Genomic DNA, 52,788 nt, shown 5'->3' with positions numbered 1-52,788 from the left:
GCTCAAAAGGCAAAACATAGGCATCAGCCATACTGCTATTTTGTTGCTGTTGGTTGGACATAAAATACTCTCTAAAGATAAGGAAACTGGTGTAGCGGCCACCTTATATGGGGCATGCTTTAATATGATTCTATTGTAGTGCTGACCCCGACTTCTAAGCTAAATCTATGTCTAACGAAACCCGCATTGTTTTTATCGTTTCTGACGGTACCGGCATTACCGCCGAGAACTTCAGCCAGTCGATTTTGGCTCAATTTGAGGCCACTTTTAAGCATATTCGAGTGCCATTCGTGGATAGCGTTGACAAAGCCCACGATGCCGTCAGCAGCATCAATCAGGCAGCCAGTAAATATGGCGTTCAACCCATTGTTTTCACCACTTTGGTGAATTCTGAGCTCAATGCCATTGTCGGGAAGGCAAACGGCCTCATCCTAGATATGTTCCAGACTTTCGTAGCACCTCTGGAGGAAGCCCTCGGCATGAAATCGACCCATGCCATGAACCGACTCCACCACAATGCGGACACCGAGGCTTACAAGAACCGTATAGAGGCGATTAACTACTCCTTAGCCCATGATGATGGCCAATCCAATCAAAACTTGGCTGAAGCCGATGTCATCCTGATTGGAATCTCTAGGGTTGGTAAGACTCCTACAAGTTTGTACCTGGCAATGCAATATGGGTTGAAAGCAGCAAACTACCCTCTTATTCCAGAAGACTTTGAACGGGGGCAACTGCCGAAGGATCTAGTACCTTACCGCCAGAAGATCTTTGGACTCATGATTGATGCAGAGCGCTTATCTGAGATTCGTAATGAACGTAGACCTGGTAGTAATTACGCCAAGCTTGAAAACTGTCGTTATGAAATTAATGAAGCAACGGCAATGATGAAAAAACAGTCTATTCCATGGGTGCTTACAACTAGCAAATCCATTGAGGAAATTGCGACTACCGTTTTACAAGCAATTAAGTCCGATAAAACGATCTTGGGTTGATCATTGTTAGGTAAAACTAGCTTCGTCTAACTCGAAGAGTCTCAAACAAACACACGGCCGCTGCCGTTGAAACGTTGAGTGACTCTACTCTGGGGTCAATAGGGATAGATACACCTTTAGCCTGAGCAAGAATATCCTCAGATACTCCTTGGCCCTCGCTACCCATCACCCAGGCAACTGGATGCAGTAGATCTTTCTTTAGAGAGTAGAGATCTTGCTCTGCATCTGCTGTAGTAGCCAATAATTGCGCGGTCACGGCACTCAATACTTGCTGGTTAGGCCAGCCTTCATACAAATCTAGCAATTTGTGAGCGCCCATTCCGGCACGTAATACCTTGGTAGACCATAGATGGGCACAACCAGACAATGCAATCACTTGTGTAAATCCAGCTGCAGCGGCAGTACGCAAAATTGATCCTACGTTTCCGGCATCCTGCACGCGATCCAATATCACTACATCACCTTCTAATGTTGCAATTGACTGTGGTGAAGTAATCGTTGATTTAGGAAGGTTTAATAGACCGGCAATATGCGGTGCATTCACTAAATCCGAGAGCAAGTCCCAGAGTGCACTATCCAACTGAAATACTTTGGTCTCAGGACAAATCTCGAGATGTTCGTAGACGGCTTGAGAGATTTCAATATTCTTTAGGCCAATTTCTGAAGTAAGCAAAGTCTTTAACGCTGGGTCACCTACCCAGGTTTGCACAAGATGGATGCCTTCCAATAAAGCTTGGCCACTTGCTAGCCTAGCCTTTTGACCTTTGGAGCCCGTGACTTGCAGGTTGCGAATCTCCTTAAACAAAGGATTCTCTTTGGAGGTGATGAGATGAAAGTTCATAACTTATTTATAACTTAGTTTTCAATCGATTCAAGCACTTTACGTACTGGCGAAAAACTTCTTCTATGTTGATCGCATACGCCATATTGCTTGAGGGCTGCAAAATGAGCTTCTGTTGGATACCCCATATGTTGTGCAAAGCCATATTCTGGGTGACGTTCATGTAGAGACATCATCTGACGATCACGCGTTACTTTTGCCACAATCGATGCAGCAGATATTGCTGGCTCTTTAGCATCACCCTTCACAATTGCCTCTGCAGCAATTGGCAACTCTGGGCAACGATTTCCATCGATCAATGCTTTATCAGGCCAGGCGCCTAAGCGGGTGGTGAGGTCTTCAATCGCCCTGCGCATTGCTAACATAGTGGCTTGCAAAATATTGATCTGATCAATCTCTAGCGGGCTAGCTTCACCAACACCCCAGGCTTTTGCCTTTTCCATAATTTGCTCATAGAGATATTCACGACGAGCGGCGGTTAATTTCTTAGAGTCTTTTAATCCATCAATCGGATTATTGGGATCGAGGACTACAGCGCCGGCAACTACAGCGCCTACTAATGGTCCACGTCCGGCCTCATCAACACCGCAGACCCAAATCAGACTCATGCGCTTACTTGCTTATTGCGATTATTGGCAATCGTTTGCGCCACTGCTTGCGCGACCAATAGGCCTGTGGGTCGACGCAGGGTTTCATGCATCTGTTTAAAGCGCCCTTTTAGTTCAGCCACTTTTACCGGATGCTCCAACCACTCCTGCAGGGCACTAGCCAATTTCTCTGGAGTGGCATCATCTTGCAGGAGCTCGGGGACAACAAATTCTCCGCAAAGGATATTTGGTAAGCCTACGTAAGGCAAATAACCCTGACGCTTCATGATCTGTGCTGTTAGCCAGGGCACTTTATATGAAATCACCATCGGCTTTTTCCATAAAGCAGCTTGTAATGTGGCCGTACCGCTGGCAATCAATACTACGTCAGAAGCTTCTAATACTTCATCAGCCATGCCATCGAGTAAATGAATCTGAACATCAGGAGTAGTGTTTTTAGTTTTGAGCAAAAGCTGTTCAAGAGGCTCACGCAAGCGTGGCGTTGCCACCGGAATTAAAAAGTGAAGTTTTTGTCCTTTTAATCTCTCGGTCAATAATTGGATAGTTTCAAAAAAAACAGGGGCAATAAGCTCGATCTCGGATCTACGACTGCCAGGGAGCACTGCAATGACTAAGCCCTCAAGAGAAGATTTTTGAAGCTTTAAGTAATGACTGATTTTTTCTCTTGCTTGCTGGATATTGGGCTCAAGCGGAATCTCGCTAGCCAATGGATGCCCTACATAAGTCGAGGCTACACCTGCCTTGTCATAGATTTCAGTCTCAAATGGAAAGATGCAGAGCATGCGCTCAACAGCTTGTGAAATCTTCTTAATACGTCCTGCTCGCCAAGCCCAGATCGAGGGAGATACAAAATGCAATGTCGGGATACCCGCCTTACGCAATTCCAACTCAACGCCTAAGTTAAAGTCAGGCGCATCTATTCCCAAATAAACATCGGGGCGCCCTTCATTCAGAAGGTTTTGAATAAGTTCTTTGCGCAACTTCAGAATAGCCGGAAGTTGTTTGATAGCCTCAACATAGCCGCGCACACTCAAAGTTTCCATAGGCCAATCAGAGCGCATGCCTTCAGCTTGCATGCGAGGGCCGCCAATACCATAAACCTCAAGACCGGACATATCCGGTATTTGATTTAGCGCACTAAGAACTGGCGCCGCTAATAGATCGCCAGAAGGTTCGCCAGCTACACAAGCTAACTTTGGCAAAGTAATTCCGTTACCGAATAATGCCGCGAGTAGAGGCGGCAATAAAATCGTGGAACTGAGCAAGCTTCTCAGCAGTTGCAGGATCACCCGCAGAGGCAACTACCATCTTCTGAATTTCTACTTTAGCTTCTTCAAAACTGAGGCCATCCTTATATAGAACCTTATAAGCTTGGCGCAATGCAGAAATTGTTTCGCTCGAGAATCCGCGACGCTTTAAGCCTTCTACGTTAATCCCATGGGGGGAAGCTTTATCTCCTGCAGCAATCACAAACGGAGGAATATCTTGCACTAAAGCGGATGCACCACCCAACATAGCATGTTGGCCAATACGAACAAATTGATGCACACCAGACATGCCACCCATAATTGCCCAGTCATTTACTTGCACATGGCCAGCGACTTGGGCATTACTTGAGAAGATTGTGTGATTACCAACCTGACAATCATGCGCAATGTGCACATAAGCCATGATCCAGTTGTCGTTGCCAATCCGGGTTATACCCTCATCTTGTGATGTGCCGGTATGAATCGTCGTGAACTCACGAACAGTATTGCGATCGCCAATAATGAGTTGGGTTGGCTCACCACGGTATTTCATATCCTGCGGAGGACCGCCAATAGCAGCAAAGTGTGCAAAGTTATTTTCTTTGCCTATGGTTGTAAAACCCTCAATCACGGTATGAGAGCCAATCTTCGTTCCAGCACCAATCTTGACGTTAGGTCCGATTACGGAATAAGGACCAACTTCAACATCGCTAGCTAGCTCAGCCTTGCTGTCCACTACGGCAGATGCATGAATCCGAGTCATTACGCGCCTTTCGTACGTACCGCACAAGTGATATTTGCTTCTGCAGCAATCTCACCATCTACAGTTGCCTTAACTGCAAACTTGTAAATACCAGCACGACCCCGTTCTAATGTAGCGGTCATGATCAGCTGATCGCCAGGTAAAACAGGCTTTTTAAAGCGCGCACCATCAATACCTGCAAAGTAATAAATAGCATCCTCAGCACGCTCTTCAGAGAAGGTTAGTAAGGCTGCGGTTTGAGCCAGGGCCTCAATAATCAACACTCCAGGCATCACCGGAAAATCAGGAAAATGGCCCTGGAAAAAAGGTTCATTCATGGTGACATTTTTTAATGCCGTAATACTTTCACGCGGGGAAATTTCTAGCACACGATCAACCAATAAAAATGGATAGCGATGCGGAAGCAATTTAAGAATCTTGTTAATGTCGATTGCGATTGGTGTGCTCATAAATGACCCGCTGAAAAGTAAATATTAATTTTAGATTTATAGAATCTCAAGACTCTGAAGATTTGTTCTTATCCAGTAAGCGCAAGCGCTGACGAATTTTATCTAGGCCACGCAAAATAGCGGCGTTTTTCTCCCACGCACCGTGGGGCATAGATGGATACACGCCCGTGAAATGCTGGCCAGGCTCTGTAATGGAGCGAATAATCGAAGTATTGCCAGAAACTGTTGTTCTATCTGCAATCGTCAAATGACCTGCAAAGTTAGCAGCGCCACCAATGATGCAGAAATTACCTATCTTGGTGCTGCCAGAGATTGCTGCACAACCCGCTATTACGCAGCAAGCGCCAACGATGACGTTATGCGCAATTTGCACCTGGTTATCTATCTTGGTACCAGCGCCAATTACCGTATCACTCATTGCGCCACGATCAATGGTGGTTGATGCGCCGATCTCTACGTCATTGCCAATGACAACACGTCCTGTCTGAGGGATCTTGACCCACTCTCCGCCCTTGGCAGAAAAATCAGGAGCAAAACCAAAACCATCAGCACCAATCACTGCGCCACTATGAATAATGCAGCGCTCACCAATTTGAGTGCCGTAATAAATTGATACCGATGGGTAGATCAATGCGTCGCTTGCAATAACGCTATCTTTAGCAACGCTAGTGTTGCCAAGTATAGAAACGCGCTCCCCAAGTTTTACACCTGCAGCTATTTGTACGAATGGTCCAATATGGCATGAAGATGGAACAGTAGCGCTTGGATCAATTACTGCGCTAGGATGAACTCCAGGCTCGTATTTTGGGCCGCTCGCTTTTGCAAAGTATTGCGCCATTCTTGCAAAAGTAGCATATGGATTTTTGGCAACAAAATACACACGCTTCGCTGAGTTGGCGCTAGGGTTTGCCTGCAAAAATTCGAGGTCTGATTGACTAACGATCAACGCTCCGGCAGCACTTTCACTAGCTTGCTGGCGGTAGAGCGGATTCGATAAAAAGGATATTTGGTCGGATTGCGCTCGCTCCAATGGAGCGAGGCCCGTAAATCCGTGGGAAGCCTCCCCCACCAAGCTTGCTTGAAACTGTTCGGCCAGCTCAATGGCGGTCGGCATAAAGCTTACTTCTGGCTATTTAAAGCCTTGATAACATCATCGGTCACATCAGCCTTAGGGCTGACATAAGCTGCTTCTTGAACAATGACATCAATTTTTCTTTGTTCAGCAATTTGCTTTAAGACTGCATTTGCTTTTTCTGCAATCTTGGCGCGCTCTTCGAAAGTGCGCTGATTGAGATCTTCGGTGAACTCACGTTGCTTACGCTGCAATTCGCGATCCTGCTCAGCCAACTCACGTTGACGACGAATACGCTCTGCTTCATTCATCACAGCAGCATCACGGTCTAGCTTTTCAGCAGCAGACTTAATCTTTTGAGCGCTGTCACGCAAATCATTCTGACGCTTTGTAAACTCATTCTGCAAACGAGTCTGCATTGCTTTAGCGAGATTAGACTCGTTAAATACTTTCTCAGAGTTCACAACTGCAACACGCGTACCAGCGTCTTGAGCAAACACTTGAGGGGCAGCCATTGCAGTTAGAGCAGCAATAATGCCAACTTGAATCCATTTTGAAGATTGATAGAACTTCATAAAACTTTCCTTAAACAATTAAAACGCCGTACCAACTTGGAACTGTAAACGCTGGATATTATCCGTTGGTAGCGACTTATACGGAATACCGTAGCTGAACTTCAAAGGCCCTAGCGGTGATATCCATGATAAACCCAATCCGTAGGAGTATCTCAGAACTAAATTGATATTTTCCCCATAAGCATTACCGCCATCCACGAAGGTGAAGAGGCGCAGGGTTTTATCCGTACCAGAACCCGGAACCGGGAAGGTGTATTCCACGTTCGTAACAATCTTAGACTGGCCGCCTGTAGGCTGGTAAGCGCCGATGACGGTGTTGTAATACTGAGGCCCTAATGAGCCAGGGGCGTAACCACGAACCGAGCCAATACCGCCGACGAAGTAGTTTTTGGTAATCGGGAACTCTTTATTGCCATACGCCTCGCCATATCCAACCTCGCCGTTAAAGGACAAAATATTGCCTTTAGAGAAAGAGTGGTACTTCTGATATTGGCCAAAGAGTCGATAAAAAGTAAGATCGCCCACAGGAGTGCCCACCTCACCGGAGAGCTGCTGCAAAGAACCTTCTGATGGAATCAATGTGCTGTCACGACCATCACGCGCCCAACCTACAGTCAAGGGCACGTTGTATGTTTGTAGACGTCCTGGCACGGTTCCACCGTAACTAGTGACATAGTTTTGGTAAGGAATTGGCGTGTTGGTGGTGGCATAAATACTAAACACCTCAATACCCGTTCCAAAGAACACACGGTCTACTTCAGTATAGGGAACGCCAAACTTAATGTTTGAACCAACGGATTTAATTTGATAATCAGGATCGCCTGCATAGTACAAAGGCTTGGATGAGCGATAGTACAAATCAGTGTATCGACTAATACCATCTTCAGTGAAGTATGGATCGTAGTTGGATAGCGTTAAGTTTTGAGTGATCTTACCCAAGGAGGCATTTAATCCAATTGCCGTACCAGTTCCAAATGCGTTATCTTGATTTACACCAGCAGACAAAATGAGCTTTTCTGTTGAGGAGAAACCGGCACCAATTGTGACTGCACCAGTTGGCTTCTCTGTAACCTTCACATTAACGTCGACTTGATCAGGGGATCCAGGCACGTCTTCCGTTGTGATATCAGTTTCCGTAAAGTAACCTAAACGACCCAAGCGTTTTTTTGATAAATCAATCTTTTCGCTATCAAACCAAGAGCTTTCAAACTGACGCATCTCGCGACGAATCACCAAATCGCGAGTTTTAGCATTACCAGTGATTGCCACTTGACGAACATAGATGCGACGCCCAGGATCCACCACCAAGGTGAGATCCACTTCAGCAACATCTCGCCTGATATCCGGCTGCGGATTAATTGTTGCAAAAGCATAACCATAGGAGCCTAGGATTTCGGCAATTGCTTTGGTGCTCTCAGTAAGCTTTGCGGATGAGAAAGTATCGCCTGGCTTTAAAACAATTAATTGCTTTAGTTCAGCCTCTTTACCAAGAGTTTCACCTGCTAAGCGCACATCCTTGACGGTGAATTTTTTTCCTTCACGAATACTGATTGTGAGATAGACACCTTTTTTGTCGGGCGTAATCGACACCTGAGTTGATTCAATCACAAACTCGAGATAACCACGATTCAGATAATAGGAGCGAATTGACTCTAAGTCAGCGGTTAATTTTTGCTTTGAGTAAAGATTGTCCTTGCTGTACCAAGACAGCCAACCACCTGTTTTCAGCTGCATCTCACTTCTTAAAGTGCCTTCGCTAAATACTTCATTGCCGATGATATTAATTTCTTGTATTTTGGCAACGGGACCTTCGTCAACATTGAAGTAAATCGCAACTTGATTACGCTCAACCGGAGTGACTGTAGCAACAATCTCGGCCGCGTACAGACCTTTGCCAACATATTGACGCTTAAGTTCTTGCTCTGCTTTATCAATCAGAGCCTTGTCATAAAAGCGCGCTTCGGCCACGCCTACTGTTTTAAGCGATTTACGAACATTCTCAGGATCAAATTCTTTCATTCCCGTAAATTCAATTCGAGAAATAGTTGGGCGCTCTTCAACAATCACAATCAAAACACTACCCTGCGCTTGGATCTGCACGTCTCTAAAAAAGCCAGTGCCATAAAGTGCTTTGATCGATTCAGCGCCCTTTTCTTCTGTAAAGGTATCGCCGACTTGAACAGGTAGATAACTAAATACCGTACCTGGCTCAACACGCTGGAGACCTTCAACACGAATATCTTTCACCACAAAAGAATCAGCCGCTGAAACATTCAAACTCAATCCGAGCGCAAAAAGAACCGAGATATGGGTAATGAAACGGGCAAAAATACGGAAAGATATTGTCAGAGAATTCAAGGCGAAATATAGCGTTGTAAATCGTTAAACAATGCCAGCAACGACATAGAAATCAGCAAAATAAAGCCCAGTTTTTGAAACTGTTCCTGCATTGATATCGAAATCCGCTTACCGGCGACCAACTCCCATGCATCATACAGTAGCTGACCCCCATCAAGCATCGGAAAAGGCAGTAAATTCAGCAAACCAATGCTAATACTCATAAGTGCTAAAAAGGCTAAAAATGGTTGCCACCCTACCTGAGCTGTCTTACCTGCCATATCAGCAATACTGAGAGGTCCGCCCAGTTGCTTTAAGGAGGTGCTCCCGGTAAACAAACCAGCCATTAACCGTGCGGAGACCTTGGTGATGACCCACACCCTTTCAGAAGCAAATATGACGGCATCTAAAGGGCCCAACCTGAGCTCCTGCCACTTTTCTAATGGACTAGGTGCTGGCAGCAAGCCCAGAGCCATCATTGGATCCTTTTCAGGGCTGATTTTCGGCAAATCTGCGGCATAAAACGCTTTGACATGGCGAGCGCCTGAAGCAGTTTGGAGCTCAAGCGCAAAACCATCCTCCCCAGTAATGGCATCCATCAGATTCCAGCGCAAAGCATTCCAGCTGGGAACAGGCTCAAATTCACCAAAAAGGGGCACGCTATCAGCCTGGGAACCCAAATCCTGCCACCCAACCACCCTATCGCCCTCGGCAACCCCCAGTTTGGCTGCCACGGAGCTTTCGGGGGGAGTCTGCAGTACAGCTGGTAATTGCGGTGCGCCAGCTAGATAAATAAAGGCAAACAAAATGATCGCCAAGAAAAAATTGGCAAAGGGGCCAGCTGCTACAACCAAAGAACGTTGCCAAAGGGGTTTTTTATCAAAAGCCTGGCACTCTTCCGCCGGCGAAATTACTTGCTGACGATCTCTTCCATCCAGCAATTTCACATAACCACCTAAAGGAATCGAGGCCAACACCCACTCGGTATTATTTTTTGCATGGTAGGTGTAAATCGGCTTACCAAAGCCAATCGCAAAGCGAAGCACTCGAACACCACAACAGCGAGCCGCTAAAAAATGTCCAAACTCATGAAAGCTAACCAGTACGCCCAGCGTTAACAAAAACGCGGCAAGAGTAATCAATGCTTGCAAAGAATTTCCTTCACCACTGCTTTTGCTGCTTCACGTGCTCGCGCATCAATACTTAAGATCAACTCAAGTGAATTCGCGCTGGATGTAGGGATAGCATTCAATACCTTCTCCACCACAACTGGAATCTGCAAGTATGGCAAGCCTTCATCCAAAAAAGCTGCTACCGCAATCTCATTCGCAGCATTGAGAACTGCTGGAGCGGTACCACCTGCTTTGGCAGCGGCAAAGGCCAAGGAGAGGCAAGGAAAACGTGTCAACTCAGGCTCGGTGAAACTCAAGGATGCTAGCTGGGTCAAACTCAACGGCGCCACTCCTGCATCAATACGCTCTGGCCATGCCAAGCCATAAGCAATCGGCGTACGCATATCCGGTTGACCTAGTTGTGCTAATACCGAACCATCTCGGTAACGAACCATTGAATGCACCACGCTTTGCGGATGAATCAATACTTTGATCTTTTCTAATGGCAAACCAAATAACCAAAACGCCTCGATGACTTCAAGACCTTTATTCATCATCGTTGCAGAATCAACAGAAATTTTTCTACCCATCACCCAGTTTGGGTGTGCACATGCTTGCTCAGGAGTAATACTGGCTAGCTGATCCAATGGCGTATTTCGGAATGGTCCGCCAGATGCCGTAAGCCAAAGCTCCTCAACTCCAAGTCGAGGATTTGGCTCTTTTGAAAATTGCTCGGGCAGGCATTGAAAGATGGCATTGTGCTCACTATCAATTGGCAGCAACTCACCGCCACCCTCTTTCATAGCGTGCATAAACAAATCACCAGACATCACCAGAGCTTCTTTATTTGCCAGCAACACTCTTTTGCCAGCCTTTGCTGCGGCTAACGCAGGAACCAATCCGGCAGCACCCACAATCGCAGCCATCACGGTATCGCAATGAGAATCGGTAACAGCATTCACCAGAGCTTCTGGGCCATACAAAACTTGAGTATTGATTTTTTTCTCAAGCAGATGCTTGCTCAAACGAGTGGCACCATCGGCGTCAGATACAACTGCAATAGCCGGCTGAAATTCTGCACATTGCTGAGCAAGCAAATCGACTTGCTTAGCCGCAGTAAGCGCAACCACTTTAAAACGATCTGGATGCGCTCGGATCACATCGAGCGTATTGACACCGATAGATCCCGTTGAACCAAGGATGGCAACCTGCTTTACTGACATCAGATAAACCCTGCTAAGAGCGCTGCGATCGGCATCGTTGGTATCAAGGCATCTACGCGATCCAACACCCCACCATGACCGGGCAATAAATGACTGGAATCCTTAACCCCTGCCAAACGTTTGAGTTGAGACTCAAATAAATCGCCAAAAATACTGAAGGCCGTTAATACCGTCACCATCAAGAACATTGGAATCCAGCCAAAGCGAATTGCCCAGGCACCAAATAAAGTAGATTCAAAAGATAAATAGTAGACGCATGCAAACGCGTAAACATAACAAAGTATTAAGCCACCAATTGCGCCCTCAATTGATTTGCCAGGACTAATTTGTGCCGCAAGCTTACGCTTACCAAAGGCTTTGCCCACAAAGTAGGCACCAATATCCGCAACCCAAACCAAAGCCATCGTGCTCAGCAAAAAGATGAGGCCAAGTTCTCGCAAAAACACTAATGCAAACCAAGTGGCCGGTAGCAATATGAGTCCAAGCACAACGTAAAAAGGCCGTAACTTTGACAAAGAAAGATTCATTCCTTTGGCCAATATAAATGGCGCAACAAAGAACCAAAATAGAACCGCTAGTAGCAATAAAGCAAACTGCCAAGAGGCATTTTGCATACCGAGTAAAAACAGAATAATGACCAAGCAAAATAAAGCATACAGCCAAGCTGCACGCCCCGCCTCAGGAGCAAGCAAGCGACTCCACTCCCAGGCAGCAGCCAACAAAGCCACTAAAAAGAAACCGCCAATATAAATTGGAGGCAGTAGAAACAAGATCGGCAGAAGTACCGCCAATAAGACAAGGGCGGTAATAACTCTGGTTTTTAACATGGGATTGAGCTTAGTAACGAACTACATCAAACTGCATCACTCATCGCTTGCGATGCAAGCTGAGCACTAGTACGACCAAAACGGCGCTCGCGTTGACTAAACCAGTCAAACGCTTTATGCAATTCTTTCTCATCAAAATCAGGCCACAAGATATCCGTGAAATACAACTCGGTATAAGCTAGTTGCCATAACAAGAAATTACTGACACGTTGTTCGCCACCAGTACGAATGAATAAATCCGGCTCTGGCGCGTAAGCCATCGATAAATGAGGTTGAAGCAATTCTTCTGTGACTTGCTCTGGTTTCAAATTGGGGTTTGCCGCAAGACATTGACGCATTGCCTGCAAAATATCCCAACGACCACCGTAGTTTGCGGCAATCGTAAAAGTGAGGCCCTTGCAACCAGCAGTCTTTTTCTCAGAAAAATCCACCATCTCTTGAATGGCGGTATCAAAACGACTCAAGTCACCAATTAATCGCAGAGCAATATCATTTTCAGCAAGGCGAGACACCTCACCCTTGAGAGACTTCAAAAATAGCTTCATCAAGAAGCCCACCTCTTCCGGTGGGCGGCGCCAGTTCTCAGAGCTGAACGCAAATACGGTTAGATACTCAACTCCAAGCTTGCGACACTCTTGAACAATTCTGCGAACAGCACTCAAACCCTCGGAGTGTCCTGCAACACGCGGCATCATACGCTTGCTGGCCCAGCGTCCATTACCATCCATGATGATTGCAACATGGCGAGGTACAGCGCTGACCTCTGGAATAGATAGGGTTGAACTGGAGTGTTGAGTCATTAGAAGCTGAAGTTCAATCAGGTTATTAAACCGTCATGATCTCTTTTTCTTTTTCAGCAATGATCTTGTCAATATCAACTACTGCTTTGTCTGTCATCTTCTGAATATCATCAGTAGCGCGACGCTCGTCATCCTCAGAAATTTCTTTGTCTTTAGTTAAACGCTTGAGATGCTCATTCGCATCACGACGTAAATTGCGTACAGCAATCTTAGTATCTTCGCCTTCACTCTTCACAACCTTTGTTAACTCACGACGTCGTTCTTCGGTCAAAGCAGGCATTGGTACACGAATTACAGTGCCCTGAGATGCTGGATTGAGGCCTAAATCAGAATCACGAATTGCCTTCTCGATTGCTGCAACCATCGTCTTATCAAATGGCTGAACGTTGATTGTGCGGGCATCAGCCAGGCCCAAGCTAGCAACCTGACTTAATGGTGTTGGATTGCCGTAGTAATCTACATGAATATGCTCCAGAATTCCTGGATTAGCGCGACCAGAGCGAATCTTGGCTAAATTGGTTTTCAAAGCCTCAAGGGACTTTTCCATCTTTTGATTGGTAGTGGTTTTAATTTCTGCTGCAGACATCAGGCCTCCTATTAAACGTGCACCAAAGTACCTTCGGGCTCACCTTGCACTACACGCATTAACGCGCCCGGCTTGAGAATTGAAAATACTTTGATTGGTAATTTACGATCGCGACACAACGCAAATGCAGTTGCATCCATCACTTGTAGATTCTTAATTAATGCTTCATCAAACGTAATCGTTTTATATAAAGTCGCTGTTGGATCTTTTACTGGATCTGCGCTGTAGATGCCATCTACCTTAGTGGCCTTGAGCATAACCTCAACACCCATCTCAGCCCCACGAAGAGCGGCAGCTGTGTCAGTGGTAAAGAATGGGTTGCCTGTACCTGCCGCGAAGATCACAACCTTGCCCTCGCCCATTGCACGAATTGCGCGAGGACGAATGTATGGCTCTACTACCTGATCCATACGAAGAGCGGATTGCACACGTGCTTCAACCCCTTTTTGACGCAAGGCATCTTGCAGCGCTAATGAATTCATCATGGTTGCCAACATACCCATGTAATCGGCTGTTGCGCGATCCATGCCTGCAGCACCGCCAGCAACACCGCGGAAAATGTTGCCACCGCCAATGACAATCGCTAGCTGTACACCGCTATTCACAACCTCGGCGATTTCCTTGACCATGGAATCTATGGTGACTGGATTGATGCCGAAAGCATCGTCACCCATAAGGGCTTCACCAGATAGTTTTAGGAGGACTCTTTTGTAGGCTGGCATGTTTTTAATTTTCCGTAATTTGCCAAGTAATTAACTTACTTAGCTTATTGATCTCTAAGCACTTTTTAATATCTTCGCCGAATTATAAAGGGCTTGAGAGTGATCAAAGAAAAGGGCATAGAAACTAAGGTTTCTATGCCCTTTTGGGTATTACCGACCGGCTGGGGCAAGCCCCAAACCAGCTAATTAAGCAGTTGCTTTAGAGGCGGCGGCTACTTGTGCAGCAACTTCAGCTGCAAAGTCGTCTTGACGCTTCTCAATGCCCTCGCCTACAACAAACATGGTGAAACCCTTGATTGTTGTATTTGCAGCCTTGAGCATTTGCTCAACAGTTTGCTTGTCGTTTTTAACGAAAGTCTGGTTCAACAAAGAAACCTCTTTGAGGTACTTCTGAATAGAACCTTCAACCATCTTTTCAACGATTTCTGGTGGTTTGCCGGATTCGGCAGCTTTTTGAACAGCAACGCTACGCTCAACAGCAATTGCTTCAGCAGGAACGTCAGCCATAGACAAAGCCACTGGCTTCATTGCAGCAATGTGCATCGCTACGTCTTTAGCAGCAGTGTCGTCACCTTCAAACTCAACCACTACACCAATACGTGTACCGTGGAGGTAAGAAACCAACTTGCTGCTGCCAGCAAAACGTTTGAAGCGACGTGGCATGATGTTCTCGCCGATCTTACCGATCAATGCGCTACGAACTTCATCAACAGTTTGACCATTCAATGGCAATGCCAACAAAGCAGCAACGTCAGCTGGGTTCTTTTCAGCAACCAACTTAACGCAATCGTTTGTAAATGCTAGGAAGTCATCATTCTTAGAAACGAAATCTGTTTCGCAGTTCACTTCTAACAATGCACCTGTAGTGCCATTGATAGAGGCAGCAACGATACCTTCAGCAGTTACACGAGAAGCTGCTTTGCCAGCTTTGCTACCAAGCTTTACACGCAGAATTTCTTCTGCACGAGCCATATCACCATCAGCCTCAGTCAAAGCTTTTTTGCACTCCATCATCGGAGCATCAGTTTTGGCGCGTAGTTCGCCAACCATTGCAGCGGTAATAGCGGCCATTATTCAGCATTCCCTTCTTCAACAAACTCTTCTTCACCTTCTTTAACTGCTGTCAAGATTTCTTGAACAGAGTTAGCTTTACCTTCGAGGATTGCGTCAGCAATGCCACGTGCATAGAGGGTTACTGCTTTGCTTGAGTCATCGTTACCAGGGATGATGTAATCAACACCTTCTGGTGAGTGGTTGGTATCCACAACGGCGATTACTGGAATACCAAGCTTGTTAGCTTCGGTAATAGCAATCTTGTGATAGCCAACGTCCACTACGAAAATCGCATCAGGAACGCCGTTCAAGTCTTTGATGCCGCCAAGAGCTTTTTGTAATTTGTCGAGATCACGGTCGTTAGTCAAAGCCTCTTTCTTAGAAAGCTTTTCCCAGTCGCCAGCTTCTTTAGCAACTTCCATGTCTTTCAAACGCTTGAGGGAACCTTTAACAGTTTTGAAGTTAGTGAGCGTACCGCCCAACCAACGGCTGTCGATGTAAGGCATACCAGCACGAGCAGCTTCTTCAGCAATAATCTCGCGTGATTGACGCTTAGTACCAACAAATAAAATCGTGCCACGGTTAGCAGCAACTTGTTTTGCAAATTTCAGGGCGTCCTGAAACATTGGCAATGTTTTTTCCAAGTTGATGATGTGGATTTTGTTGCGATGACCGAAAATAAATGGGGCCATCTTTGGGGACCAGAAGCGAGTTTGGTGACCAAAATGGCAACCGGCTTCCAGCATTTGACGCATAGTTACTGACATAACTTCTCCTAAGGGTTGGTTCTAAAGTTGAGTCCTAGCTGCGCTAAAAAACGCCACCCTGGAAGGCTCAACTCGCGATTTCAAGTCCAAAATAGACCTGAGACCAAAATTATAGCTTAAATATCAATGCTCTAGCCACCTTCACCCCTAGGCAGAATATGAGGCTTGCCCTCAAAATAGCCTCCGGATCCCCTAAAAATGGGATATTTGCCTAATTTTTAGGCAATTAGAACAAACCAAAACCCTCCAAGTCGTTGATAATCAAGGCATGAATAGTGTATTTACCGCAGAAAAAGACATCCAAGGGATGCGCGAAGCTGGCCGCTTAGCTAGCGAAGTTCTGGATCATGTAGCGCCCCACGTCAAAGCAGGGGTGACCACTGGAGAGCTGGATCGTATTTGCCATGAGTACATGCGCGACGTCCAAAAGACTATTCCCGCCCCGCTGAACTATCAGCCGCCTGGATACCCTCCTTTCCCGGCATCCATCTGCACCTCAGTAAACGATGTGATCTGCCACGGCATTCCTGGCGATAAAGTTTTGAAAGCTGGTGACGTAGTAAATCTTGATATCACCGTTATTACCCCTGATGGTTATTACGGCGATACCAGCCGCATGTTCATGGTGGGTGAAGTTTCTGTCATGGCAAAGCGTCTCACTCAAATTACTTTTGAATGCATGTGGCTTGGTATTGCTCAGGTAAAACCTGGCGCCTCTTTAGGTGATATTGGGCACGTCATTCAAACTCATGCTGAGAAAGCTGGCTACTCAGTCGTTCGTGAATACTGCGGCCACGGCATTGGCAAAGTATTTCATCAAGATCCACAAATTCTTCACTATGGCAAACCTGGCACTGGTGAAAAGTTAGAGGCTGGCATGACTTTCACAATTGAGCCGATGATTAATGCTGGCAAAAGAGATATTCGCACTATGCCTGACCAGTGGACTGTCAAAACAAAAGATCGCAGCCTGTCAGCGCAATGGGAACATACCTTGCTTGTTACTCAGACTGGTGTTGAAGTATTGACATGGTCAGAAGGTAGCAACCCGCCACCTGATTGCGTTAAAGGCTTGTCTTTTAGACCTGCTCTAGCCAGCGCATAAATCCATGAGCAAGCTCCAGGCAGCCAGCAATATCACTGATGCAGCTAGCCTGCGTGCTGCTCGCGAAGTTGCTTACGACGAGTTTAGAAAAACACAAGCGGTAGGTAAGTTAACCAAACAACTTACCAAGATGAGCGATCAAATACTTGCCCATCTTTGGAGTAATAGCGGCATAAAAAATGAAGCCGCCTTAATAGCTGTTGGTGGCTATGGAAGAAATGCTTTATTCCCATCCTCTGATATCGATATCCTCATCCTTTTGCCGGAAGATGAAAAGCAGGCCATTGCCCTATCAAAGCAAGTCGAGCAATTTATTGCTAGTTGCTGGGATGTGGGTTTAGAGATAGGCTCGTCGGTCCGCAACATCGCTGAATGCATCTCAGAATCCGATCAAGATGTCACAGTACGTACCTCACTTTTGGAAGCGCGCTTCCTTTGCGGCAAGAAGGCTTTATTCAAAGACTTTGCTAAAGCATTTGAAGCAGCCATGGATCCCAAGGCATTTTTTCAGGCCAAGCAAGCAGAACAAATTCAGCGTCACTACAAATATCAGAACACCCCTTACTCATTAGAGCCTAACTGCAAAGAGAGCCCTGGTGGATTACGTGATTTACAGGTGATCTCATGGGTCAGTAAGGCTGCACTATTGGGTGATACCTTTAAGGATCTCCACGAGGCTGGCCTTGTCACGCAACGCGAACTGACTGAACTCAACCGCAATCAACGATTTTTAGAAACCTTACGCGCCAACCTCCACCTCCTAGCAAAACGTAGGCAAGATGTTCTGGCTTTTGATTTACAGGCGCCCTTAGCAGCGTCTATGGGAATAAAAGAAGAATCCTCAAGGGTTGCCAGTGAAGCAATCATGCGTCGCTACTATTGGGCAGCTAAAGCAGTAACCCAATTAAATGATGTTCTATTGCAGAACATTGAGGCCATACTCTTCCCGCAAGAATCTAAAACCACTCACCCTATTCCAGGCGAAGGTAATGAATACTTTATTGAGCGCCAAGGGGTATTGGATATTACGGACCCGCAGCTCTTTCAGAAGCACCCAGAGCAAATTCTGAGAACCTTCTTAGTGTTTGCCCAAACATCTAATGTCAAGAGCTTATCGGCAACCATCTTCAGGGCGCTCTACAACGCCAGAACTAAGATGGATAGCAAATGGCGCAAAGACCCGATTAATCGCGCGCTTTTTATGGAGATCTTGAAGCAGCCTGAAGGTGTAAGCCGTGCTTTCCACCTGATGAATCGCAGCAGCGTACTAGGACGCTACCTTCCAGCTTTCAGAAAGATTGTTGGGCAGATGCAGCATGACCTGTTCCATATATACACAGTCGATCAACACATCCTGATGGTGCTACGCAATGTGCGCCGCTTCATGGTGGTTGAACACACTCATGAGTTCCCTTTCTGCAGCAGTCTCATTGCTCACTTTGAGAAACCTTGGTTGCTCGTCATTGCAGCCCTCTTTCATGATATTGCCAAAGGGCGTGGAGGCGACCATTCGCAACTCGGTAAAGCTGACATGCGCAAGTTCGCCAAAGAGCATGGTCTGGATAAAAAAGATACTGAGCTTTTAGTATGGTTAGTAGCTGAACATCTCAATATGAGCCAAACAGCTCAGAAGCAAGACATCACTGATCCCGATGTCGTTAAAGCTTTTGCCAAGAAGATGGGTGATGAGCGTCATCTCACTGCACTCTACTTGCTCACCGTTGCTGATGTTCGAGGTACTAGCCCTAAAGTCTGGAATGCCTGGAAAGGCAAACTCCTTGAAGACCTGTATCGCGCAACGCTAAGAGTATTAGGTGGCGCTAAGCCGGATGCCTCCTCAGAATTGGCTCAACACCAAGAAGAATCTAAAGCAAAGCTGCGCCTCTATGGCATTAACGATGATGCTTATGAAGACCTGTGGAAGCAATTGGATGTTGCCTTCTTTTTAAGGCAAGATTCCTCTGATATTGCCTGGCTTACACGCCATCTATTTAATAAGGTAAATAGTGAGCAGCCGATTGTCAGGGCCAGACTATCCCCCATTGGCGAAGGACTGCAAGTAGCTGTCTATGTAAAAGACCAAGAAGATCTATTTGCCAGAATCTGTGCGTACTTCGAGAGACACGGTTTCTCCATTTGGGATGCTCGTATTCATACGACGCGTCATGGCTACGCCTTAGATAGCTTCCAAATTTCAGGCAGTAACTTGGTGGATGAAGGTGGCAGTTATCGCGACATTATTCAGCTAGTAGAGTTTGAACTTACCGCTGCACTTACCAATAGCGAGCCATTACCAACCCCAAGTATGGGTCGTCTATCAAGGCAGTCACGCACCTTCCCAATACAGCCCCGTGTGCATATGGTTCCAGATGAGCGAGGCAGATATTACACACTCGCACTATCAGCAAGCGACCGTACTGGTTTGCTCTACACCATATCTCGAGTATTAGCGAAGCATCAGGTATCAATCCACACAGCACGCATTAATACTCTTGGCGAGCGAGTGGAAGACGTACTGCTTCTTGATGCTGCTAACTTGGGTAAGAATCCCAAGTTACAGATTCAGCTTGAGACAGAGTTGCTAGAGGCGTTAGGGGCTTAATCCAATTTAGCCAAGGCGCGCTGGATTCGAATACTTTCGATATTACCAAAAGCAAACCACTTACATTCAATATCTTCCGCTGATTGCTCATGTCGCACGACTCGCAAGCAATAAAGCAAATCAATATGCAAATGAGCGCCCTCGCCTTTTTTAGGATTTTCAGGGATCTCGTGAATATCAATATCAATTGGATCTTGACTATCAGAGTCTAGTTCACAGACGTATCCAGTTTCTTCGTAAACCTCTCTAATTGCAGCCGCAATCGGAGAGTCACCTTCATCAATATGGCCACCAGGCTGGAACCAGCGCTTGATATAAGGATGAAAAATTAATAAAGCCTTACCGTCCTTAACCACTAAACCGCTAGCTGTAATATGACCCTGGATTGTTGCGCGAGAAAATGGGTTTGATGATTCCAGAATCGCATTGCACTGTGCCCCATGAATAGTGTTACGTGCCTGAACGGCAATTTGAGAAATAATATTCATGCGCAAAAAGTAATTACTTAAGAAGCTCAAGCATTTCAGCTTCATCAATAACCAGTACACCCAATTCTTCTGCTTTCGTGAGTTTGCTGCCAGCATCTGTACCAGCTACTACATAGTCAGTCTTCTTAGAAACTGATCCAGCAACTTTGGCACCTGCTTTTTCAAGGAGATCTTTTGCCTCATCCCTTGTCATTGTTGGGAATGTACCTGTCAGAACAAATGTTTTACCCGCTACTGCGGCACTAATCACTTTTTCTTCTACGGCGAGCTGTATTCCGGATGCTAGTAGCTGCTCAATTACCTCACGATTGTGTGCTTCTTGCATAAAGCTCGTGATGGAGTCGGCAACTACAGGACCAACGTCTTTTACTGTTAACAGGTCTTCGAGATTTGCATCCATTAATGCATGCATGGACTGATAGTGATTCGCTAAATCCTTGGCAGTGGTCTCGCCCACGTGACGAATACCCAGGGCAAAGATAAATCTAGCTAAGGTGGTGTTTCTGGATTGGTTAATTGCTTGAATGAGGTTATCCGCTGACTTCTCGCCCATACGCTCTAAGTTTGCAAGAGCCGTAAATCCCAGGCGATACAGATCTGCAGGGGTTCTAACGAGATTGTGATCCACCAACTGGTCCACTATCTTCTCGCCTAAGCCTTCGATATCAAGGGCTCTTCTATGAGCAAAGTGAATCAATGCTTGCTTGCGCTGAGCGCCACAGAATAGTCCGCCACTACAGCGCGCTACGGCTTCATCTGCTAAACGCTCGATATGAGAATCGCAGACAGGACAACGAATTGGCATGACAAATTCTTTTGCATCTGCTGGACGGCGATCCTTAATTACCGAAACCACCTCAGGAATCACATCACCTGCTCTACGCACTGAAACGGTATCGCCAATTCGCACATCTTTACGTTTGACTTCGTCTTCGTTATGTAAGGTTGCATTAGTGACCGTGACTCCACCTACCTCCACAGGAGCAAGTCTTGCTACTGGAGTGATTGCGCCTGTGCGGCCCACTTGTACGTCGATACCCAATACAGTTGTAAGTGCTTCTTGTGCTGGGTACTTGTGAGCGAGCGCAAATCTAGGGGCTCTTGATACAAATCCCAACTTCGCTTGCTCGGCGAATGAGTTCACCTTATAGACAACGCCATCAATGTCATATGGCAATGAATCTCTTTTGGCACCAATCTCGTTATAGAAGGCCAAGATCTCTTCTACGGAATGCAATACCTTACGCTCTGAGCAAACAGGCAAGCCTAATTCAGCGTAAGCATTAAGTAATTCTTCATGAGTTTTAGGCAACCATGACTGAGGTTCTAGGGCGCCTAAGCCATAGGCAAAGAAAGACAATGGCCTTTTAGCGGTGATCTTCGAATCTAATTGACGCAGACTACCTGCTGCTGCATTACGGGGATTGGCAAACTCCTTCTCACCCAACTCTGCTGCCTGTCGATTCATCTTCTCAAAATCTTTGAGATACATAAAGACCTCGCCACGAACCTCTAAGACTTGTGGAATGTTTTTTCCAGTGAGTTTGAGCGGAATAGCGCGAATTGTTTTGATGTTAGCCGTGACATCTTCACCGCTAGCTCCATCACCACGAGTGGCAGCGGTTACTAATGAACCGTTTTCATAACGGAGCGAGATTGCAAGACCATCGAACTTGAGTTCACCAGCATATGTCACATGATCTGTATGGAGCGCCTCACGGCAACGACGATCAAAAGCAATCAGCTCGGCATCTTCAAAGGCATTATTCAAAGAAAGCATTGGCACCGCATGGGTAACCGAATCAAACTCTTTTAATGCTGCTCCACCTACACGCTGAGATAAGGACTCGGGGGTGATCCACTCTGGATGGGCGGCCTCAATATCCAATAACTCGCGATAGAGGCGGTCATACTCAATATCAGGCAATAGTGGATTATCTAGAACGTAGTAAGCATGCTCTAGGCGCGCAAGCTCGGCTTGCAAGAATGCGTAACGCTCCGCTAAATTTGTCGGACTATTAGACGACAAAGTAATTTCCTAGCTAAAGAGTCTGCTGGCTGTAGAAGATCCAGCAGGAATACCGGATTTCTCAAGATTGGCATAAAGAACATCAAGGTGCTGACGAATACTAATGACTGCAGCTTCACTTAAGTTAATACCATTGTCATCTACCAAGCGGCCATGAGCAGCTTGTGCAATCTCCACACCTTCAGAGAGCATTCTTTCAAATGCGCGCTCTTCTTGCGAAACTAAAGGAACTTCTAGCAACAAAGTGACTTGAGTTACGGACTTATTCGGGTCCAAGTCAGCGCTATTGAAAAGCACTAAGCCTTTGCTGAGGTATTCATATTGGCGTCCGTTACGAGATAACTTGAAGCCGCGTTGGCGCATGAGCGCATCAAAGTTACCCCAAGGACATGGTTCATCAAATAACACATTGATACTCAGCTGGATATCACTCTCAGCAGCCATCACATCTAATTCTTTAGCGCTTTCCAACATGGTACTGACGCTAGGCATATCAATCTGCGAGCCCAAAGTTTCAGCAAGGGACTGGGCACGAGAGCAGAAATCAGAAAGCTCCAAAACACCAATCGGACCTTTGCGACTAGCCAACTGAATGGCCAGCTGTAACTCTGAGTATGATCCTTCAGACTTTAATTCATCCCAGTCTTCAGCAGCATCGACATCTGCATTTAGACCTTCGCACATCCAACGCGCTGTAGATTGGGCTTCAAGATCGGTCCAAGCGTTAATTTCTGCCAGAATTTCTGCGCCGCTTATAGCTTCATCAAAGCGCAAGGTAATAACGCAATCGATGCGCGGATCAATCGCGAACTTTTCTGGGGCGGAGATTGTTGTTAAGGCCTCGCCAAAACCAGGCTCTGCTCGACCAGATGTATCGCCATCCGCAAAACCCTGCGTAAAGCTTGGCTCACGTGCAAAACGATCATCCAAAGCATATTCGCCTTGCTCTTTTGCCTTACGGCGAGCACGAGAGTACTTAATGTTCAGAACAGCTACTGCTATCAGAATTAGAAGACCAATAACGGCCAGCGCAAATTGCAAATCAGACAAACCCAACATCGTCATGATTTGTTCTACATACATTTAGGCAGCCTCTACCATTGATACTGCAGAGGAGATATCCACAGCAACAATGCGGGATACGCCCTGCTCTTGCATCGTGACACCAATCAATTGATGAGCGATTTCCATAGTGATCTTGTTATGTGAGATAAATAAAAACTGTGTCTTATCTGACATTTTGGCAACTAGATTTGCATAACGCAAGGTATTTGCATCATCCAATGGTGCATCAACCTCATCCAGCAAACAAAATGGAGCTGGATTCAAAAGGAAGAGTGAGAACACTAAGGCAATTGCAGTCAAAGCCTTTTCACCACCAGAGAGCAGGTAAATGGAGCTGTTTTTCTTGCCAGGAGGCTGCGCCATCACCTGAACACCGGAATCCAAGATCTCTTCACCTGTCATCACCAGCTCTGCATGACCGCCACCGAACAATTCGGGGAATAGCTTTCCAAAGTGGCCATTAACCTGATCGAAGGTGCCTTGCAATAAATCACGGGTCTCTGCATCGATCTTGGCAATCGCATCTGTCAAGGTCTGCATCGCTTCATTCAAGTCAGCAGATTGAGCATCCAAGAACTGCTTACGCTCACGGGAACTGGATAATTCATCTAGCGCAGCCATATTGACTGGGCCTAGAGATTGAATTTCAGTATTCAAGCGATTCACTTCACTCTGCAATGCGCCAACCTTCAGATCAGGGCTGAAACTTGCTTCAAGCGCAGTGAGGTCAGCCTCAGCATCCGACAATAAAGTAGCAAATTGCTCAAAGTTCAAACGTGCAGCCTGTTCACGCAATTGCAAATCAACAACCTTGTCACGCATAGGTTGCAGGCTACGCTCTAATTGCATGCGAGACTCATCAGCTTCACGCAGTTGATGCAATAAAGCATCTTGCTCAGTACGAGCATTTGCCAAAGCTGCCTCGCGTGCGCTGCGTGCTAGCAATAAGCCCTGTAATTTATCTTGCGCTTCTTCATCACTCAATGTTTCTAACTCTTGAGCGGCTGCATCATGCTTATCTTGAATCTCCATGATCTGTGTACGCGCAGTACTTTGATCACGTTGCAAGTCGGCTATACGCTGCTGCAATGAACGAGTAGCAAATGCCGCCTCTTGTGCAGCCATTTCAGCAGCACGGAGCGATTCACGCAAACGATCACGCTCTTCAGTAGAGCGCTCTAATTTTTCTTGAGCTACTTGTAAAGCCTCTTGCAAGCCTTGCTTGGACTCTTCTGACTCGAGCAATTCGGCAGCAGACTGCTCTTGAGTCTGGCTCACTTGCTCCATCTGCTGACGCAATTCACTTAACTCACCCTGAATCTGTGCCGCACGTTGACTGTACTGTTCTTCAGCTTGGGTCAACTGCATTCTTTCTACTTCAAAGCCATGCGATTCTTGGACAGCATGCTCTGCATTTTCACGAGCTTGCTCAGCGGCTTGATGGGCCGCTTGATAGTTCGCTACACACTGATCTAATTCGCCTTTGAGTTCGCTTTGCATCAACTGTTGCGCACGTAATTGTTTCTCAAGACTTTCCATCTCTTGAGCACGAGCCAACATACCAGCTTGTTCAGAGTCTGCCGCATAAAGTTGCACACCAACACGGCTTACCAAATGGCCTTGTTGAGTAACAAATGCGCCACCAGCAGGTAATTTTTCGCGACGATGCAAAGCATCTTCGAGGCTGCTGGCAATGTAAATATTGTCCAACCACTCTTGCAATACAGAAGTGAGTCTTGCTGCGCCTGCGCTTTGCACTCGGCTCAACAACGGCGTGAAGTCAGCAGGGGCGGATGTATGCGCCGGGGTAATTTCTTCCGTGAGCAAAATCGCCAAACGGCTTGGAGGCGCATCATTGGCCAAAGCCAATGTTTCTTGGACGCTCTTTGCAGTAACCGCAGCCAAACGCTCACGCAATACTGACTCAAGTGCAGCTTCCCAGCCACTCTCAACTTTGAGCTCTTGCCAAAGACGCTTGCTTTCTTTGAGGCCTTTGCTTTCCAGCCAAGGCCCAATCTTGCCTTGCGCCTGAACGCTAGCCTGCAAGGCAGTTAATGCAGTCAATTTAGCTTCGGTTTGAGCTAAATCCTGATTTGCTTCCTGAATTTTTTGCTGGGCAGCGTTACGCGCTTCATCAGCAGCAGGTACGCGTTGCTGAGTTTCAACGGCGCGATGCTTAGCTTCTTCCACTTTGCGAGCAGCCATTGTTTGACGATCAATCGCCATCTGCAAGGCTTCAGCATCCGGACGACGCAGGCCATCGAATTCACCAACAAGGCGAGTTTCGCGCCCTTTCAATTCATCTGACTGAGCAGACATAGAGCGAAGGCGTTCACCCAAACTTGCCAAACGTTGCTCAATCGCAGCTAATGCATCACGTGCACTATTAAGTTCGCGTGAGGCATTTTGATAAGCCTCTTCACGACTTGGCATTTGCTCTTGCAAGCCATTTAAATCTGCCAAAAGTGTTTGCTCTTTTTCGGCGGCTAAAGAAAGCTCATGCTCAGTAGTGCGCTGCGCTTGTGCTGCATCAGTCTCTTGCACGGTCCAACGCTGTAATTGCGCCTGCAAATCTTGAGTCTGCTGTTGCAAGCGTTGACGTGCTTCTTGTACATAAAGAATCTGTGACTCAACCTGACTCACGTCAGAATTGGTTTGATATAAATCGCCTTGTGCCTGAGAAACTTTGTCTTGTAATGCGTACTGTTGTGTACGCATTGTCTCTAGCTCAGCTTCGACGTGGCGTAGCTTGGCGGTCTGTTCTTCTAGGCCAACTTGCGTATCGCGGATACCGTTGGCATGACGCTCCTGCTCTTTACCAGCCTCGGTCTGACGTACAAACCACAACAGCTGCTGCTGTGATTTCATCTGTGTAGAAAGCTCGGCGTGACGCTCAGCAACAGTCGCTTGTTTTTCCAAACGAGTGAGTTGTTGATCGAGCTCGCGCAAGATATCTTCGACGCGAGTTAAATTTTCTACAGTGTCTTCTAAACGGGATGCGGTTTCTTTGCGACGCTCTTTATATTTAGAAACGCCAGCAGCCTCTTCCAAGAACACACGCAACTCTTCTGGCTTCGCCTCTAAAATTCTGTTGATGGTGCCTTGACCAATGATCGCATAACCTCTTGGACCCATACCGGTGCCCAAGAAAATATCCTGAATATCTTTACGACGAACTACCTGGTTATTGACGTAATAACTTGAATTTCCATCGCGCGTTAAAACACGTTTGATACCTAATTCTGTAAAGGCACTCCACTGACCTTGAGCGCGCCCTTCGGTGTTATCAAAGATGAGTTCGACGCTGGCACGACCAGATGGTTTACGCAAACCAGAACCATTAAAAATAACGTCTTGCATGGACTCACCACGCAATTCGCTAGCGCGGGATTCACCTAAAACCCAGCGAACGGCGTCAATAATGTTCGACTTTCCGCAACCATTAGGACCCACAACGCCAATCAATTGGCCAGGCATTTCAAAATGGGTTGGGTCTACGAAAGACTTAAAGCCGGAAAGTTTGATGGATTTCAGTTGCACGGCGTACTTTGCAGGGAAAAAAGAGGTTCAAATAAAGGGGTAAAAATTAAAGCTAAAGTGGGAAGATGATAGCAAGCTTGAGGGTGCTTAGACGCGTTTTTGCCCCATCTATATAATGATAAATCTACCCTCAGGGACAAAATCCCTTAACAATCTGATAGTTAACTAAAAAGCATGAGCCAATCACCACAAAACATCATTGAACAAGCCTGGGAAAACCGCGCAAACCTATCTCCAGATAGCGCCCCTGGGGATGTCCGTAATGCCGTAAATGCGGTCCTAGAAGGCCTAAATGCCGGCACTATTCGTGTGGCTGAGCGCCGTGACGTAGGCAAATGGGAAGTTAACCAGTGGGTTAAGAAGGCTGTTTTGCTCTCTTTCCGCCTAGAAGACAACAAACCCATGAGTGCTGGCGGCTTTACCCAGTTCTATGACAAGGTTCCAAGCAAGTTTGAAAACTACACAGCAGCTGACTTTGCTGCTGGTGGCTTCCGAGTGGTACCCCCTGCCGTAGCCCGCCGCGGCTCATTTATCGGCAAAAACGCTGTTTTAATGCCCTCTTACGTCAATATTGGCGCTTATGTAGGTGAAGGCACCATGGTTGATACCTGGGCGACCGTAGGTTCTTGCGCCCAAATCGGTAAAAACGTTCACCTTTCTGGCGGTGTTGGTATTGGCGGCGTTCTCGAGCCAATTCAAGCAGGCCCAGTGATTATTGAAGATAACTGCTTTATCGGCGCCCGCTCCGAGGTTGTTGAAGGTGTCGTGATCGAAGAAAACGCTGTTTTATCCATGGGCGTCTATATCGGTCAAAGCACAAAGATCTACGACCGTGAAACTGGTGAAGTGCACTACGGTCGCGTACCAGCAGGTTCAGTCGTAGTTCCAGGCTCCCTCCCATCCGCATGTGGCAAATACAGCCTGTATGCAGCCATCATTGTGAAGAAGGTTGATGCTCAGACGCGAGCTAAGACTGCCATCAACGAATTACTTCGCGATTAAGTCTAATATATGAGCGCCACACTAGAGCTCACCGAAGCTCTCATCGCCTGCCACTCCGTAACACCGGCTGATGGTGGCTGCCAAGATTTAATTGCAAAGCGTCTTCAAGCCATCGGCTTTCACACTGAGAGCGTGGTGAGTGGTCCTGAAAATTTTCAAGTAACGAATTTGTGGGCGATCAAAAAAGGTAAAGCTGGAGATCAAGGCAAAGTCTTGATGTTTGCTGGTCACACTGATGTAGTACCTACAGGTCCACTAGAGAAGTGGACAAGCGACCCATTTACGCCAACGATTCGTGACGGCATGCTCTACGGGCGTGGGGCGGCAGATATGAAAACCTCTCTCGCTGGTTTTGTAGTGGCAACTGAGGAATTTGTTATTTCGCATCCCGACCATCAAGGCTCTATCGCCTTCTTAATCACCAGCGATGAAGAAGGGCCCGCCAATGATGGCACCGTCATCATGTGCGAACGTTTACAAAAACATGGTCAACGTTTGGACTACTGCGTAATTGGCGAACCCACTTCAGTCGATCAGCTCGGCGACATGATTAAGAACGGTCGTCGCGGCTCTCTATCAGGCAAGCTCAAGGTAAAAGGTATTCAAGCGCATATTGCTTATCCTCATTTGGGCAAGAACCCTATTCACCTTTCTGCGCCCGCAATTTCTGCATTAGTGGAAACCGAGTGGGACAAAGGTAATAAATACTTCCAGCCTACGAGCTTTCAGATCTCCAATGTGCATGCTGGTACTGGCGCAAACAATGTCATCCCCGGTGAACTTGTTATCGACTTTAACTTCCGCTTCTCTACTGAAAGTAAGCCAGAGCAATTGCGTGAGCGCCTAGAGAAGATCCTAAAAGACGCAGGCCTTGAGTTTGAAATAGATTGGGTATTAGGTGGTAGCCCATTCATTACTGATGATGGCGACTTGGCTGGTGCATTACGCAAAGCCATCAAAGAAGAAACTAATGTTGAAACAGAACTTTCAACTACAGGCGGCACAAGTGATGGTCGTTTTATCGCCAAGATCTGTAAAGAAGTTGTGGAATTCGGACCTCTGAATGCTACAAGCCACAAGATCGATGAGTGTGTGATTGTGGATGACGTAGTACCACTCAAAAACATCTATCGCAAGACACTCGAACAGCTTATCGCTTGATCGCTTAACTGCGCACCCCTTTTCTCCCAAAGAACCTTCCATCATGGACCCTGAGTCTCAGCAACACCTTACTGTGAACCAGTGCATCAATCAGATTGCACAAAAACTCGAATCAGGTAAATTGCATTACGGCCATGGCGCTATCGATGCACAAAGCGAGGCCTTGTGGATTGTGAGCAAACAACTTGATCTGAGTCCAGCAGAGGCGCTTGATCGTTTAGACGACGCTATCTCTGAAGATCAACAGCAAAAAGCATCCGCTGTTGCTGATACCAGAATTTCTACACGCAAGCCATTGGCCTACATCCTAGGCGAAGCATGGCTCATGGGTGTGCCATTCTTTTGTAGCGAGCAAAGCATAGTGCCGCGCTCCTGGATTGCTGAGCTCATCGTCGATGGTTCACTAGAGCCTTGGTTGCCAGCTGATGGCAAAGCGCTAGACCTTTGCACCGGTAATGGCTCACTCGCAATCCTCTTGGCTTTATCTTGTCCAGATATTCATGTAAGCGCCTGCGATATCAGCATGCCCGCACTCTCAGTTGCGGCGCGTAACGTTGATCGCCATAGTCTGAACTCCCAAGTGGAGCTATTAAATGGTGACTTGTGGGATGCGTTGCCTGAGCCCAATGAAGACAATCTCTTCGATCTCATTATTTGCAATCCACCCTATGTGAATGCAGCCTCTATGAATGCGCTTCCAGCCGAATATCATGCTGAGCCAGAGATTGCTCTAGCCGGTGGCAATGATGGCATGGACATCATTAGACGCATTCTTGCTTCAGCACCAGATTATTTATCAGAGCGTGGCGCCATCTTGCTTGAAATTGGCAATGAGTACGAGAACTTCAAAAAGGCTTTCCCGCAAATTCCGGCAATCTGGATGGAAGTATCAGCAGGGGAAGAGCAAGTCTTATTGATTCAAGCAGAAGACTTACGTTAAGACAGCAGAGTTAACTCAACTCTGCTGCCGCTGCGATTGCCTGATCAATTCGCTCAACTGGAATTACCTTCAGCCCTGGAATCTTTGTCTTAGGCATATTGGCTTTTGGAATGATGGCTACAGTGAAGCCTAACTTAGCAGCTTCTTTCAAACGCTCTTGACCACGAGGACATGGGCGAATCTCACCCGCCAAACCAACTTCACCGAAGACAATCAATTCTTTTGGTAATGCGCGGTTACGAATCGATGATTGAATGGCAAGCAGAACAGCTAAGTCTGCGGCAGGCTCAGAGATCTTGACGCCACCCACCGCATTTAAGAAAACGTCTTGGTCAAAGCAAGCAACACCAGCATGACGATGCAACACAGCCAAGAGCATGGCTAAGCGAGCCTGCTCCAAGCCAACAGCTAATCGGCGGGGATTAGGTACATGCGCCGTATCCACTAAGGCCTGGATCTCCACCAATAAGGGTCTACTACCCTCTTGCGTTACTAGCACGCAAGCACCAGGAACCATTTGCTCATGCTGTGACAAAAAGATCGCCGAAGGATTGGTTACACCACGCAAACCCTTTTCTGTCATAGCAAATACGCCTAACTCATTGACAGCGCCAAAACGATTCTTAATGGAGCGCACCAAACGGAAAGATGAGTGAGTATCACCCTCGAAATACAAAACGGTGTCAACGATATGCTCTAGAACTCTAGGACCAGCGAGATGACCATCCTTAGTCACATGACCGACCATTAAGACGCAGATACCACTCGATTTTGCAGCTCGAGTGAGTTGCGCTGCACACTCACGAACTTGCGCAACAGAACCAGGAGCTGAACTCAGTACTTCTGAGTACAAAGTCTGAATAGAGTCCACTACCAATACCTGTGGCTTCACGGTATCCATAATGGAAATCAGTTTCTCCAACTGAATTTCAGCCAAGACTTCCAACTGTGGGGCATCTAACGCAATACGTTTTGCACGTAAAGCAATCTGGGCAGCTGATTCTTCGCCGCTGCTATAGAGCACATTCATACCAGCAGCACTCATCTCTGCAAGTGCCTGCAGCAACAAAGTTGATTTACCGATACCAGGATCACCACCCAAGAGCACTACGCCGCCTGGAACTAAGCCGCCACCCAGCACGCGATCAAACTCTTCTACACCCGTACTAAATCTTGGCAAATCTTCCGCAGTAATGGCAGAGAGCTTTTGTCTTGGCAAGGATTGCGCCAGCCCCTGAAATCGAGCATTAGAGGTGGTTTCTGGAAGACCTTCTTCCAAGGTATTCCAGGCCTGACAAGATGGGCACTGACCTTGCCACTTGGCAGAAGTGCCACCACAAGACTGACAGATATAAACCGTTTTGACTTTAGCCAAGAGTTACCTAATGAAATTGAATTTAGTAAAACATTAATCGAGCTGAGTGCCCGCTTTATTTTCTTGCGCACGCTTAGGTGCGTCTTTACGACGTTGCTCTAAATCGGCCGCTCGAGCGGCAGCATCTTTTTGCTTTTGCTCGAATTCGGCTTGGTTAGCAGCGCGCTCAGCGGCTTTTTTTGGAGATGCCCTCTCAGCAGCACGCTTTATGTCCTCCTGATTCTTAATGCTTTCGCGCAACTTGCGCTGGACTTCATGCAAAGCTACTTCTTGCTGGCGAATGGGGTCAATCTCTTTTCGATATAGAGCTCGAGCATCTTTTAAACAAGAGTTAACCCAGTAGTTTTGATAGCACTCAGATGAAGCTTTGCCCCAGCGATACTTTGCCCACTCGCGCTGGAGCTCCAGCTCTTGCTCAATTCTATCCAACTGCTCGAGCTCAGCCTCTTCTGCAGGGGTGGCTAATACAACACCACTCAATGCAGTAGACAACAAAAATATTGAAATAAATATCTTTGATTGGAGCAAAAGATTCTTTCTCAAATCTCGACCTTTGCACCCAACTCAACTAAACGGTTCGCAGGAATCTTAAAGAAGTTCGATTGACGTCCTGCATTTTGATACATCCAGCAGAACAACTTCTCGCGCCACATTGCCATACCAGGAATTGCCGATGGAACAATAGTATCGCGAGACAGGAAGAATGAGGTGTTCATCATGTCAAACTTCATGTCGAAATGAGTTTCAATCAACTGAATGATAGTTCCCATATCTGGCGTTTCTTTAAAGCCGTAAATAGCTCGCACAACAAAAATATTTCCGCCGAGATCCTTCAAGGTAATGCGATCCTTATCGTTTACGTAAGGCACGTCCCAAATACTCACTTTCAAGAAAAACACTCTTTCATGCAGCACATGGTTGTGCTTCAGGTTATGCAAGAAAGAGACTGGCAAATAGTCTACGTGGGCAGTTAGGAAGACTGCTGTACCTTCAACACGGTGCGGAGGGTGTTGCAACAAGGCTCCGATAAAGCTACTTAATTGGATACCCTCTTCCATGGCACGCTTACGCAATATTTGACGTCCACGATACCAAGTAATCAAACAGGTGAAGCAGAGCAAGCCCAAGGCTAAAGGATACCAACCGCCATCTTTTAGCTTAATGAGATTAGCAGTCCAGAAAGCAAAATCAACAACGAAGAATGCAGCGGTGATGAGGGCTACTAATATGAAATTCATTTTCCATTCACGGAACATCACAACAGCCAACAATATCGTGGTGATCAACATGGTAGAGGTGACTGAAATACCATATGCAGCAGCTAAATTTACAGACTCTCTAAACTCGATGATGGTAACGACCACCATAAATAACAAAGCCCAATTTACTAGGGGAATATAAATTTGCCCCTGCTCAGAATCAGAGGTATGAAGAATATTCATGCGCGGCATAAAGCCCAACAAAATAGCTTGGCTCACTAATGAATATGCCCCTGAAATCACTGCCTGAGATGCAATTACAGTAGCAGCTGTTGCCAAGCCAACCACAGGCCAAAGAGCCCACTCTGGAACCATTAAGTAGAACGGATTTTTAATTGCTTCAGGATCAGAGAGAACCAATGCACCTTGCCCAAGATAATTAATCAACAAACTAGGCAATACAACTAGCAGCCACGCATATCTAACAGGAGAGCGTCCGAAATGACCCATATCTAAGTAGAGGGCTTCAACACCCGTCACAACCAATACCACCGCGCCCATTACGATGTAAGCAGTCGTAGGGTGCAACATCACAAAATTAACAGCGTATAAAGGATTAATAGCAGCGATGATTTGCGGCGCATCGCCAATGTTCCAGGCGCCTAAAGCAGCCAATGTCAGAAACCAAGCTAAGGTGATGGGGCCAAATAATTTACCTACTGCAGCGGTTCCATATTTCTGAATCAGGAACAAGGCCACCAAAATAATCAATGAAATGGGAATGATGAATTTATGCAAGCCTGGTGTTGCGATCTCAATACCCTCAACTGCTGATAAAACAGAAATTGCAGGGGTAATCACAGACTCACCGAGAAGCATGCATGCGCCAAGCATGCCCATGATCATAAAAAAGAAGTAACTTTTGGACTTGCTATCAAATGAACGCAAAGCTAGCGCCATCAATGAGAGAACGCCACCCTCACCCTTGTTATCCGCACGCATCACAAACAAGACATACTTTACTGTCACAACCAAGATCAACGCCCAGATCATCATGGAGATCACGCCAAACAGCGCTTCTGGTGTGTAAGCAATGCCGTGATGTGGATCAAAACATTCTTTAAGTGCGTATAGGGGGCTAGTTCCAATGTCGCCAAACACAACACCGATAGCCGCAAGCATCATTACGCCAAGACTTTTTTTATGCTCGCCCTCAGGTCCACTTACCTCTACTGGATTTAGAAGTGTTGAGCTTGAGAACTCTGGATTACTAATTGACATCTCATAACCTTAAGGTGATGTTGCGTGGCAATATGTTACTCCTTCTAGAGATGCGTTAAATCCAGAATTTGCACTCAAAAACCGCTTATTTATGCCTTATTTGCAGGAATACCTCGACAGTGCCCCCCAAAAAATGGTAGAATTTCAGCTTCAGACGCGGGGTGGAGCAGTCTGGCAGCTCGTCGGGCTCATAACCCGAAGGTCGTAGGTTCAAATCCTGCCCCCGCAACCAAGAATTACGTACTAAGCCCTTAATTTTTAAGGGCTTTTTGCTTTTCTTGGCAATAAAAAAGCCCGATTTCTCGGGCTTTTGGGCTATTTGGGGCTAGGTTTAGTTCAAAACCTTGTAACCACGCCCACTTAAACATCTCTTTACAACGGCTTCCTGAGCTTGGTTACCAGAGAAGGCGCCACCCGCTCCCCCAATTACTGCGCCAGCACCAGCTGCCTGAACAATGCCAGTCTTGTTGCCACCTGTCACAAGACCTAATAGGCCGCCCACAACAGCGCCAGCACCAGCACCCTTAGCGGCTGTCTCGCCCATGCCCGACTGTTGTTGTGCATAAGCCTGACATTCACTTAAATCCTTTTCATATGCCGCCTCATTGACACCCTTCATATCCACTAGTGGGCGCACATTTGCGCCGGCACAGCCAACTGTTACAGCAACAGCTAAAGAAGATAAGGCGAGTAGCTTGTTCATATGCAAATCCTTTATTCAATTCCACATCTAGCGATGCCATAGTCGTTTTATATCATGCCTCCAAAAATGTGTCGAAGACTTAGCATTATTTTTAAATAACCAAGTCTGAAATCCTGTTTCTGGAGTTTGATAAAAAGGAATATCTAAACCTCTGTAACGCGCTGTCACATCCGGATGCGGATGCCCATATCGATTTCGATAACCATTTTGTGCAAATGCTTGATCGGGATCTAATCGTTTCAGAAGCGCCAATGAAGAAGATGTTTTGCTGCCATGATGGGGCGCCATAAATATCAACTCCCTTGCGCCAATTTCTTTAAGCATGTCTGCATCTAGCCGCTCTGTAATTTTTGCTTCACCCTGTTTCTCTACATCGCCCGTTAACCAAAGCGAGCTTTGTGTATTGCGCACCTCTAGTACACAGCTCATCTCATTGGGCTTTCTAGGATGTTGATTGGAAAATACCGTTGTTTCATCGGGATGCCAGATGAAGAATTCAACACCATCCCACATCCAGCGCTGTCCATAGCGACAAGGGATATTGGGAATCCTTCTCTGCTGCAAATTTTGTAACAGGGAGTTATTGCTAGGCAAAGATCCCATCATGGAATCAAACTGAATATGTTTTAGTAGTGTTGCAGCACCGCCCACATGATCGCTATCGCTATGACTAATCACCATGCGATCAATGCGATCCACCCCTCTGCCACGCAAATATGGCAAGATAATTCTCTGACCAGCATCATCTTTTTTTCCTTGAATGGGGCCAGTGTCGTATAGCAGCCTTCTATTCTTAGTTTCAATGAGTACTGCAGTGCCCTGGCCGATATCTAAAACACTTACTCTAAATTCTCCTTGAGAAATACGAGATGCACTCAATAATTGGAAGGGTGAAATAAATAATGGCACGGAAAAAACGATGCCTAATAATCTTCGCTTCCATGTATCCATAATCTTGCCTGGACGGATCGCATACACAATGCCCACTCCGGAGGACAGCAACAGCCACCACTCCGGCTGCCTTGACCAAACTACAGACCAACTCCAATTCGCCATCCATTCCAGGGCAATTGCCAAACATTCCATAGCTGCATGAGCGGGCCACATTAACCAGCGCCCAATGAATTCCGGGAGTATTGCTCCGATGATTGCCAACGGCGTCACGATATAACTTACCAAGGGTATGGCAAAAGCATTTGCTAGCGGCGAAACAACGGAAACTTGATAAAACCAATACAAAGTAAATGGCAACAGTGCCAGAGTGACAACAGCCTGTACACGACATGCTTCACGCAATGCTTGAGCCACACTAAGAGTCCAATGAACTTGCAACTCCTTCCCTGTTGGAATACCTAGCAAACCAGACGAATCACCCATGGCATACAAGATGGCTGCTACCGCACCAAAAGATAGCCAAAAGCCTGGGGTATAAGGAGCCATAGGATCAATAAGCAGCACAAAAGCCAAGGCCCACCACCAGATATCAAACGATCGAGGATTTCTGCCGGTCCATAAAGCAAACGCTACAACACCAACCATATACATCGTTCTTTGCGCCGGTATCTGAAAGCCAGCTAACCATGCATAAACAAATGCCGTGATAAATCCAGAGATTGCTGCAACCTTGCTGACCGGCGCAATCAGGGGCCAAGTACGTCGACGCCAAACGAAGGCCGCAAAAGAGGCGCCAACGCCAGCCAACATCGTGACATGTAATCCTGATATGGAAATGAGATGACCAATACCAGTTGCATTGAACACTTGCCAGTCATCCTGATTAATTGCATTTTGATCGCCCATCACTAAAGCAATGAGTACACCTGCATACCTTGCATCATCCGGAAGCATAGAACGTATCTTTTTACGCAAGTGCCAACGCATCAGCTCCATACGCAACTCAATCTCAGTCCAAGCGATGTCTTTATCTAGTGATAACTCTCCCGCCCTCACTGAGCCACTTGCGCCAAAGTCTTGATGAAAGGACCAGCGCTCAAAATCAAAGGTATAGGGATTAAGAGAACCATAAGGACGCTTTAACTTAGACTTGAACTTCCAGCGCTGCCCAGGAATGATGTCCGGAATTTCCTGAGGATTTCTCCAGGCGGGCTGCCAACTTAAATAGATTCTTCTTGGAAATTGATCAAGAACTTTTTTGCCCAAAGTAGCTCTGTCAACCTCAAAAGCAAACTTTGCCCCCGACGAATTGCTTTGCGGTAATGCCGCTACCCTTCCCTCAAGATTTAACTCTTTGCCCTCCAACTCTATTGCAAGAATATTTTCCAAACGGTTTTCAGCATATCGAGCATTCCATGCAAACCCCATTACAAATAGCAAACCAATGATTGCAATCTTTTTCATCAGCGTGGATTGATGAATAAAGTAAATTACCAACAAACATAGAGCACTGAATACGATGCAGGCGAACGCCCAATATTCCGGAACTTGCGACAAAAAGAGAAGGAGCGATCCCCCGGCGATAAACGCCGTAATAGCTAAACGCAATGAATTAAGAGGCTAGATTGAGATTGGGTAGATCAGCGCAGAGAGCTGACCAGCGTGGCAATACATGCATCGCATTGCTCCAAACCGTAGAAGCAAAATCAGCATCATTAATATCTCGAATCGATGCCAATTCTTTTGCAATTCTCTCAACAAAAGCCGGTTCATTAAAGGCAATGCCTTCTTCCCTAAGCCATGCAGGCGGAATATCAGGAGAATCTGTTTCAGTCACGATGCTATCTAGCGGTAACTCTTTTAAGAGCCTTCGAATTTGTAGGGCACGCTCATAGGTAGCAGCGCCACCAAAGCCTAACTTAAACCCAAGCTCAATAAATTGTTCGGCCTGCTGGAAGCTGCCATTAAAAGCATGGGCAATACCACCGGTGATATTGCGGCGGCGCAAAGCTTTTAGGATTGCATCCTGTGAGCGACGTACATGCAGGATTACGGGTAATTGATACTTCTGCGCTAAATCCAATTGCGCATTGAAAAAGAATTCCTGCTTATGAGGATCCAGATCCTCGACAAAATAATCCAAACCAATTTCACCTACACCCACAAAGCGGGGATCAGAAAGAGATTCAACAATACGCTGCTCAAGCGTAGTGATATCGCTCTCTTGAGCTTGATTCGTATACAAAGGATGAATTCCAAGGGTGTAAACCAACCCAGGAATCTCTTCGCTATATTGATGTGCCAATTCTTTTACGTGGGCACAGTCGGCCACCTTCACAGCAGGCAGTAGTATTGCTTTAACGTTTTTTTCTTGGGCAGCATGGATAACTGCGGATAATGAGTCCGCAAACTCGGGAGCATCTAGATGGCAATGGGTATCGATCCACATGGGATATCTACTCAAACCGAGAATGGCTTTAATACTCCACGCTCTAAATGCAAAATCCGATCGCAACGTTTAGCGCGTATAGGGTCATGAGTCACGATTACAAAGGCAGTACCTTGGTCGCGAGCAATATTTAACATCAAATCAAATACGCCATCGGCAGTCTCAGTATCTAGGTTACCGGTAGGTTCATCTGCCAGAACACAAACTGGATTACCAACTAAGGCGCGAGCTACAGCAACACGCTGACGCTCTCCACCCGATAGCTCACCTGGGGTATGAAGCTCACGAGCTGATAAGCCAACCGCTTTGAGCATTTTGCTGGCGCGATCCATTGACTCATCATTACTTAAACCGCGGATACGCAGCGGTAATGCAACGTTCTCAGCAGCGCTAAATTCATCTAAGAGGTGATGGAACTGGTAAATGAAGCCCAAACTGTGATTGCGCAGCTGATCCAATTTCTTCACTGATAAGTTATTCAAAATAGAGCCAGCCAAAACCACTGAACCGGAGCTTGGATTATCCAAACCGCCCAAAAGATGCAACAAAGTGCTCTTGCCAGAACCTGAGGATCCAACAATGGCAAGCTTTTCTGAAGGCGCGACATCCAAATCGATTGCTTTAAGAACCTCAACCGCAGTAGGCCCTTGACCATAAGTCTTAGCCAGGCCTCTGGCTTTGAGTACTAAGTTCTCTACATTACTCATAACGTAAAGCCTCCGCTGGCTGAACCTTAGCCGCTCTGCGGCTTGGATATAGAGTTGCCAATACAGATAGGCCAAAAGCCATCAAGCCAACAGTTAGTACATCACTAGCTCTGACATCAGAAGGTAGCTCGCTAATGAAGTACACCTCACGTGGCAAAAATTGCACTCGGAAGATTGCCTCAATGACTGGAACGATGACATCAATATTGAGTGCAATTAATAAACCCAAACCAACTCCAGCTAAAGATCCCAACAAACCAATCGATAATCCCTGAATTAAAAATATTCTCTGAATAAGTCCAGGGCTAGCGCCCATTGTTCTCAGAATGGCAATGTCAGCCTGCTTCTCGTTCACCGTCATCACCAAGGTAGACACCAAATTAAACGCCGCAACAGCAATAATCAACGTTAGGATAATGAACATCATTTTCTTTTCGGTTTGAACTGCGGCAAACCAGTTGCGATTTGATCTTGACCAATCAGTCACCCAGAGAGCTTGGGGCACGATAGCTGCCAACTCATTAGCAACCTCTGGCGCACGCTGCATATCATCGACTTTGACACGCAAGCCGGATGGATCACGAAGCCGCAATAAGGCAGCAGCATCCTTCCAATGCATGATGGCTAAGGAACTGTCATATTCATAATGACCACTATCCACAATGCCCACCACCTGAAGTGTGCGCATACGAGGCATGGCACCGGCTGGAGTTAAATCACTCTCAGGAACAATTAAATTAATGCGATCGCCAACGTGTGCGCCAACAATTGCTGCCAGCTGTGCGCCTAAAGCAACACCGAAACTTCCTGGCTTTAAATCATCAATGCTGCCTGCAACAAATTGTTTTGGCAAGTCAGATACTTTGCCTTCTTCGCTTGGCAAGATGCCGCGAATCGCTACACCGCGCATCATGCTCTCACGACTAAGAAGCCCCTGAGAGCTCACCATGGGCGCTACACCAACTACATGGGGTTGAGCCGCCACTTTAAGCGCCAGCGGCTCCCAATTTGCCAAGCCATCAGGCGCGGTAATCTCCACGTGGGATAGAACTGAAAGCATACGATCTCGTACTTCTTTCTGAAAGCCATTCATGACAGAGAGAACTACGATCAGTGAAGCCACCCCCAAAGCAATACCTGCAGTAGAGATTCCGGAGATAAAAGATAGGAAACCATCGCGCTTGCCCACCGTCTTGCGACGCTTGGATCGGGTGTAGCGCAGGCCAATTTCTAGCTCTATAGGAAGTCTTAACATAGCCACAGTTTAGTGAATCGCGCGGGCAAACTGATGGAATACTCAAATGCCACCTAAAATCAGGGGAATGACAGCTATTTCCAACCCCACCCCAGGCCAACTTCGCCGTTTCACCCTGCTACTTTCAGGGGAAGACGTCCTGGACGAGCCTGAAAGCAAGGAAGGTCCAAGACAGGGTCTGCCCCATGAGCGCTTTTTGCTCGGAGAGGCGATGCCACTTGCCCCTGTATTACTGCTTGGGCAATCAAAGCAAGTAGTCAATCCAGCTGAAGTCATTGCATGTTTACAACCAGTTCATCTACACGCCACACGAGACCATCTCATATTGATGGGACAAAACCAGATTGATCTGACGGCAGAAGAATCCGTCCAGCTTCTCAACGCAGCACTCCCGTTGATAGAAGAGGATTTTCAGAACTCCATTCTTTTCCAAAACCAGCGCTATTGGTTCATTCCTGCAGGACCGTTTTCTAGTCTTGCCAGTTATAGCGTTGATCAAGCCCATGGACGCAATATTGATTGGTGGATGCCGCGCGATACTCACGAAGAGGGTATAGCTAAACGTTGGCGCAAACTCCAAAACGAAATTCAGATGCTCTGGCATATAGATCCAGTAAATGAAGAGCGCGAACAACGCGGCATACCCAGCATTAACTCGCTCTGGATTAGTGGTATTGGCAAACTTAATGATGTTCAAGCGCCAGAAGCACTAGAAAAATCTCAATGCCTTATTGGCCAACACCCCATACTGGCTGGCTTAGCAAGGCTTTTGGACCTCCCATACGAAGTTACTTTCAATGAGCATAATCTAGTTGGTGCGTTTGCTTGGCTTGAGCAACCTCAATTGGCATGGCCACAAATCAGTGCTGCACTAATAAAAAAACAAATCGATGAAGTGGCTCTGATTGACTTTCCAAATGGGAAAGTTCGTGAGCGCATTCTTACAATCAAAGATCTTTATAAAAAATCTTGGGCTTTCTGGAAAAAGTCAGAACCTCTGACCTGGAAAGAAATCATTCAGTGATGATTAACGCATGAGTTTTGTATGAGTCTATTCTCTCAACGCCCATTTTCAGAACGTACTGCAACCTGGTTGGCGCAGAGTGGCTTGCACCCATTGTTAGCTAGGCTCTATGCTGCACGCGGTCTGCAGTCTCCTGAAGAGCTCTCCCTGGACTTAAAGCAGCTCATTTCGCCGGTTGAGCTTAAGAATTGCATTAGCACCGCCACTTTGCTTGCAGACATCCTTGAGAATAAAGAGCCAATGCTCATTGTTGCTGATTACGACTGCGATGGGGCTACTGCCTGCGCTGTTGGTCTACGGGGCTTACGCATGCTAGGCGGACCAGACACTCCAATTCAATTTCTGGTGCCCAATCGCTTTACGATGGGATACGGCTTGACCCCTGAAGTAGTGGAATTAGCAGCACAGCAAACCCCTAAACCCAAATATCTCATCACTGTAGATAACGGCATTGCTAGTGAAGCAGGGGTAGATCGTGCTCGCGAACTTGGAATGGAAGTAATTGTGACTGATCACCACCTACCTGGAGATCATTTACCCAAAGCACTGGCAATCGTCAATCCTAACCAACCGGACTGCACTTTTCCAAGTAAAGCGCTCGCCGGTGTTGGTGTGATGTTTTATTTATTAGTTGCCCTTCGTGCTGAACTTCGTAAGCGTGGAAAATTTACAAATGAAACCCAACCTAAGGTAGAGAACCTTTTAGACCTAGTTGCATTAGGAACAGTCGCAGACGTTGCGCAACTCGATCGCAACAATCGAGTGTTGGTTTCTAATGGCTTGAAACGCATTCGCGCAGGAATATCGCAGCCAGGAATTCAAGCGCTATTTCAGGCGGCTACACGTGATCCACGCAAGGCCAATACCTTTGACTTGGGCTTTGCTATCGGCCCCAGACTCAATGCGGCTGGTCGTCTGGCAGATATGACCTTAGGCATCCGCTTGCTTCTCACCGATAATGCCGATGAAGCAATGACGCTAGCGCACGAGCTTGATCGCATCAATCGCGAACGCCGCGTGATTGAATCAGGCATGCAAGAAACTGCACTCTCCCATCTAGCCGAAGATCAGCTTTCTGGGACCATGTCTGAGCGCAATAGTATTTGCCTATGGAATCCAGAATGGCATCAAGGCGTTGTAGGCATTGTTGCTTCACGCCTGAAAGAACGTTTTAATCGTCCTGCAATTGTGTTTGCACCAGCTGATGGCAATACCGGAGAAGAATTACGAGGATCGGGTCGTTCGCTGACAGGATTTCATTTAAGAGATGCTCTAGATTTAGTTTCGAAACGCGAGCCTGGGCTGATTTTGAAATTTGGTGGTCATGCAATGGCTGCCGGATTAACTATTCGCAAAGATGATTTTGAGAAATTCGATACCTGCTTTCAGCAGGTTGCATCAGAACTACTCACAGATGAATTACTCGAGCGCCGCCATGCACATGATGGTGGTTTAGATCCTTCTGAATTTACCCCTGAAATTGGGGATCTTTTGGCTGAGGAGATCTGGGGCCAAGGCTTCCCTCAACCCGTTTTCTTCGGGGAATTTGAGATTTCCCAGCAAAGCCTCATGAAAGAAAAACATCTTCGCTTAATGGTGAAGCCTCTGGGGGCTGGAGCAAGCTCCAAACCATTAACAGCAGTTTGGTTTAACCGCACGCAAAGCCTGCCTGCCAAAGCCAGGTTAGCTTATCGCTTGGTCACCGACCGCTATCAAGGCCAAGCCCGCGTACAGCTGATGATTGAAGCCCATGACGAGGCGGCCAACACCTAAGGGTTCAGTGCAATAACCCCCTTATAATTAGGGGATGGAAGCTGAACAACTAAATATTATTTCGAATACCTTGTCCGATCTGCTCACCCGTGAGCAAGCTCTTCGGGGGTATCTTTGACTTCGACGTAAAGTCACGTCGCCTTACCGAAGTCAATTCAATACTGGAAGATCCCACGATTTGGGATGATCAAAAGAAAGCACAAGCGCTGGGCAAAGAAAAGAAATTGCTCGATGGCGTAGTTGCCACTCTTACCGATCTCAATACCAATATCACTAGCGCTCTTGAGCTATTTGATATGGCTAAAGAGGAAAGCGATTTTGAAACGATCGCTGCCATTGAGAAAGATGTTGAGAGCTATAGCAAGATTATTGGCGACCTTGAGTTCCGTCGCATGTTCCACAATGAGATGGATTCTTGCAATTGCTTTATCGATATTCAAGCTGGCGCTGGTGGTACCGAAGCTTGTGACTGGGCTAGCATGCTCTATCGCCAATACCTCAAGTATTGTGAACGCAAAGGCTACAAAACTGAAATTCTTGAAGAGTCTGATGGCGATGTTGCAGGCATTAAAAGCGCAACCATCAAAGTCGATGGTGAATATGCTTATGGTCATCTCCGCTCAGAAACTGGTGTACATCGCCTAGTGCGCAAATCACCATTCGATTCATCCAATGGTCGTCACACATCATTTGCCTCTATCTATGTGTATCCAGAAATTGATGACTCGATTGAGATTGATGTCAATCCAGCAGATATTCGTACTGATACCTATCGCGCCTCTGGTGCGGGTGGCCAGCACATCAACAAGACCGACTCTGCCGTTCGTTTAACCCACCTTCCGACCGGCATCGTAGTGCAATGTCAGAACGACCGAAGCCAGCACCGCAATAGAGCTGAAGCGATGACGATGTTGAAGTCCCGTTTATATGAGCACGAGATGCAAAAGCGTCGCGCTGAGCAGGACAAGCTTGAGGCCAGCAAAACCGATGTGGGCTGGGGTCATCAAATCCGCTCCTATGTACTGGATCAAAGTCGCATTAAAGACTTGCGTACCAACGTTGAGATCTCCAATACACAAAAAGTATTAGATGGTGATCTTGATGCCTTTATTGAAGCCAGCCTGAAGCAAGGCGTCTGATTTATTACCTCTATTCCAGTTATCAATATTCCATATGAACGATCAAGCGAACTCCAACACGAACCCAGCTTCAGCTACTGAAGCTGTTGATGAAAATCACATCATTGCTGAGCGCCGTGAGAAATTAGCCAAATTACGCGAAGGCGGAGTGGCATTTCCAAACGACTTCGTGCCGACGCACTTAGCTGCAGATCTTCATACTCACTACGACAGCCTCACAAAAGAAGAGTTGGCTGCCAAAAAGGTGCATGTCAAAGTTGCCGGTCGCATGGTACTCAAGCGCGTAATGGGTAAAGCAAGCTTTGCCACCATTCAAGATCGCAGCGGTCAGATTCAGTTCTACATCAATGATGAAATCAGTGGCGCCGATATCCATGGCGCATTTAAACACTGGGATATGGGCGACTTTATCTCTGCTGAAGGCAATTTATTCAAGACCAATAAAGGCGAACTCTCAGTTGAGTGCAGCAATCTACGTCTCCTAAGCAAATCTCTGCGCCCACTGCCAGATAAATTCCACGGCCTCTCTGATTTAGAGACCAAATATCGCCAGCGCTATGTTGACTTAATTGTGAACCCAGAGAGCCGCAATACTTTCAGAGCGCGTAGCAATACGATCGCCTCCTTACGTCGCCATATGTTGGATGCAGACTTCATGGAAGTCGAAACACCAATGCTCCACCCGATTCCTGGTGGTGCTACAGCAAAGCCATTTATTACGCACCACAATGCATTGGATATGCAGATGTTCTTGCGTATTGCACCTGAGCTGTATTTAAAGCGTTTAGTGGTTGGCGGCTTTGAACGCGTCTTTGAAATTAACCGCAACTTCCGTAATGAAGGTGTGAGCCCACGTCACAATCCAGAATTCACGATGATGGAATTCTATGCAGCCTACACGGATTACCGTTGGTTGATGGATTTCACGGAGAGTTTAATTCGTGCTGCCGCGATGGATGCGCAAGGCACTGCCGTTCTGACCCACCAAGGTCGCGAACTCGATTTGAGCAAGCCATTCCAGCGCTTAACCATTACCGAAGCCATCCTTAAGTATTGCGGCCAATCCAACAAGAGCTATGAACCCGCGCAATTAGAAGATGCCGCATTTATTCGTGCTGAGCTGAAAAAAGGTGGTGAGAATCCAGATTCCCCTACTCTCAAGAACGCTGGTCTTGGCGCCCTTCAGCTAGCCTTGTTTGAATTGGTTGCTGAGTCACACCTCTGGGAGCCAACCTACATCATCGACTACCCAATCGAGGTAAGCCCCCTTGCCCGGGAATCCGATACGCGCCCCGGTATTACCGAGCGCTTTGAACTCTTTATTACCGGACGTGAAATCGCTAATGGCTTCTCAGAGTTAAACGATGCAGAAGATCAAGCTAATCGCTTCCGCAAACAAGTTGAGCAAAAAGAAGCTGGTGATGAAGAGGCTATGTACTTCGATCATGACTTCATTCGCGCCCTCGAATATGGCATGCCTCCAACTGGCGGCTGCGGTATAGGTATCGATCGCCTAGTCATGCTGTTGACTGATGCTCCGAATATTCGTGATGTGATTCTCTTTCCGCACTTACGTCGCGAAGAAGAGTAAATTTCTCTTCAAAGAAAATGCGGGGTAATAACCCCGCTTTTTTTATTTACCTGTTCAGTCCTTGGTTATCAAAGAGTTTGACTAAAACACTAAGAGCGCAGCAAGTTAAGAGCCTCTTGCGCCGTCATTACACCTTCGTCAGTTGGAACAACCCAAACCTCGATACGACTTTGTGGTGTGCTAATTTTTAAAGTTAGGGTTTTGGTAGCCTCCTGATTCAACTTTTCGTCCAGATCAACACCAAGCCAAGCAAATTTTTTACATACCGCAGACCTCAAAGCAGGATCATGCTCGCCAATGCCGCCGCTAAATGAAATTAAATCGAGGCCGCCAAGACAAGCAATCATAGCTCCGGCTTCACGCACAATTTTGTAAATAAAGAGTTCAATAGCTTCTTTAGCTAAGGGATTGGAATCACTTCTCAACTTGCGCATATCTGCTGATATTGTTGACACCCCAAGGAGACCACTCTTTCTATAGAGTAGATCTTGCAATTGATCATGGGTATAACCACGCTCCACCAAATACATCAACACACCAGCATCCAACGAACCGCTACGCGTGCCCATCATTAAGCCATCTAAGGCGGAGAAACCCATTGTTGTGGCAATACTTTTTCCATCAATTGCGGCACACAAACTAGCCCCATTACCCAGATGAGCCATCAGCACTTTATCTTTCGCTCTTTTGGAGTTCTCATTTAACTCACCAGTGATGTACTGATAAGAGATGCCATGAAAACCATAGCGTCGCACACCTTGATCGGTAATCTCTTTAGGCAAAGCCAAAGAAGTTTCAAGGGAACTCATGGTTTTATGAAAGGCCGTATCAAAACACAGCACCTGAGGAATGCCAGGGAAGACTTGAGAAAAGGCTTTCACACCATCCAGGCTGTGAGGCTGATGCAATGGTGCCAGCGCACTTATGGCAGATAATTTTTCTAGAACCGCATCAGTAGAGACGGTCGGCCGAAAAAACTCTGAGCCTCCATGAACAATACGATGAGAGACTGCTCTAATTGGCGGCAATCCTTTAATTTCAAGCAATAGCTCTTTGAGGTGCATCAAAGCTGCAATAAACGGATCCTGACCTACATCCTCAAAATGCTCTGCATGCTCTACCCCCTGATAGGCATAGCGAAGTTCTGTTTTTCCACCCGGCTCTAACCCCTCAAAACTACCAGAGAGGACGGATGGCAGCACAGATCCTTGCTTAGTCGGATAGATTGAAAACTTGAGAGATGAAGAACCTGCATTAACAGTCAGAATTGCCATAAGAAAATATAGTGTAATTAAAGGTCAACTGGTATTGGCGCCACTTACCCCTTGATGATACCGAGTTACCTCCCAAGACCCAAACTAGGGTCCTTATAAGTAAAAGTAGGTAACTTATGAGAAGTTAATTAGTCTACAGACCCAGGATAGCACCTGAATCACCTCAAGATTGAGGATAATCAAGGTTTTAGATAATCAAATTAAGCTTTTATGGCCACCTACAACACCGAAACCGTTTTGACTGTTCACCACTGGAACGACACACTCTTTAGCTTTACCACTACCCGCAATAAAGGCCTGCGCTTTCGTAGCGGTCATTTCCTGATGATCGGCCTCGAGGTAGAAGGCAAACCTTTGGTGAGAGCCTACAGTGTTGCCAGCCCAAACTATGAAGAGCACCTCGAATTTTTAAGCATCAAGGTTCAAGATGGGCCGCTCACCTCACGTTTGCAAAAGATACAAGTGGGAGATTCTATTCTCGTTAGCGAGAAATCCGTAGGCACATTAGTTATAGATGATTTAAACCCAGGCAAACATCTCTATCTCTTCAGCACGGGCACCGGTCTTGCGCCATTCATGAGCATTATTCGCGACCCAGATACCTACGAGAAGTTTGAGAAAGTGATCTTAATTCATGGCGTTCGCCTGGTAAGCGAATTAGCATATGGTGACTATATTAAGAATGAGCTTACTAAAGATGAGTACCTTGGCGAGCTCATTCGTGAAAAACTGATCTACTACCCAACTGTGACCAGAGAAGCTTTTAAACATACTGGACGTCTCACAACCGCCATTGAATCTGGTCAGCTATTTAAAGATATTGGCCTTCCTCCATTAGACCCAGCGGTTGACAGGGCCATGATTTGCGGTAGCCCATCGATGCTCAAAGAAACCTCTGAAATGCTGGATGTCAAAGGCTTTAAGGTCTCCCCAAGCCTTGGCCAGCTTGGCGACTACGTATTTGAACGCGCTTTTGTAGAAAAATAAAGCTAGGCGCAACATTCAAAAATTTAAGGGACCCAATCAAATAGTGGGCAGGGCTTTGTAAAAGGCTTTAGTCCTCTATTTGAAAATACACTTCATATATCTGGCAAGGTTGATTCTGCTCAGATGACTCTTCAGGCTGAACTACAAATTGCTGACTAGTAATACCAGAAGTAGCGTCAATAGCCGAGATCAACTCCTTAACTTGATAATCCATATGCCCCCTTATCGCAACACTTAGGGCAAAACACCCTAGGTTAGGGTCACAGAATAGTAGGTTTCTTTAGATCAGAGAAGAATATATATTTCATATGCTTATAGTTATTCATATATAAGCGAAATGACTGGTTGATCGTCTTTGCAGACCCAACAATCAACCAGTCTCATGTTTTAAGCTAGCTTACAGATGGTAGCCAAGTCGCTAGTTGAGGAAATAATAACAACAAAATCACCCCAATAATTTGAAGCACCATAAATTGCGACATGCCCGCATAAATATCCGTAATCTTCCAAGAAGGCGCTACCCCTTTTAAGAAATAGGCAGATAAAGCAACAGGAGGGGATAGCCAAGCCGTCTGAAGAGTCACGGCCACCAAAGTACTAAACCAAATTAAGTCAATTCCAGCAGCTTTGATAATTGGCAAGAAAATAGGCACCACAATTAAAACAATAGGCACCCACTCCAATGGCCAACCAAGTAAAAAAATCAAGACCAAAATTAGAATTAACATCGCCATTGGCGGCAAAGGCAAAGAAGCTAAAAAGTTTGCAATCAGGTCTGCACTTCCTAACCTTGAGAACACAGCGCCAAATAAATTTGACGTGGTTACTAAAAGCAAAATCATGCTTGAAACACCTAGCGACTGCATGACACAGTTTTTAACTTTGCTAAAAGTCATTCTTCCAGACAACAAAACAAGCGCAAAGGTTGCCACACATCCTACTGCACCAGCATCTGTCGGAGTTGCAATCCCAGCAAGAATTACGCCTAAGGTGGCAAATAAAACAACCATCACTGGGGCGATACCAATGATTAAGTCGACTACCACCGGCTTGAGCGATTTTGCTCGCAACTCAACTGGAAGCGCAGGGCCCAAGGCTGGATTAATCCAACAACGAATCATGCACCAAGCACCAAATAAAAAAGCCAATAACAAGCCAGGGATTACAGCCGCAGCAAAGAGATCCGTTGCTGGGATGCCGACTACAGGGCCCATCACGATTAACATCACGGAGGGCGGAATCAAAATGCCAAGCGTCCCCCCCGCGGTAATTGCTCCAGCCGACATGCGCGTGTCATAGCCACTTTTAATCATTGAAGGAGCCGCCATAACGCCCAGCAAAACAACTGATGAGCCAACGATGCCTGTCGCTGCAGCAAAAATAGTAGCGGTAACAATTACGGCCAAATATAAGGAACCTCTAACGCCAGAGAAAAGTTGCTGAATAGCATTAAAGAGGCGCTCCATAATGCCAGATTGCTCCAGCAAGAACCCCATAAAGAGAAAGAAAGGGATTGAGGCCAGAACACTATCCTGCATCACGGATAAAGTTTGCAAAATTGCGAGATCAAATACTACGGGACCTAATGCAATAAAACCCATAACAATACCAATCGCGCCTAAAGTAAAAGCAATTGGGAAACCGATAAATATAGCGACAAGCAGTACACCAAGACCAAGAATGCCGAGAATTTGATGATCCATTTACACTCTCTCCTCAATCGACTTGGATGGCCAGCTATTGGAACGAATAGCCACTAAACATTTACACACTTCAGACACCCCTTGTATGGAAAGCAGAAAACCAGTTAACGGCAAAGTGAATTTAAACGGCCAAGTCACACTCATCCAAGGACTCGACACAAAACGCTCATTAGTGATGAAAGCCTTATAAAAATATTCCCATCCTACGATTGTGAAAATAAGAACAAAGGGATAAAAAAGAAAAAGATAGCAAACTAAATCAACTATGGCCTGAGTCCGAGGCGACCAATTGTCATAGAACATATCAGTACGAATATGCCCATCCATTTTCAATGTGTAGCTTGCGCCTAGCATAAAAAAAGCGCCATAGAGCATAAACGTCATGTCATAAGCCCAGATAGTAGGCGCCCCAAAAACATATCGCGCCACTACCTCATACGCCAAACTCAATATCATCGGGATAATCATCCACCCAACAATATTTCCAACAATTGTGGTGGCGCGATCGATCCGCCCTGAGAGTAGATTCAAATCAAAATTTGCTTTAGACATTCACCATTCCATTCAAGAGCAAAAAAATGGGGGGCGGAAACCCACCCCCTATGGATATAAAGTTCCTCAATTACTTCTTTTTAGTGCTCGTTACGGTCGCACCAATGTTGTAATAAAGACCATTAATTTGGGTCCAATATGGAACAACGATGCCAGCAAATTTCTTCTGAGACTCAAGCACCTCTTTGAAGAAAGGATTTTTCTCTGATTCACGTGCATACACCACTGCAGTTGCTTTTTGGAAGGCAGTGAAAAACTCTTTAGGGGTGTCATGCACTGTGACCCCATGGTCTTTCCTGAGCTTCTCCAGTGCAATCGCATTGCGATAGACGTTGAATGTATAAGTTTCTGCAATTGTCGCTGAAACAGCAGTTTCAACAATTACCTTAAGATCAGCAGGCAATTTATCCCAGAAAGTTTTATTAATTAAAAGTTCTGCAACGTCGGTGGATTGATGCAAGCCTTGCAAATAATAATGCTTGAACACGTTTTGAAAACCCAAAATCATGTCATCGGCTGGGCCAATCCATTCAGCAGCGTCAATTACGCCTCGTTGCGCCGCGGGAACAATCTCAGATCCAGGCATCGCAACTGTTGTGAGCCCCATTTCTTTAAAAATTTCAGCAGTCAATCCTGGAGGCGAACGATATTTCATCGGCTTCATGTCAGCAATTGAATTAATTGGGGTTTTAAACCAACCAAATGGATCTGGACCCATAGGCTGAATCATAAATGGCTTAATGTTAGTTTTAAGAACCTCGGTAAATAAACGATCATAAAGTTGATTGCCGCCACCGTTCTTTAGCCAAGCCATATGTGAAACTTGATCCAATCCAACGCCAGAACCAGAAGCGGGGTTGGAAAAAAGCGCAGCCGCGGAATTTTTGCCAGACCAATAATGAGTCCACGCAAAACCACCATCAACAACACCCTTATCAACTGCATCTAAGATACCAAAGGCGCCAACAACGGCGCCGTCTGGTAGAACCTCAACTTTCATGCGGCCATTGGACATCTTGTCAACACGATCCCCAAAGTTCTTCATGAGTTCAAAATAAATACTGGCTGATGGCACACCAGTTTGAATTTTCATCTTCACTGGCGCCGATTGGGCAAACACCCCACCACCAAATAACGCCGTGGATAAGGCTGTGACCACTGCCACACGCTTTATATATTTAATAAACATTACGTCTCCTTTTTGAGTTAGGCATACATCCATTGTTGATACCCAGCCACTTCTTGAACCTACGATAAAATAATAAATTATTTCATTTAATGAAATTTAAAGTATCATTAGATAAAATGATCCTAGGGAAAATACTTAATTTGCTTAAATAATTCGAAAAATGATCCTTGAATGCTCGATAAACTAGCCCGCATCACCTCCACCACAAAAGAATTGGAAAATTCGGCCAAATCCAGCATGGCTGAAAAGGTATTACTCATACTAGAAGCCGTTTCCCAGTCCGAATTTCCCCTTGCCTTAGAAGCCGTAGCGTCGAGCACTAGGTTGGCTAAGCCTACTGTTTTTAGGCTATTAAATACCTTGGTTGACCAAGGTTTTATAGAGCGGGATCCTAATGGGAGGCGATTTCAACCCAGCTCAAAACTTCGAATCATAGGTGTCAACGTTCTTTCCGTAGACTCGATTCGCTCACAACGGGTAGCAGTAATGAAACGTCTTGTGGATGAGATTGGGGATGAACTGCTGTCAATTTAGGTCCACTACTTGAGAGAGTTTTTCTATAGTAAATCATTGCAGCAAAATTGGTTGATTCTGGATGATTTTGGGTATTTGTACTTGCGGTGCTGGTGGTCTGTAACCTAATGCACTATGGGGCCTGACATGGTTATAGTGCTTGACCCATTCCCCGACGATGATCTGGGCTTCTTTCAGGCTATAGAAGATCTCACCATCCAAAAGGTTATCTCTGAAGGTGCCATTAAAGCTTTCACAAAAGCCGTTCTCCCAAGGAGATCCTGGGGTGATGTAAGCGGTTTTGACTCCCATGCCAGATAACCAACTACGCAGTTCCTTGGCAATAAATTCTGGGCCATTATCACTACGGATGTACTCTGGGATACCGTGGGCGATCATGGCGTTGGCTAGCTGTTCAATCACTTGGATTGATCCAATCCTTCTGGCGCAGTGGATCGTTAAGCATTTCCTGGTGAACTCATCAATCATGGTGAGCATGCGGATCTTGCCACCATAAGCATCTCTGATAAAGACAAAATCGTAGCTCCACACATGGTTGGGATAACTTGCTCTAAGCCTCATGCAACTACCATCGTTTAGCCACAATCTGCCTCTAGGAGGCTGCTTTTGCGGGATCTTGAGTCCTTCTTGCCGCCAAATGCGAGCCACCTTGGCGGTGGTTGCCTGACGCCAGCCAGCGTTGCGCATCATGCTGGCAATAAACCGATAACCGTATCTACCGTAGGTGCCGGCCATCCGGATGACTTCAGCTCGTAGCGGCTCTTCATCATCTCTGGGAAGTGGCATATAGCGATACGCTGCTCTGGAGAGCCCTACTAATTCACAAGCTAAGCGCTCTGATGTTGAGTATTTTTGCATCAATACCTGAGCGGCTGTCTTGCGTTTAGCAGGGCTTAGAAGTTTCCCTTGATAACTTCCTTGAGCATCACCTCTCGTAGCGATAAGTCCGCTACGAGCTTTTTAAGTCGGGTGTTTTCTTGCTCAAGTTCTTTAAACTTCTTGGCTTGATCGAGCTTCATACCACCATAGATCTTGCGCCAACGATAGTAGCTTTGCTCAACCGTACCCACTTCTTTACAAGCTTGGGCGAGGGTTTTGCCATTCGTGGTTAATACATCAATTTGACGCAATAAGGTGACGATTTGCTCGGGTTTAAGACGCTGACCTTTAGCCATATTTAGTACTCCTTTAAGGTGAAGATTATCAAAAATCCTCTCTTTGGGAGTGGCACTAAAAATTAGGTCAGTTCA

The 52,788-nt window shown here is 46.3% G+C and carries 46 protein-coding genes and 1 tRNA gene; 13 read left to right on the top strand and 34 right to left on the bottom strand.

Translation table 11 applies throughout. The features are described from left to right. The first annotated feature begins 167 nt into the window (after positions 1-167). Entirely contained in the window at positions 168-995 is an 828-nt protein-coding gene (gene ppsR / locus JaK3_RS06750; protein ID WP_068322530.1) for a posphoenolpyruvate synthetase regulatory kinase/phosphorylase PpsR, read from the top strand. Positions 996-1,011: 16 nt separating this feature from the next. Here the strand turns inward: ppsR and JaK3_RS06745 are convergent, their stop codons facing one another. The 16 genes from JaK3_RS06745 to rpsB all read right to left on the bottom strand — a co-directional run bounded on the left by JaK3_RS06745 (position 1,012) and on the right by rpsB (position 15,977). After that, positions 1,012-1,836 carry a TrmH family RNA methyltransferase gene (locus JaK3_RS06745; RefSeq protein ID WP_068322527.1) on the bottom strand — a complete coding sequence of 275 codons (825 nt, stop codon included), beginning with the start codon at positions 1,834-1,836 and terminating at the stop codon, positions 1,012-1,014. A gap of 14 nt (positions 1,837-1,850) precedes the next feature. Next, complete coding sequence (rnhB, locus tag JaK3_RS06740; protein ID WP_082786395.1) at positions 1,851-2,444, bottom strand: ribonuclease HII; 594 nt, start codon at positions 2,442-2,444, stop codon at positions 1,851-1,853. After that, the gene (lpxB, locus tag JaK3_RS06735) at positions 2,441-3,646 is read right to left on the bottom strand and encodes a lipid-A-disaccharide synthase (RefSeq protein ID WP_150114223.1); all 1,206 of its coding nucleotides are present in this window, start codon (positions 3,644-3,646) and stop codon (positions 2,441-2,443) included. The genes rnhB and lpxB overlap by 4 nt, the downstream gene beginning before the upstream one ends. A gap of 10 nt (positions 3,647-3,656) precedes the next feature. Continuing rightward, the gene (lpxA, locus tag JaK3_RS06730) at positions 3,657-4,454 is read right to left on the bottom strand and encodes an acyl-ACP--UDP-N-acetylglucosamine O-acyltransferase (RefSeq protein ID WP_068322524.1); all 798 of its coding nucleotides are present in this window, start codon (positions 4,452-4,454) and stop codon (positions 3,657-3,659) included. Further along, complete coding sequence (gene fabZ, locus JaK3_RS06725; RefSeq protein WP_068322521.1) at positions 4,454-4,903, bottom strand: 3-hydroxyacyl-ACP dehydratase FabZ; 450 nt, start codon at positions 4,901-4,903, stop codon at positions 4,454-4,456. The genes lpxA and fabZ overlap by 1 nt, the downstream gene beginning before the upstream one ends. 46 nt (positions 4,904-4,949) lie before the next feature. Beyond that, a complete protein-coding gene (gene lpxD / locus JaK3_RS06720; RefSeq protein WP_068322517.1) occupies positions 4,950-6,017 on the bottom strand; it encodes a UDP-3-O-(3-hydroxymyristoyl)glucosamine N-acyltransferase in 1,068 nt (355 codons plus the stop codon). 5 nt (positions 6,018-6,022) lie between these two features. Then, positions 6,023-6,550 carry an OmpH/Skp family outer membrane protein gene (locus tag JaK3_RS06715; protein ID WP_068322514.1) on the bottom strand — a complete coding sequence of 176 codons (528 nt, stop codon included), beginning with the start codon at positions 6,548-6,550 and terminating at the stop codon, positions 6,023-6,025. Between the two features lie 18 nt (positions 6,551-6,568). Continuing rightward, positions 6,569-8,866, bottom strand: coding sequence for an outer membrane protein assembly factor BamA (gene bamA, locus JaK3_RS06710; protein ID WP_420865691.1), 2,298 nt, complete (start codon positions 8,864-8,866; stop codon positions 6,569-6,571). Between the two features lie 38 nt (positions 8,867-8,904). Then, on the bottom strand, positions 8,905-10,038 hold the full coding sequence (locus JaK3_RS06705) for a M50 family metallopeptidase (RefSeq protein ID WP_068322509.1): 1,134 nt from the start codon (positions 10,036-10,038) through the stop codon (positions 8,905-8,907). Next, positions 10,026-11,222, bottom strand: coding sequence for a 1-deoxy-D-xylulose-5-phosphate reductoisomerase (gene ispC, locus JaK3_RS06700; RefSeq protein WP_068322506.1), 1,197 nt, complete (start codon positions 11,220-11,222; stop codon positions 10,026-10,028). The genes JaK3_RS06705 and ispC overlap by 13 nt, the downstream gene beginning before the upstream one ends. Continuing rightward, positions 11,222-12,049 carry a phosphatidate cytidylyltransferase gene (locus JaK3_RS06695; protein WP_068322503.1) on the bottom strand — a complete coding sequence of 276 codons (828 nt, stop codon included), beginning with the start codon at positions 12,047-12,049 and terminating at the stop codon, positions 11,222-11,224. The genes ispC and JaK3_RS06695 overlap by 1 nt, the downstream gene beginning before the upstream one ends. Positions 12,050-12,075: 26 nt before the next feature. Further along, positions 12,076-12,849, bottom strand: coding sequence for an isoprenyl transferase (locus JaK3_RS06690; RefSeq protein ID WP_068322500.1), 774 nt, complete (start codon positions 12,847-12,849; stop codon positions 12,076-12,078). 25 nt (positions 12,850-12,874) lie between these two features. After that, complete coding sequence (gene frr, locus JaK3_RS06685) at positions 12,875-13,435, bottom strand: ribosome recycling factor (protein ID WP_068322497.1); 561 nt, start codon at positions 13,433-13,435, stop codon at positions 12,875-12,877. An 11-nt stretch (positions 13,436-13,446) separates the two neighbouring features. Next, positions 13,447-14,157 carry a UMP kinase gene (gene pyrH / locus JaK3_RS06680; RefSeq protein ID WP_068322494.1) on the bottom strand — a complete coding sequence of 237 codons (711 nt, stop codon included), beginning with the start codon at positions 14,155-14,157 and terminating at the stop codon, positions 13,447-13,449. Positions 14,158-14,343: 186 nt separating this feature from the next. Further along, on the bottom strand, positions 14,344-15,228 hold the full coding sequence (tsf, locus tag JaK3_RS06675; RefSeq protein ID WP_068322492.1) for a translation elongation factor Ts: 885 nt from the start codon (positions 15,226-15,228) through the stop codon (positions 14,344-14,346). Then, positions 15,228-15,977 carry a 30S ribosomal protein S2 gene (gene rpsB / locus JaK3_RS06670; RefSeq protein ID WP_068322489.1) on the bottom strand — a complete coding sequence of 250 codons (750 nt, stop codon included), beginning with the start codon at positions 15,975-15,977 and terminating at the stop codon, positions 15,228-15,230. Before rpsB ends, tsf begins: the two co-directional genes overlap by 1 nt. Positions 15,978-16,191: 214 nt before the next feature. On the opposite strand from rpsB, the gene map reads away from it, so the two are divergent. Further along, entirely contained in the window at positions 16,192-17,082 is an 891-nt protein-coding gene (map, locus tag JaK3_RS06665) for a type I methionyl aminopeptidase (protein WP_338091691.1), read from the top strand. Positions 17,083-17,086: 4 nt separating this feature from the next. Then, positions 17,087-19,684: a [protein-PII] uridylyltransferase gene (locus JaK3_RS06660; protein WP_068322483.1), complete on the top strand. Its 2,598-nt coding sequence runs from the start codon at positions 17,087-17,089 to the stop codon at positions 19,682-19,684. Here the strand turns inward: JaK3_RS06660 and JaK3_RS06655 are convergent. Genes JaK3_RS06655 through smc form a run of 4 tightly spaced genes read right to left on the bottom strand, consistent with a single transcriptional unit; the run spans position 19,681 to position 26,806 of the window. Further along, positions 19,681-20,172 carry an NUDIX hydrolase gene (locus tag JaK3_RS06655; protein WP_068322567.1) on the bottom strand — a complete coding sequence of 164 codons (492 nt, stop codon included), beginning with the start codon at positions 20,170-20,172 and terminating at the stop codon, positions 19,681-19,683. The genes JaK3_RS06660 and JaK3_RS06655 overlap by 4 nt on opposite strands. Before the next feature lie 13 nt (positions 20,173-20,185). After that, a complete protein-coding gene (gene ligA, locus JaK3_RS06650; RefSeq protein ID WP_068322480.1) occupies positions 20,186-22,201 on the bottom strand; it encodes an NAD-dependent DNA ligase LigA in 2,016 nt (671 codons plus the stop codon). A 9-nt stretch (positions 22,202-22,210) separates the two neighbouring features. Then, positions 22,211-23,284, bottom strand: coding sequence for a cell division protein ZipA C-terminal FtsZ-binding domain-containing protein (locus tag JaK3_RS06645; protein WP_240480905.1), 1,074 nt, complete (start codon positions 23,282-23,284; stop codon positions 22,211-22,213). Next, complete coding sequence (gene smc / locus JaK3_RS06640; protein WP_068322477.1) at positions 23,285-26,806, bottom strand: chromosome segregation protein SMC; 3,522 nt, start codon at positions 26,804-26,806, stop codon at positions 23,285-23,287. It abuts the gene before it with no gap. A gap of 174 nt (positions 26,807-26,980) precedes the next feature. Between smc and dapD the strand changes: the two genes are divergently transcribed. The 3 genes from dapD to prmB are packed head-to-tail and all read left to right on the top strand — an operon-like array spanning position 26,981 to position 29,909. Continuing rightward, on the top strand, positions 26,981-27,808 hold the full coding sequence (gene dapD / locus JaK3_RS06635) for a 2,3,4,5-tetrahydropyridine-2,6-dicarboxylate N-succinyltransferase (RefSeq protein WP_068322474.1): 828 nt from the start codon (positions 26,981-26,983) through the stop codon (positions 27,806-27,808). Between the two features lie 9 nt (positions 27,809-27,817). Continuing rightward, entirely contained in the window at positions 27,818-28,969 is a 1,152-nt protein-coding gene (gene dapE / locus JaK3_RS06630; RefSeq protein ID WP_068322471.1) for a succinyl-diaminopimelate desuccinylase, read from the top strand. A 43-nt stretch (positions 28,970-29,012) separates the two neighbouring features. Continuing rightward, positions 29,013-29,909, top strand: a complete 897-nt coding sequence (gene prmB, locus JaK3_RS06625) for a 50S ribosomal protein L3 N(5)-glutamine methyltransferase (protein ID WP_068322468.1) — start codon at positions 29,013-29,015, stop codon at positions 29,907-29,909. A 10-nt stretch (positions 29,910-29,919) separates the two neighbouring features. Here prmB and radA read toward each other — a convergent pair whose 3' ends face one another. The 3 genes from radA to JaK3_RS06610 are packed head-to-tail and all read right to left on the bottom strand — an operon-like array spanning position 29,920 to position 33,668. Then, entirely contained in the window at positions 29,920-31,284 is a 1,365-nt protein-coding gene (radA, locus tag JaK3_RS06620) for a DNA repair protein RadA (RefSeq protein WP_068322465.1), read from the bottom strand. A gap of 33 nt (positions 31,285-31,317) precedes the next feature. Beyond that, positions 31,318-31,812 (bottom strand): hypothetical protein, encoded by a 495-nt coding sequence (locus JaK3_RS06615; RefSeq protein ID WP_240480904.1) that lies wholly within the window; start codon positions 31,810-31,812, stop codon positions 31,318-31,320. Between the two features lie 11 nt (positions 31,813-31,823). Beyond that, positions 31,824-33,668 (bottom strand): potassium transporter Kup, encoded by a 1,845-nt coding sequence (locus JaK3_RS06610; RefSeq protein WP_068322562.1) that lies wholly within the window; start codon positions 33,666-33,668, stop codon positions 31,824-31,826. A 251-nt stretch (positions 33,669-33,919) separates the two neighbouring features. On the opposite strand from JaK3_RS06610, the gene JaK3_RS06605 reads away from it, so the two are divergent. Continuing rightward, positions 33,920-33,996 (top strand) — tRNA-Met (locus tag JaK3_RS06605). A gap of 99 nt (positions 33,997-34,095) precedes the next feature. Here JaK3_RS06605 and JaK3_RS06600 read toward each other — a convergent pair. The 5 genes from JaK3_RS06600 to JaK3_RS06580 are packed head-to-tail and all read right to left on the bottom strand — an operon-like array spanning position 34,096 to position 39,772. Next, positions 34,096-34,467, bottom strand: coding sequence for a hypothetical protein (locus JaK3_RS06600; RefSeq protein ID WP_068322459.1), 372 nt, complete (start codon positions 34,465-34,467; stop codon positions 34,096-34,098). A 27-nt stretch (positions 34,468-34,494) separates the two neighbouring features. After that, positions 34,495-36,918 (bottom strand): DNA internalization-related competence protein ComEC/Rec2, encoded by a 2,424-nt coding sequence (locus JaK3_RS06595; protein ID WP_161484703.1) that lies wholly within the window; start codon positions 36,916-36,918, stop codon positions 34,495-34,497. 55 nt (positions 36,919-36,973) lie between these two features. Then, entirely contained in the window at positions 36,974-37,810 is an 837-nt protein-coding gene (locus JaK3_RS06590) for a TatD family hydrolase (protein WP_068322456.1), read from the bottom strand. 11 nt (positions 37,811-37,821) lie between these two features. Beyond that, entirely contained in the window at positions 37,822-38,517 is a 696-nt protein-coding gene (locus tag JaK3_RS06585) for an ABC transporter ATP-binding protein (protein ID WP_068322453.1), read from the bottom strand. Then, complete coding sequence (locus JaK3_RS06580; protein WP_068322450.1) at positions 38,510-39,772, bottom strand: lipoprotein-releasing ABC transporter permease subunit; 1,263 nt, start codon at positions 39,770-39,772, stop codon at positions 38,510-38,512. The genes JaK3_RS06585 and JaK3_RS06580 overlap by 8 nt, the downstream gene beginning before the upstream one ends. Before the next feature lie 46 nt (positions 39,773-39,818). Here JaK3_RS06580 and JaK3_RS06575 point away from each other — a divergent pair, with 46 nt between their 5' ends. From JaK3_RS06575 to lysS, 4 genes are all read left to right on the top strand, one after another. Then, positions 39,819-40,796 carry a hypothetical protein gene (locus JaK3_RS06575; RefSeq protein WP_068322447.1) on the top strand — a complete coding sequence of 326 codons (978 nt, stop codon included), beginning with the start codon at positions 39,819-39,821 and terminating at the stop codon, positions 40,794-40,796. Positions 40,797-40,817: 21 nt separating this feature from the next. Next, the gene (recJ, locus tag JaK3_RS06570) at positions 40,818-42,569 is read left to right on the top strand and encodes a single-stranded-DNA-specific exonuclease RecJ (RefSeq protein ID WP_068322443.1); all 1,752 of its coding nucleotides are present in this window, start codon (positions 40,818-40,820) and stop codon (positions 42,567-42,569) included. A gap of 34 nt (positions 42,570-42,603) precedes the next feature. Continuing rightward, a protein-coding gene (gene prfB, locus JaK3_RS06565) for a peptide chain release factor 2 (protein WP_150114222.1) occupies positions 42,604-43,708 on the top strand; the annotation gives its coding sequence in 2 pieces (ribosomal slippage) (positions 42,604-42,684 and positions 42,686-43,708; 1,104 coding nt in all). A 34-nt stretch (positions 43,709-43,742) separates the two neighbouring features. After that, positions 43,743-45,299 (top strand): lysine--tRNA ligase, encoded by a 1,557-nt coding sequence (lysS, locus tag JaK3_RS06560; RefSeq protein WP_068322440.1) that lies wholly within the window; start codon positions 43,743-43,745, stop codon positions 45,297-45,299. Positions 45,300-45,388: 89 nt separating this feature from the next. Here lysS and JaK3_RS06555 read toward each other — a convergent pair whose 3' ends face one another. Next, a complete protein-coding gene (locus JaK3_RS06555; RefSeq protein ID WP_068322437.1) occupies positions 45,389-46,573 on the bottom strand; it encodes an acetate/propionate family kinase in 1,185 nt (394 codons plus the stop codon). Positions 46,574-46,783: 210 nt separating this feature from the next. Between JaK3_RS06555 and JaK3_RS06550 the strand changes: the two genes are divergently transcribed. After that, positions 46,784-47,560 (top strand): ferredoxin--NADP reductase, encoded by a 777-nt coding sequence (locus tag JaK3_RS06550; protein ID WP_068322434.1) that lies wholly within the window; start codon positions 46,784-46,786, stop codon positions 47,558-47,560. 67 nt (positions 47,561-47,627) lie between these two features. Here JaK3_RS06550 and JaK3_RS10675 read toward each other — a convergent pair whose 3' ends face one another. From JaK3_RS10675 to JaK3_RS06535, 4 genes are all read right to left on the bottom strand, one after another. Then, positions 47,628-47,774, bottom strand: coding sequence for a hypothetical protein (locus JaK3_RS10675; RefSeq protein WP_161484702.1), 147 nt, complete (start codon positions 47,772-47,774; stop codon positions 47,628-47,630). A gap of 178 nt (positions 47,775-47,952) precedes the next feature. Then, the gene (locus JaK3_RS06545; protein ID WP_068322432.1) at positions 47,953-49,263 is read right to left on the bottom strand and encodes a TRAP transporter large permease; all 1,311 of its coding nucleotides are present in this window, start codon (positions 49,261-49,263) and stop codon (positions 47,953-47,955) included. Next, a complete protein-coding gene (locus tag JaK3_RS06540) occupies positions 49,264-49,815 on the bottom strand; it encodes a TRAP transporter small permease subunit (RefSeq protein WP_068322429.1) in 552 nt (183 codons plus the stop codon). 70 nt (positions 49,816-49,885) lie between these two features. After that, entirely contained in the window at positions 49,886-51,004 is a 1,119-nt protein-coding gene (locus tag JaK3_RS06535) for a TRAP transporter substrate-binding protein (protein ID WP_068322427.1), read from the bottom strand. 171 nt (positions 51,005-51,175) lie between these two features. Between JaK3_RS06535 and JaK3_RS06530 the strand changes: the two genes are divergently transcribed. Next, complete coding sequence (locus JaK3_RS06530; RefSeq protein WP_068322424.1) at positions 51,176-51,538, top strand: helix-turn-helix domain-containing protein; 363 nt, start codon at positions 51,176-51,178, stop codon at positions 51,536-51,538. Between the two features lie 33 nt (positions 51,539-51,571). Here JaK3_RS06530 and JaK3_RS06525 read toward each other — a convergent pair. Beyond that, positions 51,572-52,713 (bottom strand): IS3 family transposase gene (locus JaK3_RS06525; protein ID WP_150114210.1). Its coding sequence is split into 2 segments (ribosomal slippage): positions 51,572-52,449 and positions 52,449-52,713, totalling 1,143 coding nucleotides; the frame shifts between segments, so codons are not numbered across the junction. Positions 52,714-52,788: the final 75 nt, after the last annotated feature.

It is taken from the genome of Polynucleobacter yangtzensis (genome assembly GCF_001595965.1).
GTDB lineage: Bacteria > Pseudomonadota > Gammaproteobacteria > Burkholderiales > Burkholderiaceae > Polynucleobacter > Polynucleobacter yangtzensis.
The sequence above is the reverse complement of the archived record's forward strand: the minus strand, read 5'-3'. Positions and strand labels throughout refer to the sequence as shown.

What these genes read in the sequence shown, in the direction of transcription:
- JaK3_RS06550 (WP_068322434.1), top strand. Translation starts at nt 46,784, where the DNA reads ATGGCCACCTACAACACCGAAACCGTTTTGACTGTTCACCACTGGAAC.
- rnhB (WP_082786395.1), bottom strand. Translation starts at nt 2,444, where the DNA reads ATGAGTCTGATTTGGGTCTGCGGTGTTGATGAGGCCGGACGTGGACCA.
- JaK3_RS06655 (WP_068322567.1), bottom strand. Translation starts at nt 20,172, where the DNA reads ATGAATATTATTTCTCAAATTGCCGTTCAGGCACGTAACACTATTCAT.
- prmB (WP_068322468.1), top strand. Translation starts at nt 29,013, where the DNA reads ATGGACCCTGAGTCTCAGCAACACCTTACTGTGAACCAGTGCATCAAT.
- lpxD (WP_068322517.1), bottom strand. Translation starts at nt 6,017, where the DNA reads ATGCCGACCGCCATTGAGCTGGCCGAACAGTTTCAAGCAAGCTTGGTG.
- JaK3_RS06535 (WP_068322427.1), bottom strand. Translation starts at nt 51,004, where the DNA reads ATGTTTATTAAATATATAAAGCGTGTGGCAGTGGTCACAGCCTTATCC.
- JaK3_RS06590 (WP_068322456.1), bottom strand. Translation starts at nt 37,810, where the DNA reads ATGTGGATCGATACCCATTGCCATCTAGATGCTCCCGAGTTTGCGGAC.
- JaK3_RS06690 (WP_068322500.1), bottom strand. Translation starts at nt 12,849, where the DNA reads ATGACTCAACACTCCAGTTCAACCCTATCTATTCCAGAGGTCAGCGCT.
- JaK3_RS06580 (WP_068322450.1), bottom strand. Translation starts at nt 39,772, where the DNA reads ATGTTAAGACTTCCTATAGAGCTAGAAATTGGCCTGCGCTACACCCGA.
- JaK3_RS06585 (WP_068322453.1), bottom strand. Translation starts at nt 38,517, where the DNA reads ATGAGTAATGTAGAGAACTTAGTACTCAAAGCCAGAGGCCTGGCTAAG.
- JaK3_RS06610 (WP_068322562.1), bottom strand. Translation starts at nt 33,668, where the DNA reads ATGATGCTTGCGGCTATCGGTGTTGTGTTTGGCGACATTGGAACTAGC.
- ppsR (WP_068322530.1), top strand. Translation starts at nt 168, where the DNA reads ATGTCTAACGAAACCCGCATTGTTTTTATCGTTTCTGACGGTACCGGC.
- JaK3_RS06540 (WP_068322429.1), bottom strand. Translation starts at nt 49,815, where the DNA reads ATGTCTAAAGCAAATTTTGATTTGAATCTACTCTCAGGGCGGATCGAT.
- fabZ (WP_068322521.1), bottom strand. Translation starts at nt 4,903, where the DNA reads ATGAGCACACCAATCGCAATCGACATTAACAAGATTCTTAAATTGCTT.
- JaK3_RS06530 (WP_068322424.1), top strand. Translation starts at nt 51,176, where the DNA reads ATGCTCGATAAACTAGCCCGCATCACCTCCACCACAAAAGAATTGGAA.
- JaK3_RS10675 (WP_161484702.1), bottom strand. Translation starts at nt 47,774, where the DNA reads ATGGATTATCAAGTTAAGGAGTTGATCTCGGCTATTGACGCTACTTCT.
- pyrH (WP_068322494.1), bottom strand. Translation starts at nt 14,157, where the DNA reads ATGCCAGCCTACAAAAGAGTCCTCCTAAAACTATCTGGTGAAGCCCTT.
- lysS (WP_068322440.1), top strand. Translation starts at nt 43,743, where the DNA reads ATGAACGATCAAGCGAACTCCAACACGAACCCAGCTTCAGCTACTGAA.
- dapD (WP_068322474.1), top strand. Translation starts at nt 26,981, where the DNA reads ATGAGCCAATCACCACAAAACATCATTGAACAAGCCTGGGAAAACCGC.
- JaK3_RS06745 (WP_068322527.1), bottom strand. Translation starts at nt 1,836, where the DNA reads ATGAACTTTCATCTCATCACCTCCAAAGAGAATCCTTTGTTTAAGGAG.
- lpxA (WP_068322524.1), bottom strand. Translation starts at nt 4,454, where the DNA reads ATGACTCGGATTCATGCATCTGCCGTAGTGGACAGCAAGGCTGAGCTA.
- tsf (WP_068322492.1), bottom strand. Translation starts at nt 15,228, where the DNA reads ATGGCCGCTATTACCGCTGCAATGGTTGGCGAACTACGCGCCAAAACT.
- dapE (WP_068322471.1), top strand. Translation starts at nt 27,818, where the DNA reads ATGAGCGCCACACTAGAGCTCACCGAAGCTCTCATCGCCTGCCACTCC.
- rpsB (WP_068322489.1), bottom strand. Translation starts at nt 15,977, where the DNA reads ATGTCAGTAACTATGCGTCAAATGCTGGAAGCCGGTTGCCATTTTGGT.
- JaK3_RS06715 (WP_068322514.1), bottom strand. Translation starts at nt 6,550, where the DNA reads ATGAAGTTCTATCAATCTTCAAAATGGATTCAAGTTGGCATTATTGCT.
- JaK3_RS06555 (WP_068322437.1), bottom strand. Translation starts at nt 46,573, where the DNA reads ATGGCAATTCTGACTGTTAATGCAGGTTCTTCATCTCTCAAGTTTTCA.
- JaK3_RS06600 (WP_068322459.1), bottom strand. Translation starts at nt 34,467, where the DNA reads ATGAACAAGCTACTCGCCTTATCTTCTTTAGCTGTTGCTGTAACAGTT.
- JaK3_RS06660 (WP_068322483.1), top strand. Translation starts at nt 17,087, where the DNA reads ATGAGCAAGCTCCAGGCAGCCAGCAATATCACTGATGCAGCTAGCCTG.
- JaK3_RS06575 (WP_068322447.1), top strand. Translation starts at nt 39,819, where the DNA reads ATGCCACCTAAAATCAGGGGAATGACAGCTATTTCCAACCCCACCCCA.
- JaK3_RS06695 (WP_068322503.1), bottom strand. Translation starts at nt 12,049, where the DNA reads ATGTTAAAAACCAGAGTTATTACCGCCCTTGTCTTATTGGCGGTACTT.
- frr (WP_068322497.1), bottom strand. Translation starts at nt 13,435, where the DNA reads ATGTCTGCAGCAGAAATTAAAACCACTACCAATCAAAAGATGGAAAAG.
- ispC (WP_068322506.1), bottom strand. Translation starts at nt 11,222, where the DNA reads ATGTCAGTAAAGCAGGTTGCCATCCTTGGTTCAACGGGATCTATCGGT.
- JaK3_RS06545 (WP_068322432.1), bottom strand. Translation starts at nt 49,263, where the DNA reads ATGGATCATCAAATTCTCGGCATTCTTGGTCTTGGTGTACTGCTTGTC.
- recJ (WP_068322443.1), top strand. Translation starts at nt 40,818, where the DNA reads ATGAGTCTATTCTCTCAACGCCCATTTTCAGAACGTACTGCAACCTGG.
- JaK3_RS06645 (WP_240480905.1), bottom strand. Translation starts at nt 23,284, where the DNA reads ATGTATGTAGAACAAATCATGACGATGTTGGGTTTGTCTGATTTGCAA.